53 protein-coding genes and 1 tRNA gene (2 of these 54 only partly in view) are annotated in these 55531 nt (G+C 71.3%); 26 read left to right on the top strand and 28 right to left on the bottom strand.

Going from position 1 to position 55531, the window contains the following annotated elements:
- Both tatC and KOD61_RS00570 read left to right on the top strand, forming a co-directional pair.
- Positions 1-566, top strand: partial view of a twin-arginine translocase subunit TatC gene (tatC, locus tag KOD61_RS00575; protein ID WP_215219156.1) — the 3' portion only. It extends 220 nt beyond the left edge of the window; 566 of the gene's 786 nt are visible here — the last part of the coding sequence; its start codon lies beyond the left edge, outside the window; the stop codon is at positions 564-566.
- 86 nt (positions 567-652) lie between these two features.
- On the top strand, positions 653-1276 hold the full coding sequence (locus KOD61_RS00570; protein WP_251370606.1) for an RDD family protein: 624 nt from the start codon (positions 653-655) through the stop codon (positions 1274-1276).
- Positions 1277-1340: 64 nt separating this feature from the next.
- Here KOD61_RS00570 and KOD61_RS00565 read toward each other — a convergent pair whose 3' ends face one another.
- The 3 genes from KOD61_RS00565 to KOD61_RS00555 form a co-directional block, all read right to left on the bottom strand.
- Entirely contained in the window at positions 1341-2255 is a 915-nt protein-coding gene (locus KOD61_RS00565; protein WP_215219154.1) for a hypothetical protein, read from the bottom strand.
- A gap of 113 nt (positions 2256-2368) precedes the next feature.
- Positions 2369-3214, bottom strand: a complete 846-nt coding sequence (locus tag KOD61_RS00560) for a BPSS1780 family membrane protein (protein WP_215219153.1) — start codon at positions 3212-3214, stop codon at positions 2369-2371.
- A 103-nt stretch (positions 3215-3317) separates the two neighbouring features.
- A complete protein-coding gene (locus KOD61_RS00555) occupies positions 3318-4058 on the bottom strand; it encodes a glutamine amidotransferase (RefSeq protein ID WP_215219152.1) in 741 nt (246 codons plus the stop codon).
- Between the two features lie 72 nt (positions 4059-4130).
- Here KOD61_RS00555 and glyQ point away from each other — a divergent pair, with 72 nt between their 5' ends.
- The 4 genes from glyQ to KOD61_RS00535 all read left to right on the top strand — a co-directional run bounded on the left by glyQ (position 4131) and on the right by KOD61_RS00535 (position 13011).
- Positions 4131-5078 carry a glycine--tRNA ligase subunit alpha gene (glyQ, locus tag KOD61_RS00550; protein ID WP_215219151.1) on the top strand — a complete coding sequence of 316 codons (948 nt, stop codon included), beginning with the start codon at positions 4131-4133 and terminating at the stop codon, positions 5076-5078.
- Positions 5078-7183, top strand: a complete 2106-nt coding sequence (gene glyS, locus KOD61_RS00545; RefSeq protein WP_215220219.1) for a glycine--tRNA ligase subunit beta — start codon at positions 5078-5080, stop codon at positions 7181-7183. The genes glyQ and glyS overlap by 1 nt, the downstream gene beginning before the upstream one ends.
- 66 nt (positions 7184-7249) lie before the next feature.
- Positions 7250-9046, top strand: a complete 1797-nt coding sequence (locus KOD61_RS00540) for an autotransporter assembly complex protein TamA (protein ID WP_215219150.1) — start codon at positions 7250-7252, stop codon at positions 9044-9046.
- The gene (locus KOD61_RS00535; protein WP_215219149.1) at positions 9046-13011 is read left to right on the top strand and encodes a translocation/assembly module TamB domain-containing protein; all 3966 of its coding nucleotides are present in this window, start codon (positions 9046-9048) and stop codon (positions 13009-13011) included. The genes KOD61_RS00540 and KOD61_RS00535 overlap by 1 nt, the downstream gene beginning before the upstream one ends.
- 71 nt (positions 13012-13082) lie before the next feature.
- On the opposite strand, the gene KOD61_RS00530 is transcribed toward KOD61_RS00535, so the two are convergent.
- The 4 genes from KOD61_RS00530 to KOD61_RS00515 all read right to left on the bottom strand — a co-directional run bounded on the left by KOD61_RS00530 (position 13083) and on the right by KOD61_RS00515 (position 18678).
- Positions 13083-14141 (bottom strand): SDR family oxidoreductase, encoded by a 1059-nt coding sequence (locus KOD61_RS00530; protein WP_215219148.1) that lies wholly within the window; start codon positions 14139-14141, stop codon positions 13083-13085.
- Positions 14142-14285: 144 nt separating this feature from the next.
- Positions 14286-15605 carry a sialidase family protein gene (locus tag KOD61_RS00525; RefSeq protein ID WP_215219147.1) on the bottom strand — a complete coding sequence of 440 codons (1320 nt, stop codon included), beginning with the start codon at positions 15603-15605 and terminating at the stop codon, positions 14286-14288.
- A gap of 39 nt (positions 15606-15644) precedes the next feature.
- The gene (gene mnmG / locus KOD61_RS00520) at positions 15645-17534 is read right to left on the bottom strand and encodes a tRNA uridine-5-carboxymethylaminomethyl(34) synthesis enzyme MnmG (RefSeq protein WP_215219146.1); all 1890 of its coding nucleotides are present in this window, start codon (positions 17532-17534) and stop codon (positions 15645-15647) included.
- Positions 17535-18120: 586 nt separating this feature from the next.
- Positions 18121-18678, bottom strand: a complete 558-nt coding sequence (locus KOD61_RS00515) for a hypothetical protein (protein WP_215219145.1) — start codon at positions 18676-18678, stop codon at positions 18121-18123.
- A 240-nt stretch (positions 18679-18918) separates the two neighbouring features.
- Here KOD61_RS00515 and KOD61_RS00510 point away from each other — a divergent pair, with 240 nt between their 5' ends.
- On the top strand, positions 18919-19875 hold the full coding sequence (locus tag KOD61_RS00510) for a pyridoxal-phosphate dependent enzyme (protein WP_215219144.1): 957 nt from the start codon (positions 18919-18921) through the stop codon (positions 19873-19875).
- Between the two features lie 184 nt (positions 19876-20059).
- On the opposite strand, the gene KOD61_RS00505 is transcribed toward KOD61_RS00510, so the two are convergent.
- From KOD61_RS00505 to bioB, 6 genes are all read right to left on the bottom strand, one after another.
- Complete coding sequence (locus KOD61_RS00505; RefSeq protein ID WP_215219143.1) at positions 20060-20689, bottom strand: hypothetical protein; 630 nt, start codon at positions 20687-20689, stop codon at positions 20060-20062.
- A gap of 69 nt (positions 20690-20758) precedes the next feature.
- Positions 20759-21763: a multidrug resistance efflux transporter family protein gene (locus KOD61_RS00500; protein WP_215219142.1), complete on the bottom strand. Its 1005-nt coding sequence runs from the start codon at positions 21761-21763 to the stop codon at positions 20759-20761.
- Positions 21764-21770: 7 nt separating this feature from the next.
- The gene (gene bioC, locus KOD61_RS00495) at positions 21771-22694 is read right to left on the bottom strand and encodes a malonyl-ACP O-methyltransferase BioC (RefSeq protein ID WP_215219141.1); all 924 of its coding nucleotides are present in this window, start codon (positions 22692-22694) and stop codon (positions 21771-21773) included.
- Positions 22691-23479, bottom strand: coding sequence for a pimeloyl-ACP methyl ester esterase BioH (gene bioH, locus KOD61_RS00490; protein ID WP_215219140.1), 789 nt, complete (start codon positions 23477-23479; stop codon positions 22691-22693). Before bioH ends, bioC begins: the two co-directional genes overlap by 4 nt.
- Before the next feature lie 34 nt (positions 23480-23513).
- Positions 23514-24734 carry an 8-amino-7-oxononanoate synthase gene (gene bioF, locus KOD61_RS00485; RefSeq protein WP_215219139.1) on the bottom strand — a complete coding sequence of 407 codons (1221 nt, stop codon included), beginning with the start codon at positions 24732-24734 and terminating at the stop codon, positions 23514-23516.
- 3 nt (positions 24735-24737) lie between these two features.
- A complete protein-coding gene (gene bioB, locus KOD61_RS00480; protein WP_215219138.1) occupies positions 24738-25808 on the bottom strand; it encodes a biotin synthase BioB in 1071 nt (356 codons plus the stop codon).
- Between the two features lie 49 nt (positions 25809-25857).
- On the opposite strand from bioB, the gene KOD61_RS00475 reads away from it, so the two are divergent.
- Positions 25858-26616 (top strand): ComF family protein, encoded by a 759-nt coding sequence (locus tag KOD61_RS00475; RefSeq protein WP_215219137.1) that lies wholly within the window; start codon positions 25858-25860, stop codon positions 26614-26616.
- Between the two features lie 37 nt (positions 26617-26653).
- On the opposite strand, the gene ubiA is transcribed toward KOD61_RS00475, so the two are convergent.
- On the bottom strand, positions 26654-27553 hold the full coding sequence (gene ubiA / locus KOD61_RS00470) for a 4-hydroxybenzoate octaprenyltransferase (protein WP_215219136.1): 900 nt from the start codon (positions 27551-27553) through the stop codon (positions 26654-26656).
- Between the two features lie 122 nt (positions 27554-27675).
- Between ubiA and KOD61_RS00465 the strand changes: the two genes are divergently transcribed.
- The 12 genes from KOD61_RS00465 to KOD61_RS00410 all read left to right on the top strand — a co-directional run bounded on the left by KOD61_RS00465 (position 27676) and on the right by KOD61_RS00410 (position 37919).
- A tRNA-Arg gene (locus tag KOD61_RS00465) sits at positions 27676-27752 on the top strand.
- Positions 27753-27771: 19 nt separating this feature from the next.
- Complete coding sequence (locus KOD61_RS00460) at positions 27772-28287, top strand: c-type cytochrome (RefSeq protein WP_215219135.1); 516 nt, start codon at positions 27772-27774, stop codon at positions 28285-28287.
- A gap of 127 nt (positions 28288-28414) precedes the next feature.
- Positions 28415-29119, top strand: coding sequence for an alpha/beta hydrolase (locus KOD61_RS00455; protein ID WP_215219134.1), 705 nt, complete (start codon positions 28415-28417; stop codon positions 29117-29119).
- Positions 29112-30221, top strand: a complete 1110-nt coding sequence (zapE, locus tag KOD61_RS00450) for a cell division protein ZapE (protein WP_215219133.1) — start codon at positions 29112-29114, stop codon at positions 30219-30221. Before KOD61_RS00455 ends, zapE begins: the two co-directional genes overlap by 8 nt.
- A gap of 66 nt (positions 30222-30287) precedes the next feature.
- Positions 30288-30797, top strand: coding sequence for a hypothetical protein (locus KOD61_RS00445; RefSeq protein ID WP_215219132.1), 510 nt, complete (start codon positions 30288-30290; stop codon positions 30795-30797).
- A 14-nt stretch (positions 30798-30811) separates the two neighbouring features.
- Positions 30812-31264, top strand: coding sequence for a DUF421 domain-containing protein (locus KOD61_RS00440; RefSeq protein ID WP_215219131.1), 453 nt, complete (start codon positions 30812-30814; stop codon positions 31262-31264).
- Positions 31265-31374: 110 nt separating this feature from the next.
- Positions 31375-32727 carry an amidohydrolase gene (locus tag KOD61_RS00435; protein ID WP_215219130.1) on the top strand — a complete coding sequence of 451 codons (1353 nt, stop codon included), beginning with the start codon at positions 31375-31377 and terminating at the stop codon, positions 32725-32727.
- Between the two features lie 418 nt (positions 32728-33145).
- Positions 33146-34009, top strand: coding sequence for an NADPH-dependent 7-cyano-7-deazaguanine reductase QueF (gene queF / locus KOD61_RS00430; protein WP_215219129.1), 864 nt, complete (start codon positions 33146-33148; stop codon positions 34007-34009).
- Positions 34010-34137: 128 nt separating this feature from the next.
- Positions 34138-34458: a LysM peptidoglycan-binding domain-containing protein gene (locus KOD61_RS00425; protein WP_215219128.1), complete on the top strand. Its 321-nt coding sequence runs from the start codon at positions 34138-34140 to the stop codon at positions 34456-34458.
- Between the two features lie 32 nt (positions 34459-34490).
- Positions 34491-35015, top strand: coding sequence for a hypothetical protein (locus KOD61_RS00420; protein WP_215219127.1), 525 nt, complete (start codon positions 34491-34493; stop codon positions 35013-35015).
- 102 nt (positions 35016-35117) lie between these two features.
- Positions 35118-37097: a BCCT family transporter gene (locus KOD61_RS00415; RefSeq protein WP_215219126.1), complete on the top strand. Its 1980-nt coding sequence runs from the start codon at positions 35118-35120 to the stop codon at positions 37095-37097.
- A 96-nt stretch (positions 37098-37193) separates the two neighbouring features.
- Positions 37194-37919: a UPF0149 family protein gene (locus tag KOD61_RS00410; RefSeq protein ID WP_215219125.1), complete on the top strand. Its 726-nt coding sequence runs from the start codon at positions 37194-37196 to the stop codon at positions 37917-37919.
- A gap of 410 nt (positions 37920-38329) precedes the next feature.
- Here the strand turns inward: KOD61_RS00410 and KOD61_RS00405 are convergent, their stop codons facing one another.
- Positions 38330-38668, bottom strand: coding sequence for a tRNA-binding protein (locus KOD61_RS00405; protein ID WP_215219124.1), 339 nt, complete (start codon positions 38666-38668; stop codon positions 38330-38332).
- 182 nt (positions 38669-38850) lie between these two features.
- Between KOD61_RS00405 and sugE the strand changes: the two genes are divergently transcribed.
- Complete coding sequence (gene sugE, locus KOD61_RS00400; protein ID WP_215219123.1) at positions 38851-39165, top strand: quaternary ammonium compound efflux SMR transporter SugE; 315 nt, start codon at positions 38851-38853, stop codon at positions 39163-39165.
- Positions 39166-39272: 107 nt separating this feature from the next.
- On the opposite strand, the gene crcB is transcribed toward sugE, so the two are convergent.
- The 6 genes from crcB to KOD61_RS12940 all read right to left on the bottom strand — a co-directional run bounded on the left by crcB (position 39273) and on the right by KOD61_RS12940 (position 41903).
- Positions 39273-39662, bottom strand: coding sequence for a fluoride efflux transporter CrcB (crcB, locus tag KOD61_RS00395; RefSeq protein ID WP_251370605.1), 390 nt, complete (start codon positions 39660-39662; stop codon positions 39273-39275).
- A 34-nt stretch (positions 39663-39696) separates the two neighbouring features.
- Positions 39697-39990 carry a hypothetical protein gene (locus tag KOD61_RS00390; RefSeq protein ID WP_215219122.1) on the bottom strand — a complete coding sequence of 98 codons (294 nt, stop codon included), beginning with the start codon at positions 39988-39990 and terminating at the stop codon, positions 39697-39699.
- A gap of 48 nt (positions 39991-40038) precedes the next feature.
- Positions 40039-40500 carry a DUF305 domain-containing protein gene (locus tag KOD61_RS00385; RefSeq protein WP_215219121.1) on the bottom strand — a complete coding sequence of 154 codons (462 nt, stop codon included), beginning with the start codon at positions 40498-40500 and terminating at the stop codon, positions 40039-40041.
- Between the two features lie 95 nt (positions 40501-40595).
- Positions 40596-40991, bottom strand: a complete 396-nt coding sequence (locus tag KOD61_RS00380; protein ID WP_215219120.1) for a GFA family protein — start codon at positions 40989-40991, stop codon at positions 40596-40598.
- A complete protein-coding gene (locus KOD61_RS00375) occupies positions 40988-41335 on the bottom strand; it encodes a hypothetical protein (RefSeq protein WP_215219119.1) in 348 nt (115 codons plus the stop codon). Before KOD61_RS00375 ends, KOD61_RS00380 begins: the two co-directional genes overlap by 4 nt.
- Before the next feature lie 100 nt (positions 41336-41435).
- The gene (locus KOD61_RS12940; protein ID WP_251370604.1) at positions 41436-41903 is read right to left on the bottom strand and encodes a DUF1294 domain-containing protein; all 468 of its coding nucleotides are present in this window, start codon (positions 41901-41903) and stop codon (positions 41436-41438) included.
- Between the two features lie 327 nt (positions 41904-42230).
- On the opposite strand from KOD61_RS12940, the gene KOD61_RS00360 reads away from it, so the two are divergent.
- Positions 42231-44477, top strand: a complete 2247-nt coding sequence (locus KOD61_RS00360) for an NADP-dependent isocitrate dehydrogenase (protein WP_215219118.1) — start codon at positions 42231-42233, stop codon at positions 44475-44477.
- Positions 44478-44614: 137 nt separating this feature from the next.
- Here the strand turns inward: KOD61_RS00360 and KOD61_RS00355 are convergent, their stop codons facing one another.
- From KOD61_RS00355 to KOD61_RS00335, 5 genes are all read right to left on the bottom strand, one after another.
- Positions 44615-45706, bottom strand: a complete 1092-nt coding sequence (locus KOD61_RS00355) for a DUF4344 domain-containing metallopeptidase (RefSeq protein WP_215219117.1) — start codon at positions 45704-45706, stop codon at positions 44615-44617.
- A 54-nt stretch (positions 45707-45760) separates the two neighbouring features.
- Entirely contained in the window at positions 45761-47230 is a 1470-nt protein-coding gene (locus tag KOD61_RS00350; protein WP_215219116.1) for a hypothetical protein, read from the bottom strand.
- On the bottom strand, positions 47227-48159 hold the full coding sequence (locus KOD61_RS00345) for an ABC transporter ATP-binding protein (RefSeq protein ID WP_215219115.1): 933 nt from the start codon (positions 48157-48159) through the stop codon (positions 47227-47229). Before KOD61_RS00345 ends, KOD61_RS00350 begins: the two co-directional genes overlap by 4 nt.
- Positions 48156-48545 carry a GntR family transcriptional regulator gene (locus KOD61_RS00340; RefSeq protein WP_215219114.1) on the bottom strand — a complete coding sequence of 130 codons (390 nt, stop codon included), beginning with the start codon at positions 48543-48545 and terminating at the stop codon, positions 48156-48158. The genes KOD61_RS00345 and KOD61_RS00340 overlap by 4 nt, the downstream gene beginning before the upstream one ends.
- 124 nt (positions 48546-48669) lie before the next feature.
- Positions 48670-48873 carry a hypothetical protein gene (locus KOD61_RS00335; RefSeq protein WP_215219113.1) on the bottom strand — a complete coding sequence of 68 codons (204 nt, stop codon included), beginning with the start codon at positions 48871-48873 and terminating at the stop codon, positions 48670-48672.
- Between the two features lie 117 nt (positions 48874-48990).
- Here KOD61_RS00335 and KOD61_RS00330 point away from each other — a divergent pair, with 117 nt between their 5' ends.
- The 4 genes from KOD61_RS00330 to KOD61_RS00315 all read left to right on the top strand — a co-directional run bounded on the left by KOD61_RS00330 (position 48991) and on the right by KOD61_RS00315 (position 52595).
- Positions 48991-49902, top strand: coding sequence for a LysR substrate-binding domain-containing protein (locus tag KOD61_RS00330; protein WP_215219112.1), 912 nt, complete (start codon positions 48991-48993; stop codon positions 49900-49902).
- Entirely contained in the window at positions 49899-50798 is a 900-nt protein-coding gene (locus KOD61_RS00325; RefSeq protein WP_215219111.1) for a class I SAM-dependent methyltransferase, read from the top strand. The genes KOD61_RS00330 and KOD61_RS00325 overlap by 4 nt, the downstream gene beginning before the upstream one ends.
- Before the next feature lie 19 nt (positions 50799-50817).
- The gene (locus KOD61_RS00320) at positions 50818-51381 is read left to right on the top strand and encodes a pseudouridine synthase (protein ID WP_215219110.1); all 564 of its coding nucleotides are present in this window, start codon (positions 50818-50820) and stop codon (positions 51379-51381) included.
- A 116-nt stretch (positions 51382-51497) separates the two neighbouring features.
- On the top strand, positions 51498-52595 hold the full coding sequence (locus KOD61_RS00315; RefSeq protein WP_215219109.1) for a hybrid sensor histidine kinase/response regulator: 1098 nt from the start codon (positions 51498-51500) through the stop codon (positions 52593-52595).
- Positions 52596-52652: 57 nt separating this feature from the next.
- Here the strand turns inward: KOD61_RS00315 and KOD61_RS00310 are convergent, their stop codons facing one another.
- Positions 52653-53036 (bottom strand): hypothetical protein, encoded by a 384-nt coding sequence (locus KOD61_RS00310; RefSeq protein ID WP_215219108.1) that lies wholly within the window; start codon positions 53034-53036, stop codon positions 52653-52655.
- A 112-nt stretch (positions 53037-53148) separates the two neighbouring features.
- Positions 53149-55531 carry the 3' portion of an ATP-dependent helicase HrpB gene (hrpB, locus tag KOD61_RS00305; protein ID WP_215219107.1) on the bottom strand. 119 nt of this gene lie beyond the right edge of the window, so 2383 of the gene's 2502 nt are visible here — the last part of the coding sequence; its start codon lies off the right edge, out of view — the gene reads right to left on this strand; the stop codon is at positions 53149-53151.

The raw sequence follows: 55531 nt of genomic DNA, 5'->3' as shown, positions 1-55531 counted from the left end.
AACTGATCGCGGTCGAAGTGGCCAGCCCGTTCTTCGCCCCGGTCAAGCTGGCGTTCTTCACCGCGCTGATGCTGACCACGCCCTGGCTGCTGTACCAGGCGTGGGCCTTCGTGGCGCCGGGCCTGTACCAGCGCGAAAAGCGCCTGGCGATGCCGCTGTTGGCCTCGTCGGTGGCGCTGTTCTACGCCGGCTGTGCGTTCGCGTACTTCCTGGTGCTGCCGGCGGTGTTCGGGTTCCTGGTCAAGGTCGCGCCCGACGGCGTCGCGATGATGACCGACATCAACGCCTACCTGGACTTCGTGCTGGTGCTGTTCCTCGCCTTCGGCGCCAGTTTCGAGCTGCCGGTGGCGCTCGTCATCGCGACCCTGCTGGGCTGGGTGACGCCGGCCCAGTTGCGCGAGTCGCGCGGCTACGCGGTGGTGGGCATCTTCATCGTCGCGGCGGTCATCACCCCGCCCGACGTGATCTCGCAACTGATGCTCGCGATTCCGATGTGCCTGCTGTACGAACTGGGGATCGTCGCATCGCGCTGGCTCGCCCCGCGCGGGTCGGCGCCCACGTCCTGAGCATGGGCCGGGCGGCAACGGCGGCGCCCGCCGGCTTTTGGCACCGGGCCGCGGCTTGGTCGATCGACGCGGCGTGCATCGCACCGGTGGCGATGCTGCTCGCGTGGCGGTGGCTGCAACCGGCAAGCGTCCCGTTCTGTGAAGCAACCGAAGCCCTGCTGCGGCTGGCGGGCGAGCTGGCCGCACGCGCGATCGTCGACGGCACGCCGTTGCACGGACTTGCGATTGCGTTGATGCACGACCCGCGGATCACCGACGCCACGGCGACGCTCCAGCTCGCGACCTGGCGGTGGCTGTTGCCGGCTTCGTTCGCCTTCGGGTTGGTGGGCGCCGCGTGGCACGTGGCGGGAGAGCGGTCGCGCTGGCAGGGCAGTCCCGGCAAGCGGTTGCTCGGCCTGCGCGTGACGTCCCGGGACGGCGCGACGCCGTCATTGGCGCGCTCGGCCTGGCGCCACCTGGCGGGCACGGCGTCGTGGGCCACGCTCAACCTCGGTCACGTGATGGCGGCGGCGGGTCCGCGGCACCTGGCCCTGCACGACCGCATCAGCGCGACCCGGGTGGTCGACGACGCCGGCCCCGAGGCGCGGTTGCCGGGCTGGGCGCGTGCCTGGCTGACACTGGTCGTGGTGGCAGGCGTGGCCGTGACCGCATGGCTGGTCCAGCGTGCCGCCGCTTTGATGGAGGCGGGGTTGCTCGCCGCGCTCTACTGACGGATTCCGGAAACAACGCGGGGCGGCCATGGCCGCCCCGCGCTGGACACGCACCTGCGAACGATCAGGCCGTCAAGGCGTCCGCCGGCATCGCGGGGGTCTCGCGGCCACTGCAGACGTCGCGCCACAGGTGGTACATCGCGCCGAAGCCGACCACGATCAGGGCGAGCACGAAAGCCAGGTACAGCGGCACCGCGATGACGAAGCCCAGCCACGCGCCGACCGCCTTCATCAGCACGCCCACCAGCATCACCAGCAGAACCGCGAGGATGCCCAGCAGGACCAGGCCCACGATGTAACCCAGCGTCAGCACCAGCAGCGGCAGCAGGTTCTTGAACGCGCCGGCGAAGCCGTCGCCGAGCCCGGCGAACAGGCCGCGACCGCGCAGCGCCACCTGGCCGAGCGCCACCGCCTGCACGCCGAAGAACACCATCCCGACCACCATCATCGCGAGGTAGGCCGTACCGAGGCCCGCGGGCATCTGTGCCATTGCAGCGGTAACGTCGCCGGTCATCGACGCCTGCATCGTCTGCATGTACCACTCCAGCACGCCGGCGGCGAACACCGACAGCACGCCAAAGATCAGCAGGTTCTGCAGCACCGCGATCAGGATCATCAGGCCGATCACGCGCAGCGAGGTTGGCAGGTCGCCAAAGCCGCCGAACACGTCGAGCGCGCGCGCCGGTCGGCCGCTCTCGACCGCGTCGACCAGTCGCAGGTAGCCAACGGTAAGCATGCCGATCACGACCATCAGCGGCACCAGTACCAGCAACATGGCAGCAAACATCGCGCCCGTGCCGCTGCCGGCAAACGCCGCAACCAAGCCCGAGAGCAGGCCGACGGCCAGCGTCGCCACGACCGCCGTCACCAGCAGCAGCGCGGCGCCGCCGAACACCGCCTTCGGATTGTTGCGGCCCAGGTTGACCGCGTTCTTGAGCCAGCCGAGTGCGGCCAGCGGTCCCATTGCACGTGTTGTCATTCCCTTCCCCTATCTGTGGCAATCCATCCAACGCCGGCCAGCGGCCGGCGCATCCAAGCCGTGCGACGCGCGCACGGTGTTGCCCCCTTCCCCGGGGCGAACCTGTCGGCCGGTCAGGCCTCGATGCCGCGCGCCGGTTCCGGCGGAACCGCGGCCGACGGCGCATCGCCGACGGTCTGCCGCCAGGCGAGGTAGACCGCGCCGCCCATCACCGGCAACAGCATCGCCATCAGCAGCAGTTGGGTGGCGAACGTCGCCGCCTGCGCACCCAGCGCGAAGGCAAGCACCAGCGCCAGCAGCTGCAGCACCAGGCTCAGCGCGATCACCGCGATCATCATCAGCACCACCAGCACCACCAGCGCGCCGAGATTGCGCAGGCAGGTGCGCAGGCTCAGCTTCATCGCCGCGAACGCACCGCGGTCGGTGAACATCACCTCGGGAATCGCAACGAAGGTGAAGAAGCCGGAGATCACGCCAACCACGAGCACGGCCAGCATCCACAGCAGCAGGCGGCCGGTCGGCAGCGTCTCGGCCAGGGCCGGGTCCGGGTTGGTCTGCAGCTGCGCCAACACCTGGGTGGTGTGCTGCAGTTGCTCGGGGCCGATCATCGCCACCAGCAGCACGCCCATCACCACCAGCGCGGCGATCTGCGGCAGCAGCATCGCCAGCAGGCGCAGCAGCTTGCCGTCGCGCATGCCCTGGACCAGGTGCGCCGGATTAGCCGGGCGGCCCTGGTCGACCTCGCGCGCGGCGTAGACGACGCCACCGAACAGCACCGGACCGGCCAGCGCCAGCAACAGGCTCAGCCACACCTGGCCGCCGAGCGAACCGAGCGCCGACAGCCCGCCCCAGATCAGGCCGAGCAGCCCAAGCTGCAGCGGCGCCTTGCGCAACAGGGCGATGCCGCCCATCAACCACTCCGCGCCCGCACCGGCGCGCACCTTGCGAATCCCGTCCATCGCCTATCCCCGAAACTTGGAAGAACCGTTCGAATCCAGTGGCTTGCGCGACCGCGCAGCCATCCGGAACGTTAGCACTGCCTGCCGCCCGCGGGCGGGGCGTTCAGGCCGACGGGGCCAGCCCGCGCGCGTGGTGGACGAAACGGCGCAGCACGCGCCGCGCTTCCGGGGCGGCGCCGACCGCCGACAGCATCGCCGCGGGGTCGAGCCCCTCGCGCTGCAACGGGACCTTGCGGGCCTGGATGTAGCCGCGCATGTGGGTCGCGCTGAATTCGGGATGGAACTGCACGCCCCAGGCCGCCTCGCCCCAGCGGAACGCCTGGCACGGGTCGCCCGCCGATCGGGCCAGCACGATGGCACCGTCGGGCACGCGCAGCACCGACTGCATATGGGTCAGTTGCGCGTCGAAACGCGCCGGCAACGGCGCCAGCAGCGCGTCGTCGGATGCGGCCGGCAGCAGTTCGACCTCGACCGTGCCCATCTCGCGCCCGGCCGGGTTGTTGCCGACCTCGCCGCCAAGCGCGTGCGCCAGCAGCTGGTGGCCGTAGCAGATGCCGAAGAGGGGCAGGCCCGCGTGGGCGGCCTCTCGCAGCCAGGCCGCGGTGGCCTCGCTCCAGTCCAGCCGCTCGGTGACCATCGCCCCCGAGCCGGTGACGATGACGCCGGCAAATCCCTCGCGCACCGGCAGCGGCTCGCCGCCCTGCACGTCGACTACCACCGCGGCGTCGCGCGACATGCCGGCCGCCACCCGGATCCAGTGCGGGAAGTCGCCATGGCGCTGCATCGGGCCGACCGGCTTGCCGGTCTCGATGATCAGGAAGGGAGCGGTGGACGGTGCGGTCATTCGGACTTCGCGGAAGGGGGCTGGCGGGAGCGCGCCGTATACTAGCCCGCTTTGCACCACGGGCCCGAGACCATGTCGCACGCCTCCGCGGACGCCGCTCCGGCGCCCACCTTCCAGCAGTTGATCCAGCGCCTGAACACGTACTGGGCCGACCGTGGCTGCGTGCTGATCCAGCCGCTCGACCTGGAGGTCGGCGCCGGCACCTTCCACCCGGCGACCTTCCTGCGCTCGCTCGGGCCGGAACCGTGGAACGCCGCCTACGTGCAGCCCTGCCGCCGCCCCACCGACGGCCGCTACGGCGACAACCCCAACCGCCTGCAGCGCTACTACCAGTACCAGGTGGCGATGAAGCCCTCGCCCGACAACATCGTCGAGCTGTACTTCGATTCGCTCAAGGCGCTCGGTGTGGACCCGCTGGTGCACGACCTGCGCCTGGTCGAGGACAACTGGGAGTCGCCGACGCTGGGCGCCTGGGGGCTGGGCTGGGAAGTCTGGCTCAACGGCATGGAGGTGACCCAGTTCACCTACTTCCAGCAGGCCGGCGGGATGGAGTGCAAGCCCGTCCTGGGTGAGATCACCTACGGCCTGGAGCGCCTGTGCATGTACCTGCAGGGCGTCGACAACGTGTTCGACCTGGTCTGGACCCACGGCCCGGACGGCACCCCGGTGACCTACCGCGACGTCTACCACCAGAACGAAGTCGAGCAGAGCACCTACAACTTCGAACACGCCGACGTGGCCGAGCTGTTCCACCGCTTCGACGCCTGCGAGGCCGAGGCGGCCAAGCTGGTCGAGCTGGGCCTGCCGCTGCCGGCCTACGAGCAGGTGATGAAGGCCAGCCACAGCTTCAACATGCTCGATGCGCGCCGCGCGATCTCCGTGACCGAGCGCCAGCGCTACATCCTGCGCGTGCGCCGCATCGCCCAGGGCGTGGCCGAGGCCTATTACGCGCAACGCGAGAAGCTCGGTTTCCCTGGACTGAAGCAACCCGCCACTCCGGTCGCCGGGGAGGCCGCATGATGACCACCACCATGACCCCGCTGCTGGTCGAACTGGGCACCGAGGAACTGCCGGTCAAGGCATTGCCCGGGCTGGCGCAGGCGCTGTTCGACGGCATCCTGGACGGACTGGGGCGCCGCGGCATCGCGTTCGAACGTGGCGAGGCCAAGCCGCTCTACACCCCGCGCCGGCTGGCGGTGCTGTTGCCGGGCGTGGCATCGACCCAGCCCGAGCAGACCTCCGAGGTGCTGGGTCCCTACCTCAACATCGCGCTGGACGCCGATGGCCAGCCGACCCGCGCGCTGCAGGGCTTCGCCGCCAAGGCCGGGGTGGACTGGACCGCGCTCGGGCGCACCACCGACAGCAAGGGCGAACGCTTCGTCCACCGCTCCACCACGCCGGGTGCGGCGACCGCCGACCTGCTCGAGGCGATCGTCACCGACGCGGTCGCGGCGATGCCGATCCCCAAGCCGATGCGCTGGGGCGCGCACGCGTACGGTTTCGCCCGGCCGGTGCACTGGCTGGTGGTGCTGCTCGGGCGCGACGTGGTCGACGCCGGCCTGCTGGGCGTGCGCAGCGACCGCATGAGCCGCGGACACCGCTTCATGCATGACAAGCCGGTCTGGATCGGCGCGCCTGGCGACTACGTCGAGGCGCTGCGCGGCGCGAAGGTGCTGGCCGACCCTGACGAGCGCCGCGCGCGCATCGTCGCCGAGGTCGAGGCCGCGGCACGCGGAGCGGGCGGCACCGCGCGCATCGATGCCGGGATCCTGGAGGAGGTCAACGGCCTGACCGAGTGGCCCAGCGCGGTCGCCTGCAGTTTCGACCCCGCGTTCCTGGCGGTGCCGTCCGAGGCGTTGATCGCGACGATGGAGACCAACCAGAAGTTCTTCCCGGTGCTCGATGCCGACGGCCGGTTGAGCGAGCACTTCGTGGGCATCGCCAATATCGAGAGCCGCGACCTCACCCAGGTGCGGCAGGGCTACGAGCGCGTGATCCGCCCGCGCTTCGCCGACGCCCGGTTCTTCTTCGTGGAGGACATGAAGCAGGGGCTGGCGTCCATGAACGAAGGCCTGCGGACGGTCACCTACCAGCAGCAGCTCGGAAGCATTGCCGACAAGGTTGCGCGGGTGGCGGCGCTGGCCGAGGCGATCGCCGGCCAGGCCGGGGTCGACCCGGCGCTGGCGCGGCGCGCGGCCGTGCTGTCGAAGGCGGACCTGCAGTCGCGCCTGGTCGGCGAGTTCCCGGAGCTGCAGGGCATCGCCGGGCGTTATTACGCCGCGGTCGAGAACGAACCGGTCGAGGTTGCCGATGCGATCGACCAAGCCTACATGCCGCGCTTCGGCGGCGACGCGATCGCGCCGTCGCGCACCGGCCAGGTGCTGGCGATCGCCGAGCGGCTGGACACGCTGGCCGGCGGGTTCGCCGCGGGCCTGAAGCCGACCGGCAACAAGGACCCGTTCGCGTTGCGGCGCAATGCGCTCGGGCTGGCGCGGACGCTGGTCGAAGGCGGGCTGGACCTGCCACTGGCGCCGCTGCTGTCGGCCGCGTGCGACGGCGTTGGCGCGGTCCAGGTCGGCAAGGCGGCCGCTGCACCGGCCGATGCGGACGAACTGCGCGACTTCGTCTTCGACCGGCTGCGCGGCTACTACGCCGAGCAGGGCATCACCCCGCAGCAGTTTGAGGCGGTGCTGGCAGCGCCGGGCGCGACGTCCGGCCCGCTGCTCGACTTCGACCGCCGGCTCAAGGCGATCGCCGAGTTCGCGCGCCTGCCCGAGGCCGAGGCGCTGGCCGCGGCCAACAAGCGCAGCCGCAACATCCTGCGCAAGGTCGAGGCCGAGGTGCCGGTCGCGGTCGATCCCGCGCTGATGAGCGAGCCGGCCGAGCGCGAGCTGGCCGATGCGGTCGATGCCGCCATTGCCGACAGCGCCCCGCTGCTGGACGCGCGCGACTACGTCGCCGTGTTGGGGCGGTTGGCGCGGCTGCGGCCGCAGGTCGACGCGTTCTTCGACGCGGTGATGGTGAATGCCGACGACCCGGCGGTCCGCAACAACCGGCTTGCGTTGCTGACACGGCTCAGCGGCGTGCTGGGCAGCGTCGCCGCGATCGAGCACCTGTCGAGCTGAGTCCGCCCCACACGCATGCGCGCGAACCTTAATCGCGCGTTGACGCGCACCGGCTATCCTGCGCCGATGCCCTTCCCCCACCGCATCACCGTCGCGCTGTGCCTGCTCGCCAGCGCGGTGCTTCCGGGCACCGTCCGCGCCGCCCAGGTGGGCCAGGTGGAGGTGGTGGGCCTGGACGAGGAGGCGACCGCCAACGTGCTCGCGGCGCTGTCGCTGGTTCAGGCGCAGGGCCGCGAACTGTCGGGTCGGCGCCTGGCGTACCTGGTGCGGGAGGCCGACAACGAGACCCGCGAGGCGCTGGAACCGTTCGGCTATTACTCGCCACGGATCGAGGTCGAGCGCAGCCGCAACGGCAACGGCGCCCCGGTCACCGTGACGATCACGGTCGACCCCGGCGAACCGGTGCGCGTGCGCGACCACCACGTCGCGATCATCGGCGAGGGCGGCCGCGACCGTTACCTGCGCGAGGACCTGGCCGAATTCCGCCCGCAGGCGGGCGACGTGTTCGACCACGCCGTGTACGAGGCCAGCAAGAACACCATCAGCCGGCGGCTGGCGGTGCGCGGTTATTTCGACGCCGATTTCGCCAGCCGGCGGGTCGAGGTGACGCGTGCCGAGAACGCCGCCGACATCGACCTGGTCTGGACCAGCGGCCAGCGCTACGACATGGGGCCGGTAGAATTCGAGCAGACCCGCCGCATCATCCGGCCCTCGCTGATCGAGCGGCTGGTGTACTGGGAGGAAGGCAGCTACTACCACCAGGGCAAGCTCGACCGCCTGCGCGAGTCGCTGGCGCGGCTGGACTATTTCGCCAGCATCGACATCCAGCCGCGGCCGGCCGATGCGGTCGGCAACGACGTGCCGGTGACCGTCACGCTGACGCCGGCCAAGCGCAGCATCTACACCGCCGGCCTGAGCTACGGCACCGACAGCGGCGCCGGCGTCCGGCTCGGGCTGGAGCGGCGCTACCTCAACGACCGCGGCCACAAGGCACTCGCGCAACTGGACTGGGCGCAGCGGCGCAAGACCCTGACCCTGCAGTACCGGATCCCGGCCTTCGCGTGGCTGGACGGCTGGTACACCATCAGCGCGCAGGCCGCCGACGAACAGACCGACTTCATGGATAGCCGGCGGATCGAATTCGTCGGCAGCCGCAGCGGCGAGATCAACCGCTACCTCACCGCCATCGCGTCGTTGCATGCGTTGCGCGAGCGCTGGGCGTACGTCGGCGAGGACGACGGCGACCCGGCGACGCTGCCCGACTACCGCTACGCGACCTACACCTATCCCTCGCTGCGGGCCGAGTATGTCGACGCCGACAACCCGGTGTTCCCGGTCGACGGGCGGGCCGGGACGCTGATGCTCCGCGGCGGCATCGAAGGCGCCGGCTCGGACGCCAACTTCGCCCAGATGCGCGCGACCGCCCACTGGTTCCGCGGCGTCGGCGCGGACAACCGGCTGATCGTGCGCGGCGAGCTGGGCCACACCTACACCAACGCCCTGGTCGACCTGCCGCCGAGCCTGCGCTTCTTCGCCGGCGGCGCGGGCAGCATCCGTGGCTACGGCTGGCGCGAGGTCGGCCCACGGATCGAAGGCGCCGACGGCCGGTTGTACGCGCTGGGCGCCAAGAACGTGGTTACCGGCAGCGTCGAGTTCGAGCACTACTTCAACGAGAGCTGGGGCGCGGCGGTGTTCGCCGACACCGGCAGTGCGTTCAACAGCGATCCCGACCTGCGCAGCGGCGTCGGCGCCGGCGTGCGCTGGCGCTCGCCGGTCGGACCGGTGCGGATCGACGTCGCACACGGGCTGGATGATCCGGACTCGTCGTTCGAGATCTACCTCAGCGTCGGGGCGGACCTCTGATGGCGCCGCGCTGGAGGTTCGGCTTCCGCCGCCGCCAAGGCGGCGAGCCGACGCCCGAGGAGCGCGAGGCCCACATCGCCGAGTTGCGCCGCAAGCGGCAGGCCCGCCTGCGCTACCTCACCCTGCGCGCGGTACTGGTGGCCGGCGCGCTGGGGCTGGTGCTGGTGGTTGGCCTGTACTGGCTGCTCACCACCGTCGGCGGGCGCGAGTTCCTGCTCGCGCAGATCGTCCAGCGCCTGCCCGGGAACGCGACCCTGACCTGGGAAAGCGCCGAGGGTCCGGCGTCGGGCCCGCTGACGCTGCATGACGTGCGCTTCACCTACGAGGCGATCGAGTTCACCGCACACCGCGTGCACTTGGACCCGGCAATCAGCCCGCTGCTCGGCCGCCGGCTGCGGCTGGATGCGCTGCAGGTCGAACAGGCGACGCTCGACCTGCCGTTCAGCGAGGAGCCGTTCGAGCTGCCGCGCTGGCCCGACTCCCTGCCGCAGATCGCGCCGCCGCTGGCGCTTGAGGCCGGTAACATCCGCATCGACGGGTTGGCGGTGACGCGCGAAGGCGCACCGGTGATCGACATCGCCCGCCTGCGCGGCGGCCTCGTGGCCGACGCCGGGTGCCTGCACGTGGAAGCGCTGGAAGTGGACAGCGACCGCGGCCGCTTCACCGTGCACGGTGACTACGTGCCGCGCGAGGACTACCGCACCGACCTGGTCGCAACCGCGGTGCTGCCGGCGGGGTCGGCGACGACGCCGGCGCGGCTGGGCTTCGTCGCCCGCGGCGACCTGTCGCGGATGGACGTGGCGATCGCCGGGCGTGCGCCGGGTCCGCTGCAGGCGACGCTGGTGCTGCGCGGCAACACCGCGCCGCAGGCTGTCAAAGGGCTGGGCGAGGTCGTGACCGCACCGGGCATCGGCCGGCCGGGCTGGCAGTTGCGCGCGGATGCCGAAGCGCTGGATATCGGCCTGCTGGCCGACCCGGGTGCGACGCCGAGCGAAGCCCCGATGGCGCTGCAGCTGCGCGCCGACGGCATCGGTGGCCGCGCGACCGTCAGCGGAATGGTCCGCCAGGGCACGTTCGAGGCGCGCGTGCAGGAGTCGCGCGTGCAGGTCGAGGACCAGGTCCTGCAGCTGGACCCGCTGCACCTGCAGGTGTTCGACGGCGACCTGCGGGTGCGCGGCCGCGCCGACTTCAACGATCCCGCCGACGCCACGTTCCGCTTCGCCGCCAACGCGCGCGACCTGCGCTGGGGTGGCACGGCCGCCACCGGTGCACCACCGTCGCCGCTGATCGAGGCCGACGGGGACTTCGGCCTGGCCGGCACGCTGCAGGCGTGGGCGCTGGTGGGCCGCGCCACGCTGCAACGGGCCGGCGAGCAGGCGACGCTGCAGCTGGACGGCCGCGGCAACAGCGAGCGCATGCGGCTGCAGTCGCTCGCCGTGGCGATGCCGACCGGCACGCTCGACGCGACCGGCACCGTCGGCTGGGCGCCGTCGCTGGCGTGGGACGTCGATGCGCGACTGGCCGGCTTCGACCCGGGCTATTTCGCCAGCGGCTGGGATGGCGCGGTCAACGGCGATATCGCGACCACCGGACGCACCCGCGCCGACGGCGGCCTGGACGTCGCGGTCGACGTACCCGACCTCGGCGGCCGACTGCGCGGGCGCGCACTCGACGGTCGCGGCCAGTTCGCGATGCATGGCGCGGCGCCGGCCGGGGGCACGACCCGCTACGAGGGCGAGCTTGCGCTGGCGTTGGGCGGCAGCCGGATCGAGGCGCAGGGTGAGGTCGGCGACCGGCTCGACATCGATGCGCGGTTCGCGCCGCTGCAACTGGCCGACCTGCTGCCCGACGGTGCCGGCATCCTGCACGGCGAGGTCCACCTGGACGGCCCGCGCACCGCCCCCGATGTCCGCGCGCGGCTGGACGGATCCGGCCTGCGCTATGGCGACTGGACGGCCGCGTCGCTGCAGGTGGACGGGCAATTGCCGTGGACGGGCGGCGGTGGTGTGCTCGACATCGACGCGACCGGGCTCGACCTGGGCATCGCGCTCGACCGCCTGCAGGTCGATGCGCGCGGTGCGGTGGAGGACCTGCAACTGCAGGCCAACGCGAGCGGCGACATCGGCACCCTGGCACTGGCCGGCGACCTCGCCCGCAACGGCGCGCGCTGGGCCGGCACGCTGGCCTCGCTGCAACTGCAACCGGCCCGTGGCGCCAGCTGGCAGTTGCGCGCGCCCGCCGCGTACGGCTGGAGCACCGCCGGCGGCGCGCTCGCGGCGCGGCTGGACGACGCCTGCCTGGCCTCCAGCGCGGGCGGCGCGCTCTGCGTCGACGCCGACTGGCCACGCAACGGGCTGGCGGTCAGCGGCCAGGGACTGCCGCTGTCGCTGGTGGCCGGCTACCTGCCCGAGCCGGAAGCCGGGCGCCCATGGGTGTTGAGCGGCGAACTCGCGCTCGACGCGCAACTGCGCCCGGTCGGCAATGGCTGGAGCGGGCAGGCGCGGCTGTCGTCGGCCCGCGGCGGGCTCCGCACCAGCGAGCGCGCCCGTACCGAGCTGGTCCGATACGACGACCTGCTACTCACCGCCAACTTCCGGCCCCAAGGCATCGAGGCCGAACTGGGCGCCGTACTCAACGACGACGGCCGCATCGACGCGCGGCTGGCCACCGGCTGGGATGCCTACTCCCCGCTCGACGGCCGGCTTTCGCTCGACACCGACGAGCTGACCTGGCTGGAGCTGTTCTCGCCCGACATCGTCGAACCGACCGGCCGGCTCGAGGCGCGGCTGTCGCTCGGTGGCACCCGCGACACGCCGAGGCTGGGCGGGCAGGCGCAGCTGGCCGGCTTCAGCACCGAGGTCCCGGCGCTGGCGATCACCCTGCACAACGGCACGCTGCGCCTGGACGCGGCGCCCGATGGCAGCGCGCGCATCGCCGGCAGCGTGCGGTCGTCGTCGGCCGCCGGCAATCCGGACAGCGGCGTGCTGCACATCGACGGAACGCTCGACTGGCAGGGCGGCGACGCACCGCTGCAACTCGACCTGCGCGGCACCGACGTACTGGTGTCCGACACCCGCGAGCTGCGCGCGATTGCCAGCCCCGACCTGCGCGTCAGCTACCGCGCCGGGCAGGCACTGGAACTCACCGGGGAGGTCGTCGTGCCCGAGGCGCGGATCGACCTGGAGGGCCTCGACCAGGGCGTGTCTGCGTCGCCGGACGTGGTCGTGCTGGACCCGGTCGACCCGGAGGCGGAACCCGGCGCGCCGCTGGCGATGGACCTGCTGGTGATCCTCGGCGAGGACGTGCGGATCGATGGCTTCGGGCTGGAGGGCGGGCTCGACGGGCGGGTGCGGATCCTCGCGCGGCCGGGCCGGCAGATGCTCGCCCGCGGCAGCCTCGACGTCAGCGGCGAGTACACCGCCTACGGCCAGGACCTGCGGATCGCCCGCGGCCGCCTGAACTGGTCCGACGACCCGATTGCCGACCCGTTCATCAACCTGCGCGCCGAGCGCGTGGTCGGCGAGGTCACCGCGGGCGTGGATGTCGGTGGCCGCGCCAGCGCGCCCGAGGCGGAGGTCTGGGCGAACCCGGCCACCTCCCAGTCCGAGGCGTTGGCCTACCTGACCCTGGGCCGTCCGCTGTCGAGCCTGACCGGCAGCGAGCGCGGCGACGTCAACGCCGCCAGTGCCGCGCTCACTGCCGGCGGCAGCTTGCTGGCCTCGCAACTGGGCGCACGGATCGGCCTCGACGACGCCGGGGTGATGCAGAGCCGCGCGCTTGGCGGCAGCGTGTTCGGCATCGGCAAGCAGCTGTCACCGCGGCTGTATGTCAGCTACGGCGTATCGCTGCTCGGCACCGGCCAGGTGCTGGTGCTGAAGTACCTGCTGGGCCGCGGGTTCGACATCGAGATCGAATCGAGCACGCTGGAGAACCGCGGCTCGCTCAACTGGCGGCGCGAAAAGTAGCCCGGCTGCGCGAGGGCCTCAATGCCCCGCCCCGCGCGGACGCATGACCCGTGGCGGAGGCGCCGTGGCGGTCACCCGCGCGGTCCGCCCATCGCCGGCAGGATCACGCCGTTGATGTAGCCCGAGCACACCGGCGATGCGAGGAACACGTAGGCCGGCGACATTTCCTCGGGCTGCGCGGGGCGACGCATGTCGCTGTCCTTGCCGAACTTCGCGACCTTCTCCGCCGGGCGGTCGGCCGGGTTGAGCGGCGTCCACACCGGACCCGGCGCGACCGCGTTGACCCGGATGCCGCGGTCGAGAAGGTTGGCCGCCAGCGACATCGTGAACGCGTGGATCGCACCCTTGCTCGCCGAGTAGTCGAGCAGCTGCGCGCTGCCGAAGATGGCGACCTCCGAGCCGGTGTTGATGATGCTGCCGCCCTCGCCCATGTGCGGCAGCGCCGCGCGCACCATCCGGAAGTAGCCGCCGATGTTGGTCCGAAGGGTCTCGTCCCACTGCGCGTCGCCGATGTCCTCGGGCCGCGCGGCGTGCTGCTGGAACGCGGCGTTGTTGACCAGCACGTCGAGCCGGCCGAACGCCTTGACCGCCTGCTTGACGGCCCTCTCGCAGAAGCGGGTGTCCTTGACGTCGCCGGCGATGACGATGCAGCGCGCGCCCTCCGCTTCCACCGCCTGGCGCGTGGCCTCGGCGTCCTCGTGCTCGGACAGGTGCAGCACCGCGACGTCGCAGCCCTCGCGCGCAAACAGCACCGCCACCGCACGGCCGATGCCGGAATCGGCGCCGGTGACGATGGCGGCCATGCCATCGAGCTTGCCACTGCCCTTGTAGTCGGGTGCGAGGTAGCGCGGCTGCAACTCGAGCTCGTGTTCGTTGCCGGGCTTTTCCAGGTGCTGGGCCGGCATCGGGTTGGCCGGCTGCCGACGCGCGCCTGCCTGCACCGGCTGCTTCTTGGCCTTGCTGCCCGACGCGCCGGACTTCGCCTTGGCCTTTGCCTCGGCGTTGTCCTGGATCTCGCGTTGTTTGCGCGCGGTGGATTCGCCCTGGCTGGCGGAGCCGCTGCTCTTGGCCGTGGTGCTCTTGCTGGCGGCGCCCTTGCGGACGGCCGGTGTGGACTTGCGGGTTGCCATGGTTGCCTCGCCTTGTCGTTGGCGCGGCCGGCGCCGCGCGTCGGGGCGAGTCAACCAACCCATCCGTTCTGCAGGCGTGACCGCGACGCAACGGCAGCGTGATGCAGTCCTGCGTCGAGGGATGCGCGACGAAGTGGCGAGTGCTCAGCCAGCCAAGCGGATACGCGCACCGTGTAGCCGCGGCGCACCGTTGACCACGTCGGTCCAGACCACGTGCAGCGTACCGTCCGCCCCCATCGCCAGTTGCGCGAACCCGGTGCCGCGACCACGGCCCTGCAGTCGGGCGAGTTCGAACCGTTGCCACTCCTCCGACAGGTCGGGCGCGAGCCGGGCAAGCTGCAGCGACTGGCCGCTGCCATCCTCGCGCGTCCACAACGCCCAGGCCGAACCGCCCCCGAGCACGACATCGACGCGGCCCTGCACGTGCGCGCCGCGGTCGAGCTCCAGCGGGGCACTGAAGTGGTCGCCGGCATCGTCGGAGCGTGCAAGCCGCAACGACGGCTCATCATTCGCAGCGGTGTACCAGCCAACCAGCACCGCGTCGCCGACGGCGTCGACCGCCGGGCCGTTGACCGGGCAGGCGGGCATCGTCCAGCCGTCGGCATGGACCGGCGCTGGCTCGGTCCAACGGCCGTCCTGGAAGCGCGTGGCGGCGATGTCGCGGATCTCCGCCGCGCTGCGGTCGCGATAGACCAGCAGGGGGCCGTGCGCGGTGACCGCGGTGTCGGTCTGGCAACAGTCGCAGGTCATGGCATCGATGCGGGTCTCGCCGCTGCGCGCCAGTACCGGATCGAACACCGCGGTGCGCAGCGTCATCGCCGCCGCATCGGCCGGTGCATGTCCGGCGGGTCCATCATGGCCACCGTCGTGACTGTCGTGGCTGGCGCCGGCGGTTTCGCGCCCGTCCAGCCAGGCGATCCCGAGCCGGTCGCGGCCGGCGGGCCACAGGGAAACGAAGCCGTGCTCGGTCGGAGTGCCATCGTCGTTGACCAGCACCGGCGCCGACCAGCTTGCGCCCCCGTCGGCCGAGCGCACCAGCGCGACGTCGTAGGCGTAGGTCGATGCGGCCGACTTCTGCAGCCAGTGCGACCACACGGCGCCATCGTCGGTGGCCAGGATGTGCGGGGTGTCGGCCCAGTTGACGAACCAGTCGTCGCCGCGCGCGATCGCGTGCGGTGCGCTCCACTGGCCGTCGCGGTGGCGGGCGAACGACAGCACGTGGCCGTCCTCATCGGGGCTGATCCAGGACAGGAGCAGGTCGCCGTCCGGTGTCGCGACCAGGTCCGGCTGGGCCGCATCGCCCTGCACTGGGAGAGACCACCGCTCGGGAGACCACGGCTCGATCGCCGCGTCCGCTGGCCGGGCAGGGGTGTCGGCAGCGGTCGTCGATGGTTGCTCGGTGGCCGGCTGGCAGGCCATCAGCGTGGTGGTCAGCAGGAAGGCAGTCGCGGCAGTGATTCGCATGGCCGCAGCCTAGCGCGGAGTCGACCGCGGGTGCGCGGCCTACGCGACGCGCTCGCGCCGCTGCCGTGCCAGGTGGACCAGCAGCAGCGAGATCGCCGCGGGCGTCATCCCCGGGATGCGCTGGGCCTGGCCGATGGTCTGCGGGCGCACGCGCTCGAGCTTGCCGGCGACCTCGGCCGACAGCCCGCGGACCACGGCGAAGTCGAAACCGGCGGGGATCGCGGTGTCCTCGTGGCGGCGCTGGCGCTCGATCTCGCCGCGTTGGCGGTCCAGGTAGCCGGCGTACTTGACCCCGATTTCCACCTGCTCGGCGACCGCCGGGTCGGCCACCGCCGGCTGCAGCGAAGGCAACGTCAGCAGCCGGGCGTAGTCCAGTTCGGGCCGCTTCAGGAGGTCGATCGCGCGGGTTTCGCGGCTGACCTCGACGCCCAGCTGCTGGGTGAGCTCACGGGCCAGCGGGTTGTTGGGCGCCGCCCAGACCGCGCCGAGCCGGGCCTGCTCGGCCTCGATCGCCTCGCGCTTGGCCTCGAACGCCGACCAGCGCGCATCGTCGACCAGGCCAAAGCCGCGCCCGACCGGCGTAAGGCGCAGGTCGGCATTGTCCTCGCGCAGCTGCAGGCGGTATTCGGCGCGGCTGGTGAACATCCGGTACGGCTCGGTGGTGCCGTGGGTGACCAGGTCGTCGACCAGCACACCGAGGTAGGCCTCGTCGCGACGCGGGCTCCAGCCGTCGGCACCGCGCACCTGCCGGGCCGCGTTGAGGCCGGCCAGCAGACCCTGTGCGGCGGCCTCCTCGTAGCCGGTGGTGCCATTGATCTGGCCGGCGAAGAACAGGCCTTCGACCGCCTTTGTTTCCAGCGTGGCCTTGAGACCGCGCGGGTCGAAGTAGTCGTACTCGATCGCGTACCCGGGCCGGGTGACGTGGGCGTTGCCGAAGCCACGGATGCTGCGCACCAGCTCCAGCTGCACGTCGAACGGCAACGAGGTGGAGATGCCGTTGGGGTAGATCTCGGCGACGCCCAGGCCCTCGGGCTCGACGAAGATCTGGTGGCTGGCCTTCTCGGCGAAGCGCACCACCTTGTCCTCGATCGACGGGCAGTAGCGCGGGCCGACACCCTCGATCTGGCCGGTGTACAGCGGGCTGCGGTCGAGCGCGGCGCGAATGATTTCGTGGGTGCGTTCGCTGGTGTGGGTGATCCAGCACGAGACCTGCGCCGGGTGGTCGGCGTGCGAGCCCATGAACGAGAACACCGGCCGCGGGTCGTCGCCGGGCTGCTCGGCCATCACCGTGTAGTCGAGGCTGCGCCCGTCAATCCGCGGCGGCGTCCCGGTCTTGAGCCGGTCCACGACGAAGGGGCCCTCGCGCAACCGCTGGGCGAGGGTGGTGGCCGGCGGCTCACCGGCGCGGCCGGCGGCATGGGTGGCCTGGCCGACGTGGATCCGGCCTGCCAGGAAGGTGCCGGCCGTCAACACCACCGCCGGGGCCTGGAAGCGCAGGCCGGTCTGGGTCAGCACGCCTCCGACCCGGCCATTGGCGAACTCGATGTCGTCCACTGCCGCCTGGAACACGGTCAGCCCCGGCTGGGCCTCGACCGTGCGCCGGATGAAACCGCGGTAGAGGTTACGGTCGGCCTGGCAGCGGGTCGCGCGCACGGCCGGGCCCTTGCTGGCGTTGAGGCGGCGCCACTGGATGCCGGCGGCGTCGGCCGCGCGCGCCATGACGCCGCCCAGCGCATCGATCTCCCGGACAAGGTGGCCCTTGCCGATGCCCCCGATCGCCGGGTTGCAGCTCATCGCGCCTATCGTTTCGATGGCGTGGGTCAGCAGCAGCGTGCGCGCGCCGGCCCGGGCCGAGGCGAGCGCCGCCTCGGTGCCGGCATGGCCGCCGCCGACCACGATCACGTCGTATTGGTAAAAGCTGGTGCTCATCGTATGTCCGGACCCTGGCCGTGGGCGGCGGGGGCGTGGTTGCGAATTCTACGGCCGCTGCCCGGTCGGGCTGCGTCGCTGACCACGGGATTCACAATCGGTGTTAACCCCGCGTCAACCTTGGCACGCTTCGTGCGTTCCCATTCCTGCACCCAGCGGGGCAGGCGCCTGGCGCCGGTCGGAATTGGAACAGGGGCTGACCAAGTGCCCGCAGGGGAAGCGCAGGGGCCGAATGTCGGGGGACATTCGGCCCCTTTTTTATTTCTGGCCAGCGCTGGCCGTTGAGGCCGCCACAAATACGACCGCGGTCACGCGATGCGCGGGACTTGCGCTGCGCGGGCGCGCGATTCGAGGGCCAAATCGATCCATGCAGGCGCGTGTGCAGCGCTGGGCGCGCGAGCCCCGGATACGCGAAAGCCCCGCGTGGCGGGGCTTCCGGTGTAGGCGCCGACGTCCGACAGGGACGGAACAGGGGGGATCCGTGATTCCGTGCCGGACGTCGACATTGAAGCGTCAACCCGATTACGTCGCATTACGACGCAATCTGTCAATACCCGCGGATCGCCGTCATCCGCGGACGCGCGCCTCAGGGTTCGACTTCGCGCGACCGCTCGACCGCGCCGCTGCGCGCCCGACGCATCACCTGCTCCATCCGGGAGCCGCCTCGCTCGCGCGCGGCCGGCGTCGGGGCCGGACGTGCGACGGCGGCCGGCTGCGGACGGCGCTGCTGCTGCACGATCGGCGTGGGCGTGCGGTTGATCCGCTCGCGCTGGAGGCGGTCTAGGTTGCGCGACGGTGCCGTGCGGTCGTCGTCGCGGTGGTGTCCGCCGCCATCGTGGCCGTCGTCTGGACGCGGACGCACCACCACCGGTGGGCGGTAGTAGCCGTTCGGGTAGCGGTGGTAGCCGTACGGATAGCGGTAGTAGCCCGGGTGGCCGTAATAGCGCGAGTAATAGCCACTGCCGTAGTAACCGCTGCCGTAGTAGCGGTCGCTGTAGCGCCCGTACGGGTCGTAATAGCGGTAGTCGGTGCCCGGATTGCCGTAGTAGTAGTCGCCCCGGTCCTGGCGGTAGCTGTAACCGCCGGTCATGCAACCGCCCAGCAGGGCGATTGCCACGGCTGGGAGAAGGAGTTTGCGGATCATCGTCTGTCCCCTGTCGATTGCGGCCATCGTCGGGCCGGGGCATTGAACTTGCGCTTAATTTGCAGTAATACGCGGCGCGCTTCCTGACCGGTTCAGCGTCATCGAGCGTCGCGACCGCCCCACCGTAAACGCGTTGGCCATGGCTTGGTTGACGAGGGCGCCCGACGTCCGGGGTGGCGCGAGGCGCGCGGTACCTGGCGCCCGCTGCCTGGCGCACCACCCTGCGTTAGGCTGGCGCTGATGATTACAAGCACCGACGTGCTGGCCGCCGCGGCCAGGATCGCCCCCCACGCCCACGCCACGCCGGTGCTGCGCTCGCGCACGCTCGACACGCTGGCCGGCTGCGAACTGCACTTCAAGGCCGAGCACCTGCAGCGCGCCGGCGCGTTCAAGTTCCGCGGAGCCTGCAACGCGGTGTGGTCGCTGGACGAGGATGCCGCCGCGCGCGGCGTGGTCACCCACTCCTCGGGTAACCACGGCGCTGCGCTGGCGCTCGCCGCGCGCACTCGCCGCATGCCCTGCCACGTCGTGGTGCCCGAAGGGGCGGTTGCGGCCAAGCTGGCATCAATCGCGGCATACGGGGCCACCTTGCACCGCTGCGCACCGACGATCAGCGCGCGCGAGGCGATGTGCGAGCAGGTCCGCATCGCTACTGGTGCACAGCTCGTGCATCCCTATACCGACCCGCGCGTCATCGCCGGCCAGGGCACTGCGGCACTGGAACTGCTGTGCACCGCCGGCCCGCTCGACGCGATCGTGGTGCCGGTCGGCGGCGGCGGACTGGCGGCAGGCACGGCGGTGGCCCTGGCCTCGCGGAACCCGGACGCGACGGTGTGGCTGGCCGAACCGGCCGGCGCGGCGGAGACCGCCGAATCACTGCGTCGCGGCGAGCGCGTCACGGAATTCACCCCCGACACGGCCTGCGACGGCCTGCGCGGCACCCTGGGCGCACCCAACTTCGACTTGCTGCAACACCACCACGCCGATGCGCTCGTGGTGGACGACGCCGATACGGTGCGCGCGATGCGCCTGGTCTGGCGGCACCTCAAGCAACTGGTCGAACCGTCCTCGGCGATCGCGCTGGCCGCGGTGCTGGCGGAGCCTGGACGCTTCGCCGGCCAGCGCATCGGCATCGTGCTGACCGGCGGCAATGTCGACCTGGAAACGCTGCCGGCCCTGCTCGCGCTGGGTGATTGACCCCGGATCGGGCCGATTACACCCCGCATGGGTGCAACCCCCACGCCCGGTATCCGCGCGTAGGAGCGACGTCAGTCGCGACCCACTGACCTCCGGACCCACGAACGGCACGCATCCGCGCGCGTACACACCACGCGTCGACCCACGCGGAATGATTCCCAGTGGGTCGCGACTGACGTCGCTCCTACAGTTGCGGGGGGTGGTCGCGGGCGGCGAGGTCGTCGCCGGCCAGTCGCGCCAGGCCTTCGGCGAGCAGCAGGCGGGTGACGCCTGCGCGCTCGGACAGCGGCTGGCCGTGCAGGCTGTCGAGCAGCATCGCCACCGAGTCGCAGCGTGCGTCGTGGTCGGTGCCGGCGAGGCCCGCGCCAAAGCCGTCATTGAGCATCGCCGCGCGCACGCCGGCGGCCTTCAAGGCCTGCCGCGCGGCAGCGTCGTCGCGCGCGACCGGCGGGTGCTGCATCGCCGCCACCAGCAGCCCGGCGACCGCGCCAGCGAACCGCTCCTGACTGGCCGGGCTGAGCCGCGACGCGATGGCGTTGAGACCCGCGAGGCTGCGGTCGGCGGCAGGGTCGAGCAGGCGGCACATTACCTGCGCGTCGGCCGGATCGCGGCTGCCGGCGTGGACGGCCTGGAACAGCGCATCGATCTCGGCGTCGGGCGCACGCGCCAACAGCTCGGTCCCGTCGGCAACCAGCACCGAGGGGTCGAAGCCCCACTGCTCGATGGCGCTGGCCGGCTGCTGTGCGGAAGCGGCGCCGGCCGCAAGCCACAACACGGCAGTCGCGACGAAGGGGAAACGGGCGGTCGATGACATGGCGGACACGTGCGACGGTGGACCGGCACGACTCTAGTCCGCGCCATCTGAACGCCGCGTCGCGGCCGCTCAGGCGCCGCGGTCGGTGCGCAGCTCGCGGGTCGCGCGTGGGTCGCCGGCGGCGGCCCGCGCGACCACCCAGCTGAAGGCGACGATGCCCACCACCACGATGCCCGCACCCCACAGCGCCGGTCCGCGCGGCCAGCGTTCGCCGAGCAGCCACACGCCGATCAGGGTCGCGAACAGGATCTCGGCGGCCTGCATGGCCTCGACCCCGGCCAGCGCGGTCGCGTTGTTGCGGACCATCCCGGTCGCCTGGAAGAACAGCACCGTGGCGATGATCCCGGCGCCGAGCGCGACCCCTCCGGCCAGCCACACATGGCCGGCGGACGGTGGACCCGCGGTGGCGGCGGCGTACAGCGCAAGTACGATCCAGGCCGGCTGGCTGGCCAGCGTCAGCCCGAACACGCGCTGGGTGGCGTTGAGTTGGACCGGGCCGCCGCGTCGCTCCAGGTGCAGCAGCAGGCCGCGGTTGCCCAGCGGGTAGGCGACCGCGGCAACCGCGACCCAGCCCAGCGCGATCCAGCCGTCGCGGTCGAGCGACCCGCCGCCGACCCCGAACTGCATCAGCATCACCCCGGCCACCACCAGCAAGCCGATCGCCAGCGCGGGCAACGGGATGCGCCGCCGTTCGTCGTCGTAGAGCAGCGGCGCGCACAGCATCCCGGCGACCACGGTCAGCTGGAAGGTGCCGGCAACCAGCCAGGACGGCCCGCTGGACGCGGCGTAGCTCAGCCCGATGTAGAACAGCACGAAGCCGACCCCGCTCCAGCCCAGCCACGGCAACGGGTGCGCGCGGATCTCGCGCCAGACCGGTGCGATGCCACCCTGCCAACGCATCAGCGGCAGCATCAACGGCAGGGTGATGAGGTAGCGCAGCGACGCGGTCCACGCCCAGTGCCCCCCCTCGGTCGCGGCCAGGCGGTTGAGCACGTAGGCGCAGGTGAAGAACAGCGCCGACGCCAGCGCGATCGCGATGGCGTACAGGGCGATGCGGCGATGGCTGGCGCTCATGGGCGGGTCAGCGCCTGCGCACCTTGATGCTCGACAACGGCACGCTGACCTCGTCGACGCCGCCGGTGCGGATCGGCGCGCCCGGCGGCGGCCCCCAGGCGTGCGCGTAGATGACTTCCCACGTCGCCGGCAGCTGGCCGTCGTCGCGCCGCATCGGCTCGTAGGCCTCGGCGGCGCGTGCGAACCGTGCGCGGCCGGTCAGGCTGCGGCGGCGGGTCGCCATCGCGTTGGTCGCGCCGATCGTGCGCAACTCGCGCATCAGGTGGCCGAGGTCGGGATGGCCGATGCCGAATTCGTCGCGGTCGAGCACCGGGTCCTTGAACCCCGCCGCGATCAGCGCGTCGCCGAACTGCGCGATCGCCGGGAACAGGCTGACGTGTGGCGCGTCGTCCGCCTCGGCGAACGCTTCGCGCAGCTCCCACAACGTGGACGGACCGAACGTCGACACCAGCATCAGTCCACCCGGCTTGAGCACGCGGCGGAACCCCGCGAACACCGCCGGCAGGTCCTCCACCCATTGCAGGCAGAGGTTGGAGAACAGCACGTCGACGCTGCCGTCGCGCAACGGCAGCGCGCGGGCGTCGGCGCAGACCGGGATCGGCCGGCGCGCGAACGGGTTGAGCCGCCCGGCCAGCCCGCCGCCGGCGGCATTGCGGCGCACCTGGGCGAGCATGCCCGGCGCAATGTCGAGCGCGAGCACCTGCGCCTTCGGCCAGCGCTTCTGCATCGCCGCGGCGGCGTGGCCCGGGCCGGAGCCGAGGTCGACCACCACCTCCGGCGCATCGCGACCGAGCGCGGGGTCGTCGAGGTAGTCCAGCTGCTCCATCAGGCGCGAGGCGACCTCGCGCTGCAGCGCCGCCGCGGAGTCGTAGCCCTGCGCAGCGCGCGAAAACGCGCGGCGGACCTGGCGGTGGTCGAACAGGTCGCTCACGCCGGCGACTCCGACGTGGCGAGCGAATCCACGAAGTCCGAAATCGCATCGGCGACCCGATCGGCCGCGCCAAGGAACGGCGCGTGGCCGGCGCCATCGATCACCACGCTGCGAGCACGCGGCGCCAGCGCGGCGGCGGCCGGCATCGCACCTGCGGGCACCAGCCGGTCGCGTCGGCCTGACAGCCACAGGCTGGGGACCTGCAGACCGGGCAGCTCGCCGCGCAGGTCGGCCGTATCGAGCAGGGCCAAGCCTTGCTGCAGTGCGCGGGACGACGGCTCGCCACGCTCGAACGCCTGCGCGCGCAGCCGGCGCAGTTCATCCTGCGCGGTGGCCGAACCCAGTGATTCGAGCGCGAGGAAGCCCTCCAGCGTGCCGCGGAAGTCGCGCCGAAGGGCGTCGCCGAAATCACCGAACAGGGTGCTGCTGACGCCGTGCGGCCAGCCGTCGGCATCGTCGCGCACGAACCGGGGCGAGGACGCGACCATCACCAGCCCGCGCACCTGTCCGGGATGGTCGAGCGCGGCGCGCAGGGCGACCTGGCCGCCGAGCGACCACCCCAACCAGACCGCATCGGGCACCCGCGCGACCAGCGCCGCCGCCAGCGTCGCGGGCTCGAGCGCAGTGTCGTCCTCGCGCGCATGGCCGTGGCCCGGCAGGTCGACCAGGAGCAGGGTGAAGCGGTCGGACAGGCGTTCGACCAGCGGCGCGAACAGCCCGCCGTGCATCGCCCAGCCGTGGATCAGGGCCAGCGCGGGGCCACGCCCGTGCGTCTCGATGAACATTCCGCTTCCTGTCAGTGGTGCGGCCGGACGCGGCTCATGCCGGCGCCCAGCCCGTGATGGCAGCGACGCGCGCTTCGGCCTCGGCGCGGTCGCGCGCACCCGCCAGCGCCTGCACCAGCCCGTCGACGTCGGCCGGGGTGTGCAGTGCCGACAGCGTGACCCGCAGCCGTGCGCGGCCCTCCGGCACGGTCGGCGGACGGATCGCCGCGACCAGGTAGCCGGAGCGCTCCAGCGACGCCGCCATCGACAACGCGCGCCCTTCTTCGCCGACCAGCACCGGCTGGATCGGCGTGTCCGACGGCAGCAGGACCAGGCCGGCCGCCTTGGCCTTCGCGCGGAAGCGCACCGCGAGTTCGCCAAGCTTCTCGCGTCGCCAGTGCTCGCTGCGGGCGAGCCTGACCGCGGCCAGCGTCGCCGCGGCCTGGGCCGGCGGCATCGCGGTGGTGTAGATGTAAGGCCGGGCGGTCTCGACTAGGTGGCCGATCAGGTCCGCATCGCCAACCACGGCCGCGCCGTGGCCGCCGAGCGCCTTGCCGAGCGTGGCCAGTTGCAGCGGCACCTGCGCCACGCCAAGCCGGCAAGCAGCGACGCTGCCGCGCCCTTCCGGGCCGACCACGCCGACTCCGTGGGCATCGTCGACGTACAGCAGCGCCTGCTGGGCGCGGGCGACGATGGCCAGCTCGCGCAGCGGGGCAAGGTCGCCGTCCATGCTGAACACGCCGTCGGTCGCGAGCATGGCGACGCCTTCGGGCATGCCGCGCAGTTGCCGGATCGCGCCTTCGGGGTCGTTGTGCGGGTAGCGGCGCAGCCGGCAGCCGGCCAGCCGGGCGGCGTCGATCAGGCTGGCATGGTTGAGCCGGTCCTGCACGCAGACGTCGCCGTCGCCCAGCAGCGCCTGCATCACCGCCAGGTTGGCAAGGTAACCACTGCCGAACAGCAGCGCACGCGGGGCGCCGAGCCAGTCGGCCAGCTCCTTCTCGAGCGCGTCGTGGACCTGGTGGTGGCCGCAGACCAGGTGCGAACCCACCCCGCCGGCGCCTTCCCGCGAGGCGGTGTCCTGCAGTGCGCCGACCACCGCGAAGTGCTGCGACAGGCCAAGGTAGTCGTTGCCGCAGAAGTTCAGCAGGCGGCGGCCGTCGAGTTCGACATGGGCGCCGTCGCGGTGGGTGACGCTGCGGCGCACGCGGCGGCGCGACGCGGCCTCGCGCGCGTCGCGGGCGGCATCGACACGGTCACGCCAGGACGGGCGCGCCACGGTTCAGGCCGCGCAGGTGGGGCGGGCGGCGTCCGTGCCGGCGGCGTCGGTTTCGATGATGTCGGCGTGCACGGTTCCCCCCGGAGTGTGTGCGTCTTCGACGACCTGCATCGCGCGCAGGCCCAGCCGCTCGAACAATGCCAGATCGCGCTCGGTGTCGGGGTTGCCCGTCGTCAACAATTTCTCACCGTAGAAGATCGAGTTGGCGCCGGCCAGGAAACACAGCGCCTGCAGCTCGTCCGACATCTTCTCGCGGCCGGCCGACAGTCGCACCATCGAGCGCGGCATGAGGATCCGGGCGGCGGCGATGGTGCGGACGAACTCGAACGGGTCCAGCTCGGCCAGGGTCTCGTCGTCGGCCAGCGGCGTGCCCTCGACCTTGACCAGCCGGTTGATCGGCACCGAATCCGGATGCGCCGGCAGGTTGGCCAGCGTCTGCAGCAGGCCGGCGCGCTGCTCGCGCGACTCGCCCATGCCGACGATGCCGCCGCAGCACGTCTTCATGCCGGCGTCGCGGACGTGCGCGAGCGTGTCCAACCGGTCCTGGAACTCGCGGGTGTGGATGATCTCGTTGTAGAACTCCGGCGCGGTGTCGAGGTTGTGGTTGTAGTAGTCCAGGCCGGCATCACGCAGGGACTTGGCCTGCTCGCCGCTGAGCATGCCCAGGGTGGCGCAGGTCTCCAGCCCGAGCGCCTTCACCCCGGCGATCATCGCGGCGACCTTCGGGATGTCCCGGTCCTTGGGCGAGCGCCAGGCCGCGCCCATGCAGAACCGGCTGGCCCCGGCCGCCTTCGCCTGGCGGGCCTTCTCCAGCACCGCGTCGGTCTCCATCAGCTTCTGCGCCTCGACCCCCGTGTGGTAGCGCTGGGCCTGCGGGCAGTACGCGCAGTCCTCGGGGCAGCCGCCGGTCTTGACCGACAGCAGGGTGCTGACCTGGACCTCGGTAGGGTCGAAGTTGGCGCGGTGGACCTCGCCGGCACGGTGCAGCAGCTCGGGGAACGGCAGGTCGAACAGGGCGCGCACCTCGGTCCGCGACCAGTCGTGGCGCAGCAGGGGTTCACCGACAGCAGGCATGGGGAGATTCCGACAGACGCGGGCACGCGGGAGCGGCAGTCTGGAAAGCATGGCCGGCACTGTCAACCTGGACACCCCTGAACAGGTTGACAGCCGCCGCGCCATCTTCGCCCGCTGGCTGTGGCCCTCGCGCTGCCTGGTCTGCAGCGCGGCGGGCGAACGCCGGCGCGACCTCTGCGCCGCCTGTGCGGCCGGGCTGCCCTGGCTGGCCATGGCGTGCCGCCACTGCGCCCTGCCATTGGCGGATGCGACCGGTCCGACATATCCGGCGATATGCGGCGCCTGCCTCAGAGGGGCACCCCGGGTGCTGACCGAAGCCCATGCGGCCTGCCTCTACCAGGCACCGCTGGACCGGCTGCTGCCGCGCTTCAAGTTCCATCGCGACCTGGCCGCCGGACGGTTGCTCGCGCAGTTGATGGCCGCGCGGCTCGGGCCGTTGGCCGTGCAATGGTCGGCGCCGGCCACCCTGGTGCCCGTGCCGCTGCACTGGCGACGGCTGCGCCAGCGCGGCTACGACCAGGCCCTGGAGCTCGCGCGGCCGCTCGCGGCGATGCTCGGCCTGCCGCTGGCGACCGATGCGCTGGAGCGGGCACGGCATACCGATCCGCAATCCACCTTGGCCGCCGACCGACGCCGCGCCAACCTTCGCGACGCTTTCCGGGTCGGGGCGCGCACGGCCTTGCCGGCCCACGTGGTGCTGGTCGACGACGTCATGACCACCGGCGCGACCCTGCAGGCCGCGGCAGTTGCACTGCGTGCTGCCGGCGTCGCCCGGGTCGACGCGTGGGTCTGCGCGCGCGTCCCCTGACCTGCTGCCGCGCAGCTGGCCTCGAAACGGGCGTGATTCAGCGCAATGCGTAGTCGCCGGCGATGCCGACGAACACCACCATCCCGACCCAGTGGTTGTGCAGGAACGCCCGGAAGCACGCCTCGCGCCCACGCTTGCGGGCGATCCAGAATTCCCACGCGACCAGCGCGATGGCCACGCCCACGCCCACCGCATAGACAGTACCGAGCCCGGCACGCTGCCCGACCAGCACGAGGGCGGCGAAGAACAGTGCATACAGCACCCCCTGCGCGACCAGGTCCATCTCGCCGAACAGGATCGCGGTCGACTTGCTGCCGACCTTGAGGTCGTCCTCGCGATCGACCATCGCGTACCAGGTGTCGTACGCGGTCGACCACAGGATGTTGGCCACGTACAGCAGCCAGGCCAGTGCCGGCACCTCGCCGGTCACCGCGGCGAACGCCATCGGGATGCCCCAGCCGAATGCCATGCCCAGGTAGACCTGCGGCAGGTAGGTATAGCGCTTGAGGTAGGGATAGCTGGCCGCCAGCAGCATGCCGACGAAACTCATCAGCACGGTCAGCCGGTTGAGCGTCAGCACCAGCGCGAACGCCACCAGCATCAGCACCGCGAACAGCGCCAGCGCCTCGCGGCCGCGCACTGCACCGGTCGCCAGCGGCCGGCCGCGCGTGCGCTCGACATGCGGGTCCAGCCAGCGGTCGGCGTAGTCGTTGATCACGCAGCCGGCCGAACGGGTCAGCCACACGCCGGCGGTGAACACGAACCAGGTCCACACCGGCGGCACCCCCCCGGCCGCCAGCCACAGGCCCCACCAGGTCGGCCACAGCAACAGCAGCCAGCCGATCGGCCGGTCGTTGCGGGTCAGTTTCCAGTACAGCGCCAGGCGGGTCTTCCACGGCGCCGGCGACGCGGGGGCGTCGAATCGTTGGTGACTCATGCGCGCAAGCGTAACGGACGCCGGCTGGTCCGCCGGTGTCGCCGATGCCAGACATGTCCGCGCTTTTGCCGCTAGAATGCCCTGCTCGCGTGTCCGGCCCGGCCGGCTCGCGTCCAAGCCAGGCGCCCGTAGCTCAGCCGGATAGAGTAGTGGCTTCCGAAGCCATTGGTCGGGGGTTCGAATCCCTCCGGGCGCGCCAACCTTACGTTTGGTGGATCGTGCGCAATTACGACCTCGAGTTCCTCAAGAAATTCTCCATGGTCATCGGCTTCCTCGTGCTGGTGACCTTAGGCCTGATCCTCGTCGCCTGGTTCGCGCACAAGTCGCTGCCCCAGGACGTGCCCGAAGGCGTGACCCGACGGACCGAGGCGCGCATCGCCCCGGTCGGCGCGGTCTATGCCGGCAGCACCGGTGCCGCCGCGCAGGCCGCGGCCACCGCGGCCGCCGCCGCGGCCGCCTCGGCGCAGGTCGCCTACGGCGGCACGCTCGATGGCGCGGTGATCTTCAACAACCTGTGCACCGGCTGCCATACCTCGGGCGCCGGCGGCGCGCCGACGATGGCCGCGGCCGACTGGGCCGCCCGCATTCCGCAGGGCATCGACGTGCTGCACCAGCACGCGATCGAGGGCTACACCGGCGCCAGCGGCGTGATGCCGGCCAAGGGCGGCAACCCGGCCCTCACCGACGAGCAGGTCATCGCCACGGTCGACTGGATGCTCGACAACCTGCAGTAACAGGTCGCAGCACACCGTCTGAAACGCCGTCCCCAGGGGCGGCGTTTCGCGTTCCGGGGGCCGTACGCCATGCCCGGGAGCGAGGGCCTCCCCACAGCGTGTTAACCCCGGGCCGTATCATGCCCGGATGAGCGAGCCCACATTCCCCACCGGCGACGACTACCGCGCCGGCAAGCCCGTGCCGCTGACCCTAGCCGGTCCCGCCGGCGCGATCGAGGCGATCGTCGAAGGGCCCGAGCCCGACGTCCCCTCGCGGCCACTGGTCTGCGTCATCTGCCACCCGCTGCCGACCGAGGGCGGGACGATGCACAACAAGGTCGTCACGATGACCGCGCGCGCGTTCCATCTGTGCGGTGCCAGCACGGTGCGGTTCAACTTCCGCGGCGTCGGCGCCTCGGAGGGCGCATTCGACAACGGCGATGGCGAATCGGAAGATCTGCGGGCGGTGTTCGAGTGGGTGCGCGCGCAGCGGCCCGATGCCGAGGTCTGGCTGGCCGGTTTCAGCTTCGGCTCTTACGTGGCCTACCGGATGGCGGCCGAGCTCAAGCCCGGCATGCTGGTGATGATTGCGCCGCCGGCCAACCGCGGCTACGGCTTCGACGAGGTCACCCCGTTCGACGGCCCGTGGCTGGTGGTCCAGGGCGACGCCGACGAGGTGGTCAATCCGGCCGACGTCTACGCCTGGGTCGACGGCCTCAAGCAGCCGCCCGAGCTGGTCCGCATCCCCGACACCAGCCACTTCTTCCACCGGCGCCTGATGGACCTGCGCGGGGCGGTCAAGAACGGCATCCGACCGTACCTGCCGGCCGCGACCACCACCCCCGATGACTGAACCACATCCGGCCGGCCCGGCCGCCCTGCCCGGCGCGCGCTATGCCGCCGGCGCCGCCCGTGGCGAATGGAACGACGACCCCGCCCAGCACCCGGCGCTGGCCGAACTGGACCGCTTGCACGCCGCCCTGGTCGACCCGCCCCGCCAGGGCCTGCTCGACCGGCTCCGCGGCATCCCCGCGCCGGCGCCGCAGGGGCTGTACCTGTGGGGCGGGGTCGGGCGCGGCAAGACCTTCCTGATCGACCTGTTCTTCGACGGCCTGCCGATCGAGCAGAAGCGGCGCACCCATTTCCACCGGTTCATGCGCGAGGTCCACGCGCAGCTGCGCGCGCACGCCGGCGAGTCCGACCCGCTGCGCACGATCGCCCGGCAGTGGCGCAACGACCTGCGCGTTCTCGTGCTCGACGAGTTCTTCGTCACCGACATCGGCGACGCGATGTTGCTGGGGCGCCTGCTCGAGCGCCTGTTCGCCGAGGGCGTGGCGCTGGTGACCAGCTCCAACATCGCGCCAGCCGGCCTGTTCAAGGACGGCCTGCAACGCGAGCGCTTCCTGCCAGCCATCGCCCTGATCGAGCGACACTGCAAGGTCCTGTTCCTGGACAGCGTGCATGACTATCGCCTGCGTGCGCTGACCCGCTCCCCGGTCTACCGCGCCCCGCTCGATGCGGGTGCCGATGACTGGCTGCGCGAGCGCTGGGACGAACTGACCGCGGGCGCCCCGCGCGAGGACGGCCCGCTGGTGATCGACGAGCGTCCGATCCCGGTGCGCTGCCTCGCCGAAGGCCACGCCTGGTTCGATTTCGCGGCGCTCTGCGAGGGTCCGCGTGCGGCCAGCGACTACATCGAGATCGCCACCGAGTACCACACCGTGCTGGTCGGCGGCGTCCCCCGCTTCGACGGGACGAACGACGACCCCGCGCGTCGTTTCGTGCACCTGATCGACGAGCTCTACGACCGCCACGTCAACCTGGTCTGCACTGCCGCCGCGGCGCCACCGGGGCTGTACACCGGCGGCCGGCTGGTGGGCGCGTTCGAGCGCACCGCCTCGCGCCTGATCGAGATGCAGTCGGCCGAGTACCTGGCGCTCGAGCACCGCGGCTGAGGCGGACACGCGGTGTAAACACACCCGCGCCAATAGTCGGCCGCGTCTCAACCGCGGACCGACGCCATGACCGGATCCAACCGGCATCCGGTGCTGCAGATCGAGCAGCACCTGGACTTCCAGCGCACGATGTTCCGGCTGCGCCGTGTCGGCGTGTTGGTGCTGCTGGCCGGCGTGCTGGCGGCGCTGGCCGGCCTGCTCGGTGGCATGGGACCGTTTGCCGAGGGTCACGCCGAAAGCGGGCCGACCAGCGCGACGTGGCCGCGGTTCACCCGCTACCAGATGCCCACCCGGCTCGTGTTCGAGGCCGACACCGCGGCGATCACCGGCAGCGACACCTTCGATGTGGTGATCGAGGGCGACCATGCGCGCGCGTTCTCGTTCGAGGAGGTGCTGCCGCAGCCGCAGGAGGTCGCGGTCGCCGACGACCGCGTCCGCTACACCTTCAAGGTCGAGCCCGGCACGCGCCAGCAGGTGCTGCTGCAGGGCCAGCCCGAGACCATCGGCCGGCTCGCCGGCACCGCGTCGGTCGCGGGTGGCCCGCCATTGCGTATCGACAGCTTCGTCTACCCCTGACCGGAGGGCGCGAGATGGATACCGTGTTGCGTGCGGTCGCGATCTACCTGTTCCTGCTGCTGGTGTTCCGCATCGCCGGCAAGCGCCCGCTGGCACAGATGAACGCGTTCGACCTCGTGCTGCTGCTGATCATCGGCGAGTCGGTGTCGCAGGGAATGATGGGCGACGATTTCTCGGTCACCACCGCGCTGTTGCTGGTCAGCACGCTGGTGCTGATGGAGCTCGGCCTGGCCTTCATCAAGCAGCGGTCGAAAGTGGCCGAGCGTTGGCTCGACGACGCCCCACTGATCATCGTCGAGGACGGGCAGCTGTTGGAGGACCGGATGGACCGCGCGCGGGTCGACCTGGAGGACGTGCTCGAGGCCGCCCGGGCCTCGCACGGGCTTCGGGACCTGTCGCAGGTGAAGTACGCGGTGCTCGAGCGCGGCGGCACGATTTCGGTGATCCCGGAGAAGTCGTCCGGCTGAGCGGGTCCGCGCTGGATCGACGCCGGCCACGGGCAGCGGTCGATGCACGCGCCCGCCCGCATCGCACGCGCCGCGGCGGTAGCATCCGGTCATTCCCGGGGAGACCAGCCATGCGCCTGCCGAACGACCGCCCAACCCAGATCCTGTCCCTGCTGCCCGCGCTGCTCGCGATTGCACTGGCACCGGACGCGTCCGCACAGACCGCCCAGGCCGCCACGACGCAGCAACGGCCCGAAGTCGCGGCCCAGGCCGGGCGCGTCGCCGCCGAAGTGGTCGAGCTGCGGCGCTGGTTCCACCAGCACCCCGAGCTGTCCAATCGGGAAGAGCAGACCTCGGCCAGGGTTGCCGAACACCTGCGCGCACTCGGACTGGAGGTGCGCACCGGAATTGCCCACCACGGCGTCACGGCGGTCGTCGAAGGCGCGCTGCCGGGGCCGAAGGTCGCGCTGCGCGCGGACATGGACGCATTGCCGGTGACCGAGCAGACCGGCCTGCCGTTCGCCTCGACCGCGACCACGACCTTCAATGGCCAGCAGACCGGTGTCATGCACGCCTGCGGCCACGATGCCCACACCGCGATCCTGCTTGGCGTCGCCGATGCGCTGGTGGCGATGCGCGACGACCTGCCGGGCCAGGTGATGCTGGTGTTCCAGCCGGCCGAGGAAGGCGCCCCGGCCGGTGAGGAAGGCGGCGCGTCGCTGATGATCGAGGACGGCCTGTTCGCGGGTTTCGAGCCGGACGCGATGTTCGGGCTGCACGTGTTCTCGTCGCTGCCGGTCGGCACCATCGGCGTCCGCGGTGGCCCGCTGATGGCGGCCTCCGACAAGTTCACGATCACCGTGCAAGGCGTGCAGACGCACGGCTCGCGGCCGTGGGGCGGGGTCGACCCGATCGTCGCCGCGGCCGACCTGGTCGGCACCGCGCAGACCGTTGTCAGCCGCCGCAGCGACATTGCCAAACAGCCGGCGGTGGTCAGCTTTGGCGCGATCCACGGCGGCATCCGCTACAACATCATTCCCGACTCGGTCGAGCTGGTGGGGACCATCCGCACCTTCGACGAGGACATGCGCACCAGGATCCACGCCGACCTGCGCAACGTCGCCGAGCAGGTCGCTGCCGCCCACGGCGCCACCGCCGACGCGCAGGTGCCCGACAGCACCGGCAACCCGGTCACGGTCAACGACCCCGCGCTCACCGCGAAGATGCTGCCGAGCCTGCAGGCGGTGGCCGGCGCGGAGCACGTGATCGAGCCCCCGCTGCAGATGGGCGCCGAGGATTTCGCCTACTACGCCCGCGAGGTGCCCTCGATGTTCTTCTTCGTCGGCGCGACGTCGCCCGGTATCGACCCGGCCACCGCACCGGGCAACCACTCGCCGAAGTTCCTGCTCGACGAGGCGTCGCTCGACCTCGGCCTGCGCGCGATGCTGCAGGTCACCCTGGATTACCTGCACGGCGTGGAGTAGCCGCCCCGGCGAAGCGCCGGTAGTTGTAGGAGCGGCTTCAGCCGCGATCGTGGGATGGCCCGCCCGCGCCGGCTCCTGATCGCGGCTGAAGCCGCTCCTACAGCCGCGTCACGCGCGCACGTCCCCTGCCGGACGGTAGGAGCGACGTAAGTCGCGACCCGCCGAACCCGGCCGATGCGTGGTGGCTGGAGAACTACGCCGTAACCCGACTCGCGCCCTTGGGCGTAAGGGCTGGGCGAGGATCCGCGGCTCCGGGCAACCATGTACGGGTCGCGACTCACGTCGCTCCTACGGCCGCGTGGCCGCGGGACCGCGGGACCGCGGACGCACCATTGGCCATCCGCGATCCGCGATGCGCGATCCACCATCGGCCATCGGCCATCGGCCATCGCCCACTCGGCCGCGCGATAATGCGCGCATGACCCCACGCGACGCGCCATCGGGCGACCTGCCCCCCAGCAACACTCCCTCCGACCTGCCGCTCGGCCGCGCCGTCGACTACCCGCGCGAGTACGACCCCGCGTTGCTGTTCCCGATCGCGCGGGCGCTCGGGCGCGGCGAAATCGGGCTGTCGGACGACGCGCTGCCCTTCACCGGCCACGACCGCTGGCACGCCTACGAGCTCAGCTGGCTCGACGCGGTGGGCAAGCCGCGGGTGGCCACGGCGACGCTGACCGTGCCGGCCGACTCGCCCAACCTGGTCGAGTCCAAGTCGCTCAAGCTCTACCTCAACTCGTTCAACGCCAGCCGCTTCGACGACGACGCGCAGGTGCGCGAGCGGATCGCGACCGACCTGTCGCGGGTCGCCGGCGCCCCGGTCACCGTGGTGTTCGGCCTACCGGGGTTTGACGGTGCGGTGGACGCCGCCGACGCCGGCTCGATCGACGACCTGCCCGTCGCGATCGACCATTACGGACCGCCACGTCCGGAGTACCTGGCCGCCGACGCCGCCGACGTGGTGGCCGAGACGCTGTCGAGCGCCCTGCTGAAATCCAACTGCCCGGTCACCGGCCAGCCCGACTGGGCGCGGGTGGTGATCGACTACCGCGGCCCGCGGATCGACCGCGTCGGGCTGCTGCGCTACCTGGTGTCGTTCCGCGACCACTGCGAGTTCCACGAGCAGTGCGTCGAGCGCATCTTTGCCGACCTCATGCGGCACGCGGCGCCGGCCAGCCTGTCGGTGGAAGCGCGCTATACCCGCCGCGGCGGGCTCGACATCAACCCGTGGCGGGCGACGCCCGGCGTGGCGGCGCCGGTCGCGGGGCGCGACCTGCGGCAGTAGGCCGGACGCCCCAGGCCATGCCCGGTGGGCCGAGCCGCCGTTCGTAAGCGGCCTGTTCACAGTCGAGGCATCGGTCCTTAACAATTGCCGTGCCATGTTGCCTGCGCAATCCCCAAAGGCGACAGCACATGACCCTTCCAGACAGGAAAGCCGATTTCTCCGGTGTCAGTTCCAGTGTCGACACCACTGGCGAGACCACTGGCCGGACGGCGGATTTCTCCGGCGTCAGCTCCAGCGTCGATACCAGCGCGGGCGTCGTCGGCGGCGGCCGCGAGCAGACCTACACCGTCGAGCGTGGCGACACGCTGTCGCACATCGCCAAGCGTTTCTACGGCAAGGCCGGCGAATGGAACACGATCTTCCAGGCCAACCGCGACCAGCTTGACGACCCCGACCTGATCCAGCCCGGCCAGGTGCTGCGCATCCCGGCGCACGACGACCGCGGCTGACCGCGGACGCACCCCCACAGGAGAACCGCCCGATGAGCTTCAATCCCCGCCATGCCCTTGCCGCCGCCGTGCTCGCCAGCCTTGTCATGGCCGGCTGCAACCGCAACGACGCCGAGGTCGACACCACCGCCGACAGCGGCGTGAACCCGCCGGCTGCCAACGAGCCTGTCACCCCGCTGCCGCCGGCCGAACCGTTCCCCAACACCGGCACCACGCCGGGTGCGGATACCGCACTCGACGTCTCCTCGGTGACGCTCGGCACCGCCGCAGGCGCCGACCTGTCGATCACCAACCCGACCAGCAGCTTCGGCACGGGCGACCCGATCGTGGTCTCGGTCGCGACCAACGGCGCTGCCAGCAACGCCGAAGTCACGGTCCGCCTGAAGTACCAGGACGGCCAGCAGGCCGGCGAGGAGTCCGAGTCGATCACCACCACCGGCGCGGAAACCACCAACTTCACCTTCGAGAACGCCGACCCGTGGCCCACCGGCAGCTACACCGCCGAGGTCTGGATCAACGGCACCCAGGCAGAGACCAGCACGTTCACGGTCCGCTGAAAGTAGCGCCATCTCTCTCCACCGCCGCAGGGCGGCAAGCTGGGCGCGAGTCAACCTCGCGCCCTATTTTTTTGCGCATCCCGTGACACGCGGGGAGGCTGGATGAGCAACCCGTCGCCGACGCTGCCGCGCTACCGGATCAACCCGCCGGTGTTCTTCACCTCGGTCGCGCTCGTGCTGGTGTTCGTGCTCGGCGCCGTGATCTGGCCGGACGCGTCCGAGCGGCTGTTCGTCGCCGTGCAGGGGTGGGTCATCCACAGCGCGGGCTGGTTCTACGTGCTGGCCGTGGCGGGCTTCCTGGTGTTCGTCGTCGCGGTCGCGGCTTCCCGCTACGGGGCGATCAAGCTCGGCCCCGACCACAGCGAGCCCGACTACAGCTACACCGCCTGGTTCGCGATGCTGTTCTCGGCCGGCATGGGCATCGGCCTGATGTACTTCGGCGTCGCCGAGCCGATCATGCATTACACCGACCCGCCGGTCGGCGACCCGTCGACCGCGGCGGCGGCGCGGCAGGCGATGCGCATCACGATGTTCCACTGGGGCGTGCATGCTTGGGCGATCTACGCGGTGGTCGGGCTGGCGCTGGCGTACTTCTCGTTCCGGCAGGGGCTGCCGCTGACCATCCGTTCGTCGCTGTATCCGTTGATCGGTGAGCGCATCCACGGGCCGATCGGCCACGCGGTCGACGTCTTCGCGGTGGTCGGCACGCTGTTCGGCGTGGCGACCTCGCTGGGCTTCGGTGCGATCCAGGTCAATGCCGGGCTGGAGTACCTGTTCGACGTGCCCGTCGGGACCGGCGTGCAGATCGCGCTGATCGCGGTCATCACCGCCTTCGCCACCGTGTCGGTGGCGCTGGGGCTGGATGCCGGCATCCGCCGCGTGTCCGAGTTCAACCTGATCCTGGCGGTGGTGCTGCTGGTGTTCGTGCTGGTGGCCGGGCCGACGATCTTCCTGCTGCAGACGCTGGTGCAGAACACCGGCGCCTACCTGTCCAACCTGTTCTCGATGACGTTCAACCTGTACGCCTACCAGCCGACCGGCTGGATCGGTGGCTGGACGCTGTTCTACTGGGGCTGGTGGATCGCCTGGTCGCCTTTCGTCGGGATGTTCATCGCCCGCATCTCGCGCGGCCGCACCATCCGCCAGTTCATCGTCGGCGTGCTGCTGGTGCCGCTGGGCTTCACGTTCCTGTGGATGACGGTGTTCGGCGATACCGCCATCCACATGGTGATGGTGCAGGGCATCACCGGGCTGGCCGACGCGGTGGCCGCGGACGAATCGGTAGCGCTGTTCCGCTTCCTCGAGGAGCTGCCACTGGCGTCGGTCTCTTCGCTGGTGGCGACGGTGCTGGTGGTCACTTTCTTCGTGACCTCGTCGGACTCGGGTTCGCTGGTGGTCGACATGCTGACCTCGGGCGGCGCCGAGGATTCGCCGACCTGGCAACGGGTTTTCTGGTCGGTGCTGGAAGGCGTGATCGCCGCGGCACTGCTGGTGGCGGGCGGGCTCGGCGCGCTGCAGACCGCGTCGATCGCCAGCGCGCTGCCGTTTGCGATCGTGATGATCGTGATCTGCTGGGGCCTGATGCGCGCCCTGCGCATCGAGGGTGCCAAGCGCACCAGCCTGCGCGACGCGCGGGTCGGTCCACGCGGAGCGCACGCGGCCTTCAACTGGAAGCAGCGGCTCGGCACGATGCTGCACCAGCCGACCCTCGAGGAAGTCGTCGAGTACCTGCGCGAGACGGTCGACCCGGCCCTGCAGCAGGTGGCCGGCGAGCTGCGCCGCCGCGGGCTGGACGCGGTGGTCGAGCACAGCGAGGACGAGCGGGTCTGGGTGGAGGTGCGCCACGGCAGCGAGATCGACTTCTACTACTCGGTCCGCGCGCGGCCCTACGAGCCGCCGGCGTTCGTCATGAGCGACACCAGCGCCCGCCAGGCCGAGGCACTGAAGTACTACCGCGCCGAAGTGCACCTGCGCGAGGGCGGGCAGGACTACGACATCATGGGCTGGCGGGAGGAAACGGTGATCAACGACGTGCTCGACCATTACGGCCGCCACCTGCATTTCCTCGCCGCGGTGCGCTGACGGCCCCGGCCCCGGCCCGGGCACGCGCCGCGGCGCCGGGGGTACCCGGTGGGGCTACCATGGCCGCCCCTGTCGCCGATCCCCCGAGGCCCTTCCATGACCACCGCCGCCAAGCCCCCCGCCTACCTCGACGACGACCAGATCGAACGGCTGGCCGACCTGCTCGAACAGCGCGCGGTGCCGTTCAAGGGGTTCAACCTGGAGGCGCTGGATGGCTACCTGTCGGCGCTGGCCGTGGGTCCCGGTGATGAAATTCCGATGGCGACCTGGGAGCCGCCGGTGTGGGGCAAGCTGCCGCGCTGGGACGATGCCGCCGAGCGCGCCGAGGTCGAGGCGCTGCTGCAGGGCCACCACAACATGGCCGCGGCCCGCGTCCGCCACGGCGACGACGACCTGCCCGACCACCTCGCGCCGCTGCTGTGGCTGCCGGAGGATCCGGAGGAAGAAGCCGACGACGAGCTCGATGTCGGCCGCGACTGGGCGCTGGGGTTCTTCACCGCGGTCGAGCTGCGCGAGGTCGAATGGGACCAGTGGCTGGACGACAACGAGTGGATCGACGACATCTTTGGCCTGCTCGACCGCCTTGCCAGCGGCGAGGTGCTGGCCGAGGATCCGACCGCGCCGGCCACCCCGATCAGCTACCGCGAGCGGCTCGAGATCATCGCCGGCCTGCCCGACATGCTCGCCGACCTGCACCACCACCGCATCGACGCACTGACCCCGCGCGAACCGATCCGTCGCGAAGCCACCCCGGACCGCAACGACCCCTGCCCCTGCGGAAGTGGCAAGAAATACAAGAAGTGCTGCGGGGCGGCGGCCTGAGCGCCTTCGCCCGCGACCTGCGCGGAGAAACGCCGTCACCGGCAGAGCACGCCCACCCGCGCGAATACCGGCCCAGCCGTGTAGGAGCGACGTCAGTCGCGACCTGTACATCGATGCCGAAGCCGATGGACCTGCAAACCTCGCAGCGCCCGGAAACAAGTCCTTCGGCAGCGAGCGCAGTCGGCGAGCCACCCCGCGTCGACCGCATCAGCCAGGTCGCGACTCACGTCGCTCCTACACCTGGCAACACGGGCATTTGTAGGAGCGGCTTCAGCCGCGATCGGCCAACCGTTCGCCCGCCCCGGTTCCACGATCGCGGCTGAAGCCGCTCCTACGGCATATGCGACACGCGTTGTCGCCTTCCGCGGCGGACACCTCGGCGGACCGGCCCTTTTCCCGCTCGACGACAGTCACAGCAAGCGGGTGCCAAGCGGCACGTCCCTGTCGGGCACGCACAACGCGACGCGTCCGTGTTCGTCATGGAAGCCGGTCACCAGGCACTCCGACATCAACGGCCCGATCTGCTTTGGCGGAAAGTTGACCACGCCCACCACCAGCCGGCCGACCAGTTCCTCCGGCGGGTACAACGCGGTGAGCTGTGCGCTGGACTTGCGCAGGCCGATCTCCTCGCCGAAGTCGACGTGCAGCACATAGGCCGGCTTACGCGCCTGTGCGAACACTTCGGCGTGGGTGACACGGCCGACCCGGAGCTCGACCTTGAGGAAGTCATCGAATCCGATCGTATCCATCGGTGGTTCCTGCGCGGCGGCGCCCCTGCGATCGTCGCGACTTTAGACCATCGCCGGCCATGCGTGCCGGCGCCGCCGGCCGGCGCTATCCTGCCGCCGCGGCGCACCGCCGCGTGGAGGACGACCTCCCCCTTCCCGGGCCCACACGACCAGGACGACCTGGCATTGCGGAAGGAGGCCCCATGGCCTGGCTCTCCCTGTTCGTCGCCGGACTGCTCGAGGTGGTCTGGGCGTTCTCGATGAAGCAATCGGCCGGTTTCACCCGGCTGGTGCCCAGCGTGGTCACCGCCGTGGCGATGGTCGCCAGCTTCGCCCTGCTCGCGTTCTCGATGCGGCAACTGCCGCTCGGCACCGCCTACACGGTCTGGACCGGGATCGGCGCGGTTGGCGCGTTCATCGCCGGCGCCGCATTCCTGGGCGAACCGCTGTCGCCGATGCGGGTGACCGCGGCCGCGCTCATCGTCGCTGGCCTGGTCCTGATGAAGCTGTCGTCGTAGGAGCGACGTAAGTCGCGACCTGTACATCGCTCGGCGGGTGGGCGGAATCGCGACTTACGTCGCTCCTACATGGGGGATGGCGTCATGCCATGGCGGTCGCCCCCACCTCAGCGCGGCAGCAACATCACCGCGCGCATTCCCACCCACACCGCGGCGATGCCGAGCAGCATGCTCGATCCCGCATACAGCGCGGCCACCCAGAACTCGCCGCGGCGCACCAGCTGGGTCGCTTCCAGGCCGAAGGCGGAGAACGTGGTGAATCCGCCAAGCACGCCGGTAAACAGCAGCAGCCGCGTGCCCGGCCCGAGCACGTCGTAGCGCGCCACGGCACCGGCCAGCAGCCCCATCACCAGGCATCCGAGCACGTTGACCGCGAACGTGCCGAATGGAAAACGCGACGGCCCCGCCAGCTGCAACACCCATCCGCCCAGCGCATGGCGCGCGACCGAGCCGGCAAAGCCGCCGATACCGACCAGCAGCAGCTCCTTCAGCGCCATGGGCCACGCTCCAGTGGACGAGCGCTCGCGGGGGTCATACCCGGCTTTCCAGCACCAGCCCGGCCAGCACGAGGCCGATGCCCAGCAGCGCGGCCATTCGCGCACGGCGATCGACCGGCAGCGGTTCACCCGCGGCGTCACGCGGCCGGCCGAAGTCGTTGCGCCACGTGCCGTAGGCGATCAGGGCCAGGCCGATACCGGTCAGCAGGTCGTCGGTCTGCCCGGTGGTGAAGAACCGGCCGATGTTGACCGCGGCAAGGATGCCCGCAAGCCAGACGAAGATCTTCGCGCCGATGCCCAGCGCGCGGGTTGGTGGCGTGGTGCCCATGCGAGTCCCCTGTGATGTTGGTGCCGGCAAGGGTACGCCGCGCCCGGCTCAACGGGTGGCCCGGCCGTCCTCGAGTTCGGCGATCAGCGCTTCCATTTCGGCGATCTCGCGGCGTTGGGTCTCGATGATGCCGTCGGCCAGGTCACGCACGCGCGGGTCGCTGATCCGCGCGCGCTCGCTGGTGAGGATCGCGATCGAGTGGTGCGGGATCATCGCCTTCATCCACGCCACCTGGCCCACCGTCGCCTGGCTGCGCACCAGCCACAGCCCGCCCGCCAGCAGCGCCACCCCGGCCACCACCAGCGCCACGTTGGCCGTGCGATTGCGGTACATGTGGCGCATGAAGAACAGCATCACCAGCGTCATCGCGCCGGCCATGATCATCGTCATGAACAACCGCGTCTGGCTGAACCACACGTGGTCCAGCTGGTAGGTGTTGAGGTACATCAGCCCGAACATCAGGACCGACGCGGTCACGATCATCAGCACGAACGTGCGGTACGGGTGCATGGCGCCTCCGGCGTAGGCATGGGACCCAAAGACTGGAACGGCACGCGTCGTGGGGATGTGCTCGGGCGGGAGCAAAGCCGCCGTCCGCCTGGATGTCATTCGAAATGTTCGATCCCGTCGGGCAACCGCACCCACGGGTGCTTGCGCTCCCCGTACACCGACACCCGCGGCGTCGGGAAGCCGGGATCGGCGAACGCGCCGACCGGGATCGCGACCATGCCGGGGATCGCGTCCATGAGGTAGTAGACCGTGGCGCCGCAATCGGGGCAGAAGTGGAACCGTGCGGTGGTGCCCTCGTCGCCGGTACGCGCGAACACGGTGCTGCGGCCTTGCACGGTCACCGCCGCTTCCGGGAACCGCGCCTGCATCCCGAACACGCTGCCGGTGCGCCGCTGGCACGCGAGGCAATGGCAGATGGAAATGCGGACCGGCGTGCCCGTGGTGGTGGCGCTGAGCTGGCCGCAGCTGCAGGAGGCGACTCGTCGGGTCATCCCGCCACCTTGCCGTGGTCCAGCTTCTCAACCCACGGCGCGCCCGGCTCGTCGCGGTACCAGTGGCGCCAGCCGTGGCGGTAGGCGGATTCCACGTACGGGCCGCGCAGCACACGCGCGGTCGAGTCGGCGCCCGCGTCGGTGCCGAGCAGGTAGACCGCCGCGGCCCAGCCGGCGACGCGCTGGCCGGGCCGTGTCGACGCCGCCAGCACGCGGTCGGCCAGCGCCGCCGCCTCCTCGACCGAGCCCGCGCGCACGAGCAGGCAGGTGTCCCAACCGTCCGGCCCGCCGGTCATCGGGTCGTCGTCGTCGTTGCCCCAGCGGATGACTTCGTAGAGGTGCATCGCTCCCTCGCGTGCGTGGCCTGGCCGTGGGGAACACTACCGCGGGGCCGCGGGTGGCGCCGGCCACCCTCCGCAACTTGGCGAGCGTGGCTGAGGCGCGTCAGTCCCCGAACGCCTGCGCCAGCCCGGCCGCGTGCCCGGACGAGACCAGCCACCCCACGGCGGCGAGGTTGACCACCACGGTTACCCAGAACATGGACTGGAACGACTGCTTGATCGTCTTGTGCCGGAACTGCTGCTGGGCAATCAGCGCGCCGGGCCAACCGCCAAGCAAGTCGATCAGGTGCAGGTTGCCCTCCGGCGTTCTGCGGGCGCCCCGCCCGGCCGCCGCCTTGTCGGACCGGTACATGAGGTAGGACACCGCACCGAGGGCGACATAGGCGCCGGCAACAAACATCGGAATCCACCCGATGAGCGCGGCCACCGCGGCAGCGATCAACGCGGCGGTGCCGATCGCGGCACGGGGCAGCCGTGACGGTTGCCGCGGCACTTCGATCCGTTGCCCCGCGTGCCGGATCTCCCGAGCCTGCAGCCGACCCTGCGCGTCCCTGCTTGGCCGGTAGGACAATGAGGTCACCCTGCACGGGGCGACGCGAGCCACGCTGGAACGCGTTGACGTGCACGAACGCCCGATCACCACCACCGCTGGGCACTACGAAGCCGAACCCCTTGTCATCGTTCCAGTCCGTGATTCGACCCGCGAACCGCATCGTCGTCTCCATCAACGCCTCACTCTCAATAGTCTTCGTGAATCCCGCGCGCCATCGTCGCCGCTCCGCAGCGTATTCCATCCGCCGGCGTACGCCGGCCTTTTGCCCTACCCACGCGCCGGCGCGACAATGCGAGGCTGCCGCGCGGTTGCACGCGCCACTCCCTCAAAGGAATCGAGTCCCCCATGTCCGACACCCCCCAGCCGCAGAACCCGAAGATCATCTACACCCTCACCGACGAAGCCCCGTTCCTGGCCACGCAGTCACTGCTGCCGATCGTCGAGGCGTTCGTCGAGAGCGCGGGGGTCCAGGTGGAGACGCGCGACATCTCGCTGGCGGGGCGGATCCTGGCGCAGTTCCCGGACGTGCTGCCGGCCGACAAGCAGGTCGGCGACCACCTGGCCGAGCTGGGCCAGCTGGCCACCACGCCGGACGCCAACATCATCAAGCTGCCCAACATCTCGGCCTCGGTGCCGCAGCTGAAGGCGGCGATCAAGGAGCTGCAGGCGCAGGGCTACCCGCTGCCGGACTACGTCGACGAGCCGAAGACCGACGCCGAGCGCGACGCCAAGGCACGCTATGACCGGGTCAAGGGCAGCGCGGTCAACCCGGTGCTGCGCGAGGGCAACTCGGACCGCCGCGCGCCGCTGTCGGTAAAGAACTACGCGCGCAAGCACCCGCACCGGATGGGCAAGTGGTCGGAGCAGTCGCAGTCGCACGTGGCGCACATGGACGGCGGGGACTTCTACGGCAGCGAGCAATCGGTGACGGTGGACAGCGCCACCGACGTGCGCATAGAGCTGGTCGGCACCGATGGCGTGGTCACGGTGCTGAAGGAGAAGACCGCGCTGACCGACCGCGAGATCATCGACGCGTCGGTGATGGACACGCGCCGGCTGGCGCAGTTCTTCGATGCGCAGATCGACGACGCCAAGGCCAAGGGCGTGCTGTTCTCGCTGCACCTGAAGGCGACGATGATGAAGGTCTCCGACCCGATCATCTTCGGCGTGGCGGTCAACCGCTTCTACGCGCCGGTGCTGGCCCGATACGACCGCGAGTTGATGGAGGCCGGCTTCGACGCCAGCAACGGCATCGGCGACCTGTACGCGCGGCTGGCCACGCTGCCTGCGGACCTGCAGGCCTCGATCAAGGCCGACATCGATGCGCTGTACGGCGAGCGCCCGGCGCTGGCGATGGTCAACTCCGACAAGGGCATCACCAACCTGCACGTGCCGTCCGACGTGATCGTCGACGCGTCGATGCCGGCGATGATCCGCGACAGCGGCAAGATGTGGAACGCGAACGGCGAGCTGCAGGACGCGAAGGCGGTGATCCCGGACCGCTGCTATGCCGGCATCTACCAGGTCGTCATCGACGACTGCAAGGCGCACGGCGCGTTCGACCCGGCCACCATGGGCAGCGTGCCCAACGTCGGCCTCATGGCGCAGAAGGCCGAGGAATACGGCAGCCACGACAAGACCTTCCGCGCGCCGCGCGACGGCACCATCCGGGTGGTCGACACGGCCGGCAAGGTGCTGCTGCAGCACGCGGTGCAGGCCGGGGACATCTGGCGCATGTGCCAGACCCGCGACCTGCCGGTGCAGGACTGGGTGAAGCTGGCGGTCAGCCGTGCGCGCATCACCGGTACGCCGGCGGTGTTCTGGCTGGACCCGCAGCGCGCGCACGACGCGCAGCTGATCGCCAAGGTGGAGGTCTACCTGAAGGACCACGACACCAAGGGCCTGGACATCCGCATCATGTCGCCCGAGGAGGCGATGCGGACGTCGCTTTCACGCGCCCGGCGCGCGCTGGACACGATCTCGGTGACCGGCAACGTGTTGCGTGACTACCTCACCGACCTGTTCCCGATCCTCGAGCTGGGCACCTCCGCCAAGATGCTGTCGGTGGTGCCGCTGATGGCCGGTGGCGGCCTGTTCGAGACCGGCGCCGGCGGCAGCGCGCCCAAGCACGTGCAGCAGTTCGAGGCCGAGGACTACCTGCGCTGGGATTCGCTCGGGGAGTTCCTCGCGCTGGCCGCCTCGCTCGACCATGTCGCCGAGAACACCGGCAACGCCCGCGCGCAGGTGCTGGCCAAGACGCTGGACCAGGCGACCGGCAAGTTCCTGGACACGGACAAGTCGCCGTCGCGCAAGCTGGGCGGCATCGACAACCGCGGCAGCCACTTCTACCTGGCGATGTACTGGGCGCAGGCGCTTGCGGCGCAGGATGACGACGCGGCTCTGAAGGCGAAGTTCGCCCCGTTGGGCCGGGCGCTGGAAGAGAACGAGGAGAAGATCATCGGCGAGCTGGTCGCGGTGCAGGGCAAGCCGGTCGACCTGGGCGGTTACTACCACCCGGACCTGGCCAAGGTCGGTGCGGCCATGCGGCCGAGCGCGACGTTCAACTCGGCGCTGGCGGCGTTGCAGGGCTAGCTCGCGACAGTGGAATCGAAGCCCGGGCGCACCCGACGCCCGGGCTTTTTTTTGACCAATCTCCCGAGCGTAGGAGCGACGTCAGTCGCGACCCGCCGAACGCTGGAGTGATGTACAGGTCGCGACTGACGTCGCTCCTACAGGGGTTGGGCCGGGGTTGTGGGTTTGATGGCGCGCGCAGGTTCGGCACCGGCGGGTTCGGGGGTCGGCGCGACCACCACCGGGACGCCGGCCTCGCCGCGGCTGCGCTCGCGGTCGCGCAGCCAGGCTTCGGCTTCGTCGACGCTCATCTTGTAGGCGGGGGCGAGGTGCGGCGCCAGCAGGCGCACCCAGGCGTCGTTGGCACGGCGCGCTTCGGTGGGGCAGGTCTTCGCGCGGGTCTCGGGCAGGTCGCCGCGCTCGACCATGTCGGCGAAGCGCTCCGGGTCGGAGCCGTACAGCAGGCATTGCAGGTTGAAGTAGCGCTGCAGGCCGAGCGAGTGGGTGTCGGCGTAGGCCTGCATGGTCACGTCGGTGCCGGCGTCGGCCAGGAAGGAATGGCTGGCCATGCGCAGGTTCTGCGCGACCTCGCGCGGGGACTCGTCCTCGCCGCCGATGCGCTGCATCAGCGCGGTGGCGAACTGGTCGACGGCGTCTTCCTGGCGGCCGGTCACCGGCAGGTCGAGCAGGTCGATCAGGGCGTGGCCGGTCTCGTGGGCGACCACGAAGCGGACGTTGGCCCAGACGTAGCGCTGCGCGAGCTGGTCGGCGGGGATGTCGGGCAGGTCCAGCGCGCTGCCACCCGTGGCGGCGAGGTCCTCGCCCTGCGCGTACAGGGCGTGCAGCATCTCGTAGCACAGCACCACTTCGCGCTTGCCGGGCAGGTAATAGGCGTCGGGCTTGCCGCAGGCGGTGGCGACGTAGGTGATCGGGGCGGGCAACAGCAGCAGGCCGTCGAGCCACTTCACCTCGGGCAGCCGACGCAGCAGGTCTTCCTCTCGCACGCGCTCGGCAGTGGCCGCCATCGCCGGGTCGAGCGGGTCGAGGTAGCGGTAGGTGAAGTTGACCGGGTCGGGCGTGCCGGGCACCGGCGCTTCCGCTGCCGGCGGGTCGGCCTCGGGTTCGGCGGCGGGCAGGTGCGGGGCGGGCGGTGCGTCGGACGCGTTGGCCACCCAGCTGGCATGGCCCCAGGCGCCAACAACCATGCCGGCCAGCACCAGCCCTGTTCCCGTGATAATCCTCTTGAGCATCGCTCGCTCCCCCTGCGCACGCCGCCATGGTACGGCGGCGGCGTGCGCGCGGTGTCAGCGCTGGAGGAACAGATGCGGGCGGCGCTTCATCCGTTGCCAACAGCCCATCGCGTGCACCGCCAGCACCGCGTAGGCGAACAGCCACGCCAGCGCCAGCACCAGCGGCGCCTGTCCCTGCCCGTCGCCGTGCACCGCGTACAGGATGGTGCCCATCGCGAACACCAGCATCGGCCCGGCCACCACCGCCATGCGCCAGCCGTCCATCCGTTGCCCGGCCAGCGGCCGCAGGCACGCCAGCACCGTGGTCAGCACCACGCCGACACCCGCCATCAGCACCAGTGCCAGCAGCTGTGCGGGCATGGCGAGCAGCGTGCCCATCACCGCCAGGATCAGCAGTACGGCGCCCATGGCCAGCGCGGGTGCGCGCAGCACGCCGCCCAGCACCACGGCGCGGCGGCTGTCGGGGTCGTCGCCCAGGCCCGGCAGCAGCGCCAGCTCTTCGACCTCGCCGCCCTGCTTGCGGCTCATCGCGTCCAGCCGCTGGCCGTACATCACCACCATCACCGCGGCACCGCCGATGGCGCCGCCGACCAGCACGCCGGGGTCGCCGTCCTCGCCCAGTGCGCTGAGCCAGAGGTAGGCCATCGCCGCCACGCCCACGGCAAGCTGCACGACGATCTGGCTGCCCGACAGCGGCGCGAACGGCGTGCCCAGCAGGGCGCGCACGGCCAGTACCGGGCGAGCGGGACCGGCATCGCGCGTCTGCCCGGCCGGCCACAGCCAGTCCGGCAGTTGCGCGGTGGCGGCATCGCCGCTCATCCATGAGAACCCGCCGCCGGTGCGCGGATTGCCGACCACCGCCGGCTGCCACCAGACCGAGCCGTTCTGGCCGGGCTCGCGGCCAGCGATCGCCCACCAGCGCCACGCGGCCAGCGCCAGTGCGGGCGGCGCGAGCCAGGTCAGGTGGTGCATCGTGAGCGCCGGCCACTGCAGGGTCCCGGTCGGCAGGACCCGCTCAAGGATCATGGCCATCAGCCCCAGCACCAGCGGCGCCAGGCACAGGGCGAGATAGACGATGCGCGGCAGGGTCGCCGCCAGTACGCCGGCGCAGGCACCCAGCGCCATCGCGCAGATGGCGACCGCGAGGTCCACCCCGCCCAGCGACAGCAGCAGTGCCGGCACCAGCACCGTGGCCAGGAAGACCAGTGCGACGGTGCCGCCGATGGCCATCGCCACGCCGGGCATGCGCGACCGGTGCGCCTCGATGTGCAGCAGCAACAGCCGGGCGAACCAGATACCCCACAGCGCGGCCACCGCCAGCCCGGACAGGAACAGCGCGACCGACACCCGCTCGGCATCCTCGATGGTGGCCAGCGCCAGCCAGCCCAGCCCCCCCAGCACCAGCGCGAGCACGACCGCGAAGACGCGCGACAGCAGGCTGGCACTGCTGGCGAGCAGCGCCGCCGCATGCCGGGTGCGCCAGCCGAACGTGTCGGTGTCGTGGGGGTAGGCGGAGGCGTTCACTCGGCCACCTCGACGAACAGGTCCTCCAGCGACAGCACGTCGGCGTGCACCCCCGGCGCGGTCACCAGCGCCGGCCACGCGACGCCTTCGTCGCGCACCACCACCAGCGACAGCGCCCCGTCGGGCAGTGCGCGCCGCGCGACCTCGCCCGGCACCCGGCCGACCAGTTGCGCCGCGGCGGACGCCGGTACGCGCAGGCGCAGGTGGCGTTCCTTCAGCGTGTCCAGTTCGGTCTGCAGCACCACCCGGCCCTCGTGCATGAAGGCGACATGCGAGGCGGCGCGCTCCAGGTCGGAGACGATGTGGGTCGAGAACAGGACGCTGGTACCGGACTCGCCGGCGCGCTGGGCGATCTCGCGCAGCAGCTCACGGCGGGCAACGGGGTCCAGCGCAGCGGCCGGCTCGTCGAGCACCAGCAGCTCGGGCCGCGGCGCCAGCGCGCGGATGATCGCCACCCGCTGGCGTTCGCCGGGCGACAGCTTGGCCAGCACCTTGTTGGTCGGCAGGCCCCAGCGGTCGAGTGTGGCGGTCACGAAGGCGGCGTCCCAGCGCGGGTAGAAGCGGCCGATGAAATCCATCATGTCGCCCACCTTCAGCCACGGCAGTGCCTCGGGCTGCTGCGGCACGTAGCCCAGTCGCGCCTTGCGGGCGTCGTCGAGCATCAGCGACCGCTGGCCCCAGATGTGCGCCTGGCCGGCGTCGGGTTCGACCAGCCCGAGCAGGATCCGGATCAGGGTCGACTTGCCGGCGCCGTTGCGGCCGATCAGGCCCAGCACCGCGCCGGGCTCCAGCTGCAGGTTGGCGCCGGCCAACACGGTCTGGCCGTCGTAGCGCTTGTCCACGCCGCGCACGCTGATCGGCGGTTCCATCGCGAAGGACAGGTCGAGCGGGACGGCCGGGGCGACGGCCGGTTGGGCGACAGCGTTCATGCGTGTTCCTCCATCCGTAGGCGGAGCCGGGCAAGCAGTTCGTCCGGCGAAAGTTCGAGCTCGCGAGCCTGGCGGGCGAGCGCATCGAGGGCGGGTTCGAGCAGGTCCCAGCGCTGCTGCGGCGACGGCGGCGCGGCGGCGCCCGCGGCCACTGCCATGCCCTTGCCGCGCTGGCGCTCGAGCACGCCTTCGGCCTCCAGCTGGCTGTACGCCTTGGAGACCGTCATCGGGTTGATGGCGTGCGCGGCGGCGACGTCGCGCACCGACGGCAGCGTGGTGCCGGCGGCCAGTTGCCCGCCTGCGACGAGGCGGCGGATCTGTTCGGCGATCTGCCGGTAGATCGGCTGCGGGGCGGCGGGTTGGATGTGCAGCAGGGTTGCGTCCATGTGTATTACTACAACGATACACTTGGGCGATGTCAAGCACTTTTATGCCGAACCCCGGACGAAGGCCGTCCGGGGGGTCAGGGTGGCGGTGGGGTTGTTGCGCCGCCGGGGCGGCCGATCGCGATCAGCGGCAGGCCCCCGTGGCCGCGCAGTTGCAGCCATGGGCCAAGGTGCTGGCGCGCGCTGGCATGGCGCGTTTGGCGGTAGCCGTGGTCGCGGCGCCGCGGCGCTTGCCGGCCGGCATGCGCGTGACGACGGGGCGGTCGGCCGCGGGTTCCGGCGCAACCCGGAAACCATCGAGGAACAGCAGGCCCTGGAACAGGTTCATGAGAGGCTCCGTGTGGCGCGGCGGGATGCCGGCCTTGTTCAACACGGCGTACGTTATGCCGGCACAAACCCCTGAAAAAGCGATACTTTCGCAAGCCAGGCTTGAGCTGGATTCAACATGAGTCGATCCCCGTTGCAGTTGCTCCCGGGCTTTGTCGCCGCCGCCCGCACCGGCAACCTGACGCGCGCCGCCGATGCCCTGCACATCACCGTGAGCGCGCTGAGCCACCAGATCCGTGCGCTCGAGGAGCGCCTGGGCCAACGCCTGTTCGAGCGCGGGTCGCGCGGCGTCACCCTCACTGCCGATGGCGAGCAGTTGCTGGCGCGCGTGGGGCCACCGCTGGAGTCGCTGGAGGCGGCGCTGCGCCCCGCCGGGCCGCGCCGGGGCGACGTGCTCACCGTCAGCGTGCTGCCGTCGATGGCCTCGGGGTGGCTGGTGCCGCGCCTGGGCCGGTTCCTGGCCGCGCACCCCCTGCTGCAGCTCAACCTGCTGTCGTCGGAGCGGCTGGTGGACTTCGAGCGCGACGACGACGTCGATGCCGCGTTGCGGATGGGCGCCGGGCGTTGGCCGGGCGTCGTCGCCGAGCACCTGCTGGACGAGTCGCTGGCGCCGGTGGCGAGCCCGGCGCTGGTCGAGCGGATGGGCCTGGACGCGGCCGGCGAGCTGCACCGCTGGCCGCTCATCGGCGAAACCGGGATGCGCCACTGGGCGCGCTGGTTCGAGCGACACGGCGGACACGAACCCGAGCGCTACGTGACCCGGCTGGACGACCTGGAGTCGGTGCACCGCGCGGCGGTCGATGGCATCGGCGTGGCGCTGGCGCGGATGGTCCGCTCGCGCACGCTGATCGAAAGCGGGCAACTGGTGGTGCTCAGCCCGCACCGCCTGCCCAGCGACTACGACCACTACCTGGTATATCCGTCGCGCTCGGCCTCGCACCCGGGCCTGCTGGCCTTCCGCGAATGGCTGCATGCGGAGGCACGCGGCGCTACGCTGGCCGATCTTCCGCCCACCGGACTGCCGCGATGAAACGTCTCCTGCTTGCCGCCCTGCTTCCCGCCGCGATCGCCGCCTGCACCGCCGACACCACCGCGACCACCCCGGCCGATGACGTCGCCGGCCAGGCATCCGCCCCCGCCGATACCGCGCCACCGGCCACGGCCGACGCCGACGCGGCACTGTCGGCCGTACTGCAGGGCGCCTGGCGCAGCCCGGAAAACTCGGCGCGCGATGCGTACCGCCACCCGGCCGAAACGCTCGCCTTCTTCGGCCTGTCGCCGGACCAGACCGTCGTCGAGATCACCCCCGGCGGCGGCTGGTATGCCGAGATCCTGGCGCCGTACCTGCGCGATGGCGGCCAGTACGTGGCGGCGGTGGTCGACCCGGCCACCCTGCCCGCCGGTGGCGGTCGCGACTACCAGCAGCGCAGCCGCGACGGGCTGGAGGCAAAGTTCGCCGGCGACCCGGAGCGGTTCGACCGCGCCACCGTAGTCGCCTATGACCCGGCCGCACCGGTGTTCGGACCGGCCGGCTCGGCCGATCTGGTGCTGACCTTCCGCAACGTCCACAACTGGCGCTCCAACCAACAGGCCCAGGGGATGTTCGACGGCTTCTTCGCGGTGCTGAAGCCCGGCGGCACGCTGGGCGTGGTCGAACACCGCGCCGCGGCCGATGTGGGCGACGACGACGAGTCGGGCTATGTCGGCCAGGCGCAGGTGATCGCGATGGCGGAGGCGGCCGGCTTCGAACTGGACGGCCAGAGCGAGGTCAATGCCAACCCGGCCGACACCCGCGACCATCCCAATGGTGTGTGGACCCTGCCACCGTCCAACAACCACGACGACGCGGACGACGCCAAGTACCAGGCGATCGGCGAGAGCGACCGCATGACGTTGCGCTTCCGCAAGCCCGGCGCCGCCGGCTGACGGGCCCACCCGCCGCCCCGTGCTGATCGCGTTCAACAAGCCGTATGGCGTGCTGTGCCAGTTCACCGACCGCAGTGAGCCACCGCGGCCGACGCTGGCCGGGTTCGGCCTGCCCGCCGGGGTCTACCCGGCAGGCCGGCTGGACCACGACAGCGAAGGGCTGTTGCTGCTGACCGACGACGGCGGCCTGGCACACCGGCTGACCGACCCGCGCCACAAGCAGCCCAAGACCTACCTGGTGCAGGTGGAAGGCGACCCGCAACCGGCGCAGCTGGATGCACTGCGGCGCGGTGTCGAGTTGCGCGACGGCCCCACCCGGCCGGCTCGCGCGTGCGTGGCGGAGCCGCCCGCCCTGTGGCCGCGCGACCCGCCGGTGCGCTTTCGCAAGACCGTCCCGGACGCCTGGTTGCAGGTGGTCATCACCGAAGGCCGCAACCGGCAGGTGCGCCGGATGACCGCCGCGGTGGGGCTGCCGACCTTGCGGCTGGTGCGGGTGGGCATCGGCGCAGTGGCCCTGGACGGCCTCGCGCCGGGCGCCTGGCGCGTGATCGATCCGCGCAGCGCGGCCGGTGGCGCCTCCTGAACGCGTTCAGTGAAGACATCAACGGACATTGGCCTGCGGCGACAAACCTGCGATTCTTCCGGAGGTCGCCCGTTCAGTTTGATGCAAGTGGGGAGCGGGCCCGCCACGGGAATTCCATGCCGCACTCCGAAACCACGCTCGGCCGAATCCTTGTCGTCGACGACCAGGCCGCGAACCTGCGGGTTGTCAGCGCGCTGCTGACGCGCGAGGGCTACCAGGTCATCACCGCCTCCAGCGGTCAGGAAGCGTTGGCGCGTTACGCCGAGTCGGTTCCCGACATGATCCTGCTCGACATGATGATGCCGGGCATGGACGGCTTCGAAGTGCTTGCCGCGTTGCGAGCGCAGGAACCGCCGCTGCGGATCCCTGTGGTGTTCGTCACCGCCGCGCACGATCGCGACCTGTTGCTGCGTGCGTTCGACGCCGGTGTGGTCGACTACGTGACCAAACCCTTCCTCCCCGAGGAACTGCTCGCACGGGTCAACGCCCACATCGGCCTCAAGCTCACCCGCGACCGGCTCGAGCGCGTCGCCCGCGAGCGCGAGGAGCTGGTCAACCTGGTCGCGCATGACCTCAAGAACCCGCTGTCGAGCGTGCTGTTTGCCAGCGACATCCTGATCCACGACGGCTGCAAGCCCGAGCGCGTGCCGCGCTACCTGCAGATGATCCACGAGAGCGCCGACGACGCGCTCGGCTACATCCGCCATTACCTGGAATCACGTGCCGGGGAACGTAACGGCACGGTGGCCTGCGCCGACCTGGGGGCGACGCTTGAATGGCTGGTCGACCGCTACGAGTTCCAGCTCGACGCCCGCAATATCGAGGTCAAGCTGTCGTTGCCGCCGGCACGCGCGCATGTCGCGATCGATGCGCGCGTCCTGCGCCAGCTGGGCGAGAACCTCGTCACCAACGCGATGAAGTACGCGCCGGGCAGCGAACTGCTGCTCGCCGGGCGGGCCGGTGCGCCCGGCTACTGGCAGCTGGTGGCGCTGGATCGCGGGCCGGGCATCCCGGCAGCGATGCAGCGCGAACTGTTCAAGCCGTTTACCCGCCTGCAGCAACCCGAGGACGGCATCTCCAGCGGTCTGGGGCTGTCGCTGGCCAAGCAGATCGTCGTCAAGGCGGGCGGCCAGCTCTGGTACGAGGACCGCGAAGGCGGCGGTGCCTGCTTCGTCATCGAACTGCCCGAGGCCAGCGAGCCGGCACACGCCTGAGCAGTCGCCGGCAGGCGCCTGCGCTGCCGGCGAGGATCCCTGGGAAGAACCTCGAACTCAGTCGGCAGTTGGCGTGCTTGCGGTGCTGCGTGAGCGGGTGCCCTTGCGTGCGGTCGAGGAACGCTTGCGCGCGGTCGATCCGTTGGAGCGGCGCGCCTCGACGCGTTTTGCGCTGCCGTCGATCGGCGCGGTCTCGGCCTGTTTGGCCTTGCGACGCGCGGCGTACCACAGCAACCCGGCACCGGCGGCAGTGGCCGCGACCAGCGCGGGATGGCGCCGCACGAAGAACCCGGCGACGCGCGCGCCGCCCTTGATCGCGCCGAGCTTGGCGCCGGCGTCCAGCCAGCGACCGGCGCCGCCGGGAACGGCGTGGCGAAGGCTGTCGCCGACGCTGCTGGCCAGTTGCAGGGCGCGGTCGGGGATCATGTCGAGTCTGCTCATGAGCGATGGGGCCTTGGGGGAAACGTGGGCAGAGTGTCCCCAGCAGCGCGTTGAGCCGGCGTGAGCCGCGCGGCCGCAGCCGGCTGGCGGCTGAACGTCGCGACGCGGGCGATCAGGTCCCCCGCGGCTTCGCGCGGTGCGTCGCCGTCGCCGACCACGGGTCGTCCGGCCACGGGTGCCGGGGATACCGCCCTTTCATCTCCTTGCGGACCTCCGGGTAGGTGCGCTCCCAGAACCCGCGCAGGTCGCCGGTCACCTGCAGTGGTCGCCCGCCCGGCGACAGCAGGTGCAGCGTCAGCGGCACCCGGCCTTCGACGATACGCGGCGTGTCGGCCAAGCCGAACAGCTCCTGCAGCTTGACCGCCAGCACGGGCGCGACCGGTTCGCCGGTTTCGTCATCGAACCCGTAGCGCACGTCGCGTTGCAGTCCCGAAGGCACCGCAACCCGGATCGGCGCAAGCGCGTCGATCCGCTGGCGCGTCGGCCAGTCGATCCCGGACTTGAGCGCTTCCGCGAGCGCGTCGGCGGCGAGTGCATCGAGCCGCGTCTTGCCGGCAAGCGCGGGCTGCAGCCACTGCGGCAACGTATCGAGCAACGCTGCGTCGGACAGGTCCGGCAGGCCGAGTTCCGGACTCCAGTGGCGCAGGCTGCGCACGCGCGCACGCCACTGCCGCAGTGCGCCGGTCCACGGCAAGGCGTCCAGGCCGAGCTGGCGCACCGCATCCACCAGTGCCTCGGCATGGCGCGACCGGTCGGGCTGCGCGATCGGCCGGCGATCCAGCACGATGCTGTCGAAGCGGCGTTCGCGCACCGCGGCGATGGCGTTGCGGTCCGTGTCCCAGAACACGCGGTCCCGGGTGGTGAAGCGCGCTGGCCAGTCACGCTCGAGCCGACCTGGATCCACCGGTGCCGCGCGCAGGATGCGGGCGTCGCGTCCGGGTTGGCGACTGTCGTCGCGCAACTCGGCCACCAGCAGCCAAGGCTCGCCGAACAACACGCTGTCGTCGTACAGGCGCGCCCCCCGACCGTTGGCAAGCTGGTAGCGCAGCGGGTCGGCCGGATGCTGGCGGGCGATCCGGTCCGGCCAGGCGTGGGCGAGCAGGTCGCCGATCAAGTGCGCGGGTGCGTCTGCCGGCGGCGCGACATCGACACGCAGGCGGCGGCGCCATTGCCGCGCGGCCTGGTCGATTGCCGCCAATGCGCCGCGCGAGGCGTCGTGCGGCGGGCTGCCGCGCCGGAATGCGACAAGTGCCTGCCAGCGTGCAGCGAACGCGTCGCCACCGGCACGCAGCGGATCGCGCGCCTCCACCAGTGCAGCGAGGTCGCAGGCCAGCGCGCGTTCGCTGTCGTCGTCGGGCGCCAGCAGCATCGCCGCCAGCCGCGGGTGGGTACCGAGCGCAAGCATCCGCCGGCCGAACGCAGTGATCGATTGTCCGTCGAGCGCGCCGAGCCGCTGCAGCAACTCCCGCCCGGCCGCCAGCGCGCCCGGCGGCGGCGGGTCCGGGAATCGCAGGTCGGCGTCGCCCCAGCCGGCCAGTTCCAGTGCGAGGCCGGACAGTTCGACCTGGTTGATCTCCGGCCGGCGTTGAGGCTCCAGCCGCTGCGACTGCGGCCACAGCCGGTACGCCCAACCTGACGCGACGCGGCCGGCGCGACCGGCGCGCTGGTCCGCCGAAGACTGGGCGATGTGGACCACGTCGAGCCGGCCGAAGCCGCTGTTGGGGTCGAACCGCGGCTCCCGTGCGAGCCCGCTGTCGACCACGACGCGCACGCCCGGCAGGGTCACGCTGGACTCGGCGACGTTGGTCGCGAGCACGACCCGGCGTCGGCCGTCATCGGCCGGCTGCAGCACGCGGGCCTGCTGCTCTACCGGCAGGTCGCCGTGCAATGCCAGCAACTCGGCGTCGGCACTGGAGTCCGCGAGCGCGCGCATCGCGCGGTCGATCTCGCGGCGTCCCGGCAGGAACGCGAGCACGTCGCCGGGATGGCTGGCGAGTGCGTGCTCGACCGCGCGGCGCAGGTGGTGCTCCGGCGCCTCGTCGCGTCGCGGCGGGAAGTGCGCGACCTCCACCGGGAAACTGCGCCCGGCGCTGGACAGCCGCGGTGCATCGATGAACCGCGCCAGCCGCTCGCCGTCCAGCGTCGCCGACATCACCACGATGCGCAGGTCCTCGCGCAACGCCGCCTGCACATCGAGCGCCAACGCCAGGCCGAGGTCGGCCGACAGATGGCGCTCGTGGAACTCGTCGAACACCAGCGCACCGACGCCCTCCAGCGCCGGGTCGTCCTGGATCATCCGGGTCAGGATGCCTTCGGTGACGACCTCGATGCGGGTCGCATCGGTCACCTGGCGGTCGAAGCGGATGCGGTAGCCGACGGTCTGGCCGACCAGCTCGCCACGCTGGCCGGCCATGAACCTGGCCGCCGCACGGGCGGCGACCCGGCGCGGTTCGAGCATCACGATGCGACCCCCGGCCAGCCACGGTGCATCGAGC

The organism is Lysobacter luteus (genome assembly GCF_907164845.1).
In the GTDB taxonomy this organism is placed as follows: domain Bacteria; phylum Pseudomonadota; class Gammaproteobacteria; order Xanthomonadales; family Xanthomonadaceae; genus Novilysobacter; species Novilysobacter luteus.
This window is presented reverse-complemented; position numbering and strand designations above follow the sequence as displayed.

Excerpts from the sequence above, each read along its gene's own strand:
- KOD61_RS00565 (WP_215219154.1), bottom strand. The coding sequence starts at position 2,255 with ATGACAACACGTGCAATGGGACCGCTGGCCGCACTCGGCTGGCTCAAG.
- KOD61_RS00560 (WP_215219153.1), bottom strand. The coding sequence starts at position 3,214 with ATGGACGGGATTCGCAAGGTGCGCGCCGGTGCGGGCGCGGAGTGGTTG.
- KOD61_RS00555 (WP_215219152.1), bottom strand. The coding sequence starts at position 4,058 with ATGACCGCACCGTCCACCGCTCCCTTCCTGATCATCGAGACCGGCAAG.
- glyQ (WP_215219151.1), top strand. The coding sequence starts at position 4,131 with ATGTCGCACGCCTCCGCGGACGCCGCTCCGGCGCCCACCTTCCAGCAG.
- glyS (WP_215220219.1), top strand. The coding sequence starts at position 5,078 with ATGACCACCACCATGACCCCGCTGCTGGTCGAACTGGGCACCGAGGAA.
- KOD61_RS00540 (WP_215219150.1), top strand. The coding sequence starts at position 7,250 with ATGCCCTTCCCCCACCGCATCACCGTCGCGCTGTGCCTGCTCGCCAGC.
- KOD61_RS00535 (WP_215219149.1), top strand. The coding sequence starts at position 9,046 with ATGGCGCCGCGCTGGAGGTTCGGCTTCCGCCGCCGCCAAGGCGGCGAG.
- KOD61_RS00530 (WP_215219148.1), bottom strand. The coding sequence starts at position 14,141 with ATGGCAACCCGCAAGTCCACACCGGCCGTCCGCAAGGGCGCCGCCAGC.
- KOD61_RS00525 (WP_215219147.1), bottom strand. The coding sequence starts at position 15,605 with ATGCGAATCACTGCCGCGACTGCCTTCCTGCTGACCACCACGCTGATG.
- mnmG (WP_215219146.1), bottom strand. The coding sequence starts at position 17,534 with ATGAGCACCAGCTTTTACCAATACGACGTGATCGTGGTCGGCGGCGGC.
- KOD61_RS00515 (WP_215219145.1), bottom strand. The coding sequence starts at position 18,678 with ATGATCCGCAAACTCCTTCTCCCAGCCGTGGCAATCGCCCTGCTGGGC.
- KOD61_RS00510 (WP_215219144.1), top strand. The coding sequence starts at position 18,919 with ATGATTACAAGCACCGACGTGCTGGCCGCCGCGGCCAGGATCGCCCCC.
- KOD61_RS00505 (WP_215219143.1), bottom strand. The coding sequence starts at position 20,689 with ATGTCATCGACCGCCCGTTTCCCCTTCGTCGCGACTGCCGTGTTGTGG.
- KOD61_RS00500 (WP_215219142.1), bottom strand. The coding sequence starts at position 21,763 with ATGAGCGCCAGCCATCGCCGCATCGCCCTGTACGCCATCGCGATCGCG.
- bioH (WP_215219140.1), bottom strand. The coding sequence starts at position 23,479 with ATGTTCATCGAGACGCACGGGCGTGGCCCCGCGCTGGCCCTGATCCAC.
- bioB (WP_215219138.1), bottom strand. The coding sequence starts at position 25,808 with ATGCCTGCTGTCGGTGAACCCCTGCTGCGCCACGACTGGTCGCGGACC.
- KOD61_RS00475 (WP_215219137.1), top strand. The coding sequence starts at position 25,858 with ATGGCCGGCACTGTCAACCTGGACACCCCTGAACAGGTTGACAGCCGC.
- ubiA (WP_215219136.1), bottom strand. The coding sequence starts at position 27,553 with ATGAGTCACCAACGATTCGACGCCCCCGCGTCGCCGGCGCCGTGGAAG.
- KOD61_RS00455 (WP_215219134.1), top strand. The coding sequence starts at position 28,415 with ATGAGCGAGCCCACATTCCCCACCGGCGACGACTACCGCGCCGGCAAG.
- zapE (WP_215219133.1), top strand. The coding sequence starts at position 29,112 with ATGACTGAACCACATCCGGCCGGCCCGGCCGCCCTGCCCGGCGCGCGC.
- KOD61_RS00445 (WP_215219132.1), top strand. The coding sequence starts at position 30,288 with ATGACCGGATCCAACCGGCATCCGGTGCTGCAGATCGAGCAGCACCTG.
- KOD61_RS00440 (WP_215219131.1), top strand. The coding sequence starts at position 30,812 with ATGGATACCGTGTTGCGTGCGGTCGCGATCTACCTGTTCCTGCTGCTG.
- KOD61_RS00435 (WP_215219130.1), top strand. The coding sequence starts at position 31,375 with ATGCGCCTGCCGAACGACCGCCCAACCCAGATCCTGTCCCTGCTGCCC.
- queF (WP_215219129.1), top strand. The coding sequence starts at position 33,146 with ATGACCCCACGCGACGCGCCATCGGGCGACCTGCCCCCCAGCAACACT.
- KOD61_RS00425 (WP_215219128.1), top strand. The coding sequence starts at position 34,138 with ATGACCCTTCCAGACAGGAAAGCCGATTTCTCCGGTGTCAGTTCCAGT.
- KOD61_RS00420 (WP_215219127.1), top strand. The coding sequence starts at position 34,491 with ATGAGCTTCAATCCCCGCCATGCCCTTGCCGCCGCCGTGCTCGCCAGC.
- KOD61_RS00415 (WP_215219126.1), top strand. The coding sequence starts at position 35,118 with ATGAGCAACCCGTCGCCGACGCTGCCGCGCTACCGGATCAACCCGCCG.
- KOD61_RS00410 (WP_215219125.1), top strand. The coding sequence starts at position 37,194 with ATGACCACCGCCGCCAAGCCCCCCGCCTACCTCGACGACGACCAGATC.
- KOD61_RS00405 (WP_215219124.1), bottom strand. The coding sequence starts at position 38,668 with ATGGATACGATCGGATTCGATGACTTCCTCAAGGTCGAGCTCCGGGTC.
- sugE (WP_215219123.1), top strand. The coding sequence starts at position 38,851 with ATGGCCTGGCTCTCCCTGTTCGTCGCCGGACTGCTCGAGGTGGTCTGG.
- crcB (WP_251370605.1), bottom strand. The coding sequence starts at position 39,662 with ATGGCGCTGAAGGAGCTGCTGCTGGTCGGTATCGGCGGCTTTGCCGGC.
- KOD61_RS00390 (WP_215219122.1), bottom strand. The coding sequence starts at position 39,990 with ATGGGCACCACGCCACCAACCCGCGCGCTGGGCATCGGCGCGAAGATC.
- KOD61_RS00385 (WP_215219121.1), bottom strand. The coding sequence starts at position 40,500 with ATGCACCCGTACCGCACGTTCGTGCTGATGATCGTGACCGCGTCGGTC.
- KOD61_RS00380 (WP_215219120.1), bottom strand. The coding sequence starts at position 40,991 with ATGACCCGACGAGTCGCCTCCTGCAGCTGCGGCCAGCTCAGCGCCACC.
- KOD61_RS00375 (WP_215219119.1), bottom strand. The coding sequence starts at position 41,335 with ATGCACCTCTACGAAGTCATCCGCTGGGGCAACGACGACGACGACCCG.
- KOD61_RS00360 (WP_215219118.1), top strand. The coding sequence starts at position 42,231 with ATGTCCGACACCCCCCAGCCGCAGAACCCGAAGATCATCTACACCCTC.
- KOD61_RS00355 (WP_215219117.1), bottom strand. The coding sequence starts at position 45,706 with ATGCTCAAGAGGATTATCACGGGAACAGGGCTGGTGCTGGCCGGCATG.
- KOD61_RS00345 (WP_215219115.1), bottom strand. The coding sequence starts at position 48,159 with ATGAACGCTGTCGCCCAACCGGCCGTCGCCCCGGCCGTCCCGCTCGAC.
- KOD61_RS00340 (WP_215219114.1), bottom strand. The coding sequence starts at position 48,545 with ATGGACGCAACCCTGCTGCACATCCAACCCGCCGCCCCGCAGCCGATC.
- KOD61_RS00335 (WP_215219113.1), bottom strand. The coding sequence starts at position 48,873 with ATGAACCTGTTCCAGGGCCTGCTGTTCCTCGATGGTTTCCGGGTTGCG.
- KOD61_RS00330 (WP_215219112.1), top strand. The coding sequence starts at position 48,991 with ATGAGTCGATCCCCGTTGCAGTTGCTCCCGGGCTTTGTCGCCGCCGCC.
- KOD61_RS00325 (WP_215219111.1), top strand. The coding sequence starts at position 49,899 with ATGAAACGTCTCCTGCTTGCCGCCCTGCTTCCCGCCGCGATCGCCGCC.
- KOD61_RS00315 (WP_215219109.1), top strand. The coding sequence starts at position 51,498 with ATGCCGCACTCCGAAACCACGCTCGGCCGAATCCTTGTCGTCGACGAC.
- KOD61_RS00310 (WP_215219108.1), bottom strand. The coding sequence starts at position 53,036 with ATGAGCAGACTCGACATGATCCCCGACCGCGCCCTGCAACTGGCCAGC.